Below are 57,671 nucleotides of genomic sequence, written 5' to 3'. Positions count from 1 at the left end.
GTCCAGACGACGATTATTCTCTCGGCGAGGGGCATCTCGTCGCGGCTGCACTGGCGAAAGTGCACGCAGCCAAACAATCGGGGGTTCAATCGATCGACGTGTGGGGGGACGGAACAGCGCGGCGTGAGTTCACCTACGTTGGCGACCTGGCGGATTGGCTGGTTTCCCATCTCGATGAAATGGGTTCCTGGCCCGAAATGATGAATGTAGGGTTTGGGCGAGACCATTCCGTTCTTGAGTACTACCAAGCAGCCATGGACGTTGTCGGCTATCAGGGAAATCTTGTCACGGATCCAAGCAAGCCAGCGGGGATGCATCAGAAATTGATGTCCTCCGCCGTGGCAGCGCAATTCGGGTGGAACCCGCAAACGGAGGTTGTTGACGGAATGCGACGGGCCTATGCACGTTACGTCGAAACGATTTCCTGAACCGGACATTGACTTGCCAGTTCCCGATAGAAAGAAAATGAAACGCAATGACTGCATCTAGCTTTCCGCTCGCAACCACGACCTGGGACGAGGCCGAATACGACGCGCTCCAGCGGGTGATAGCTGGCGGTCGATTTACTATGGGTCCAGAAGTCAAATCATTCGAAGAAGAGTTTGCTGCTTTTTTTGGGTCGGAGCACGCCGTGATGGTGAATTCGGGCAGTAGTGCGAACCTCATTGCGCTTGCTGCAGCGGTCGCTAATCCCAATGTCGATCTCAATCCCGGCGACGAGGTGATTGTGCCCGCTGTGTCCTGGGCCACTACCTATTTTCCGGTTCACCAGCTCGGCTTGACGCTTCGGTTCGTCGATGTGAACATCGACACGTTGAATATGGATCCGCAGTTAGTTGAAGAGGCTATCGGACCACGGACAAAAGCAATCCTGGCTGTCAGTTTGCTCGGCAACCCCGCGGATCTGACTCGCCTGGCGTCCATCGCATCCGACAACAAACTCGTTCTTCTCGAAGACAACTGTGAATCGCTGGGGTCGAAAATAGAGGACCGTTATACGGGGACGTTCGGCCTGGCCGGAACATTTAGCTCGTTCTTCTCTCATCACATCTCGACGATGGAAGGAGGACTGATCCTGACTGACGATCTCTACATGTATCAGGCGATGCTGTCGCTGAGGGCGCATGGCTGGACCCGGGACCTACCTGCAGATAACCTAATTTTTCCGAAAACGGGTGTTGCCTTCGAGGACCACTTTCGTTTTGTTCTACCCGGATACAACGTTCGGCCGCTAGAGATGTCCGGCGCCTTGGGCCGGGAACAGCTCAAGAAGGTGCCAGGACTTATTGCCGGGCGTCAGACGAATGCAAACTTGTTTGCTGAGCGGTTTGCTGGGCGTTCGGATGTCCGTACGCAATTCGTGGCAGCAGAAAGTAGCTGGTTTGGTTTTTCGCTCATTCTTGAGGACAAACTTGCGGGACGACGAGCGGAAGTAGTTGAGGCGCTGACAGCGGCTGGAATTGAGTCACGTCCCGTTGTGGCCGGGAATTTTGCGAGAAACCCGGTCATGTCTCAGCTGAATGCCGTCGTTCCCCCATCGCTCCCAGCAGCCGACAAAATTCACGTTGACGGCCTCTTCGTCGGCAACCACCATTTTCCTATTCCCAACGAACTGGATCTTCTGCTCGATACCATTGAGGGGATCTCCTGACCGCCTGTCTAAAATGCGGGACGACTTTGAAGGTGCTCGGGTGAGTGCGAGGCGTTCGATAGCGTCAGTGGCAGTCGCTTCTGTTTTCGTGGCTGCTGGGGGTTACGCGATACTCGTGGTCGCGGCCCGTGCGCTCGGGCCCGAGCAGTACCTGAGCTTCTCAGTATTCTGGTCGGGACTTTACCTTGCTGTTGGCGCAATATTTGGTGTTCAGCAGGAAACAACGCGAAGCGTCAAGACAGTCATGCTGTCAGGGTCGGCGCCGCGAGTGCGCGGCGCCCGCGCAATATATCCCGGGATAATTGTCGGCTTCCTTGTCGCGGCAGTGGTCGCGATCTCATCACTCGGCTGGGCACCGTCGATTTTCGGACAACAGTCGGCACTATTCGTGGCCATGATCGCGGCGGGAACGGTGCTTTATGCGGGACACGCGACACTCGCCGGCGTGCTTGCCGGATTCGGGACCTGGAACTCATATTCCGGGCTTCTCATCGCTGAGGCGGCTGTCCGTTTACTCCTCATTTGCATCGTTGCTTTTCTTGCGCTGTCCGTCGCCGGGTTAGCCGCTGCGGGCACTCTGGGAATGGTCACCTGGGTGATGTTTTTGCTACGCTCCAGGTTTCGCGCTGCCGCAACGACACGGTTGGATGCGCCTCTCTGGCGATCCGTTGCAAACTCCCTGCAAGCTGTCTTGGCGTCCGGCGCGAGTGCCGTCATTGTGACCGGCTTTCCCCTGGTCCTCGCGGGCATCGCAAGAAATGAGGACGCCACTGAACTGGCCATCATTATTCTCATCGTCACTTTGACCAGGGCGCCAGTGATGCTCCCGCTCAATGCTTTCATGGGAATGATTGTGGCAAGTTTTGTCGACAAGAGCGCCCATGGCCTGTCGGTCGTCTTTCGGGCGATGGGCGCGGTTCTTGGCTTCGCGGCTGTTCTCGGAGCACTCGCGACCGTCGTCGGCCCGCCCCTACTCGTGTTTTTCTTTGGTGATGAGTATGAAGCCGGCGGCCCGTTTATCGGCGGGGCGACGGTTGCTGCCGGCCTCATTGGCGTCATCAGCATTAGTGGCGCTGCCTTGCTAGCACGAGGGCGACACCTCATATATACGGTCGGTTGGCTCGTTGCAGCTCTAACAACTTGCGCCGCTCTGTTTCTTCCCCTTCCCCTTCCGGAACGGGTTCTTCTATCGTTGGTCCTCGGTCCGGTCCTCGGCGCGATTCTGCATATTCGTGCTCTGGCTGGTCCCCCGAGGACGCGTGGACGGCGGTCGTGACAGACCTTTGAGTATCATGGGAGGGACCAGAGTTCTTAGAGCGGTCTTCATGACCGACGAACAATGAAAAACGGTATTCAGATATCCCATGAGTGAGATTCGAAAAAAGCGCGCGTTCATCACAGGAATTACGGGACAAGACGGCAGCTACCTGGCGGAGCTCTTGCTGTCCAAAGGCTACGAAGTTCACGGCCTCATTCGCCGTGCATCCACGTTCAATACCTCCCGAATTGATCATCTTTTTGTCGACCCGCACGTTGAAGGCGGCAATCTGACCCTTCATTATGGTGACTTGACTGACGGTTCACGCCTTGTCACCCTTCTCGGGGCAATTCGTCCCGATGAGGTCTACAACTTGGCCGCCCAGTCGCATGTTCGGGTCAGCTTCGATGAGCCTGAGTTCACTGGCGACACGACCGGACTCGGAACGGTCAGGTTGCTCGAGGCCGTACGCGTGACCGGGCTGGAATGCCGGTTCTATCAGGCGAGTAGTTCAGAAATGTTCGGTGCTACGCCGCCTCCGCAGAACGAGAAGACTCCCTTCTATCCACGGTCACCGTACGGTGTCGCCAAGGTCTACTCCTACTGGATCACGAAGAACTATCGCGAAGCCTATGGTCTTTTCACGGTCAATGGAATTCTCTTCAACCACGAATCGCCGCGTCGAGGCGAGACTTTTGTCACGCGCAAGATCACCCGTGCCGTGGCGCGCATCGCAGCAGGGTTAGAGACTGAGCTCTACATGGGAAACCTCGACTCTGTTCGTGACTGGGGCTACGCACCGGAGTATGTCGAGGCCATGTGGAGAATGCTGCAACACGACACTCCCCAGGACTACGCCGTCGCGACGGGTGCTGCGTATACCGTCCGAGACTTCCTGGAACTTTCTTTTGAGCATGTCGGGCTCGACTGGGAAAAGTACGTCAAGTTTGACGAGCGCTACCTCCGCCCGACCGAGGTTGACGCGCTCGTGGGCGATCCGAGCCTGGCCGCGTCGGAGCTTGGATGGGTGCCGCAAGTGAAGACACCCGAGCTGGCGCGGATCATGGTCGACAACGACGTTGCAGCGCTTGCCGCCGGCGGTGGAACGTGGATCGACAAGGTAGTCAAGCATGGCTAACAGCCTGTTGGTCGTCCTGCCGACTCTCGGCGAGAGAATCGATTCGTTAAAGGAAGCACTCGCGAGTGTAAGTGCTACTGCGAAGGTCGTGAACTTAAGGCTGATCGTGGTGTTGCCGGTGATCGCTCAGGAGGCTCGTTTGCTCGCTGCTGAACACGGCGCCGAAATCATCGACGACCCGCGACAAGGACTTGCGGGAGCAATGAACGCCGGAATCGCCGCGCGAGCAGGTGAGAAGTATTATGTTGGGCTGGGCGATGACGACCTGCTACGGCCGACTGGTATTCGAGCTCTTTTTCACCGGGCGGAAGAGCACCAAGACGTGGTGGTGGCTTACGGCGCCTGCGACTATATTAACGCCGAATCGCGCGTTATCGGAACCAACCGTGTCGGAAAACTCGCGACGCTAATCCTCTCGTGGGGGCCGAACTTGATTCCTCACCCGGGCGCACTCGTCGACCTCGACGCGCTTCAGGGTATTGGAGGATTTGCACTGAATCGTCCGTACACAATGGATCTTGATGCATTTCTTCAACTAAAGAAGGTCGGCAGATTTGTATTCGTGCCGGATGCCGTTTCGGCTTTTCGCTGGCACGCAGATTCGCTGACCGTTGCCGACCGGAGGAAATCTGCTGCGGAAGCTCTTGACGTAAAACGCTCGTATCTACCCGCGGCAGTGCGGAGCCTAAGCGTTGCATGGCTTGGCCCCATTTCGTGGGCCACACGGGTCGCCGGTAACGTTGTCTCCTACCGCGCCGGAAAGATCGCCACCGCTTCTACGGCAGGTACTGGAAAGTGATCGAACCGCGCGAGCCTGCTCTGGAAAACACCGATACGTGGCTCGTTGTCCCGCTCTACAACGAGTCGAGCGTGATTTTTGATGTCATTTCGGAAGCGCTCCTAACTTTTCCGAAGATCGTTTGTGTGGACGATGGGAGTACAGACTCGTCGGCTGAGCGAGCGGAACAGGCCGGCGCGTATGTCGTGAGGCATCCGATCAATCTCGGACAGGGCGCTGCGCTTCAAACAGGTTTTGACTACGTCGCTCGTGATTCGGCGGCTCGCTTTGCAGTAACTTTTGACTCCGATGGCCAGCATCTGGCTGCGGACGCCGCTCGAATGGTTGAGCGATTGAGACACGAAGAACTAGACGTTATTCTCGGATCTCGATTCTTGGATAATCGAACGAATGCGAGTCCGATGAAGCGCGCCGTGCTTAAACTGGCGGTCAAATTCACGAACGTGACGACCGGTGTTCGACTGTCAGATGCTCACAATGGATTGCGCGCATTTACGGTCGAAGGACTGGCCAAAATTCGTGTTCGCCAGAACCGCATGGCTCATGCGTCTGAGATTGTGGCGCAAATCGGACGGACTCGCCTCCGATACGCCGAAGAACCGGTGCACATCGTTTACACGGATTACTCCCGGTCGAAGGGGCAATCGCTGTGGAACTCCGTAAATATTCTTGTCGAATTGATACTCAAGTAGAGGCCTCATGGATCCCCAACTGCTCATCAAACTTGTTCTGCTCCTAGGGCTCGGGGCCATTGCATTGTTGATCCTGTGGCCCGGCCGTGGCGCCCGGCGACTGGCACTAAGGAGGATTTCACTCCTCTTCCTCGTCGCTTGTGCGGCCGTCGCAGTGGTCTTTCCCCAGCTTTCGAATGCCGTTGCAACCCTGTTTGGGGTTGGTCGGGGGGCAGACCTTCTCCTTTATGGGCTGGTCGTGTGTTTCGTCGGATACGTGATTGCTACGCGAGCGCACCATTCTCGAGTCGACATACAGGTCACAGAGCTCGCTCGTGCGCAGGCACTAGCGCGAGCCGTCGAGCCCGGCTCGATGCACCGATGACCACCCTCGTCACCGGTGGGACCGGGTACATAGGCGCCCATGTAGTGAGGCTCTTGCGTGAGCGCGGGGGTGACGTTGTCGTCGTGGACGACGTGCTGACGGGTATCCGCGGCAGGATAGGTTCCGTCCCGCTCGTCGAAATGGATCTCGCTCGCTCAAGCGCGCCGGCCATGCTCGAATCCGTCATGCGGGACTACGACGTGAAGCAAGTCGTGCATTTTGCGGGGCGGAAGCAGGTAGCGGAGTCAGTCCTGCGTCCTGCCTGGTACTTTCAACAGAACGTGGGCTCGTTGGCAAACCTTTTGATGGCGATGGAGAAGGCTGATGTGTCGCGCGTCGTCTTCTCCTCGTCTGCCGCAGTCTATGGAACTTCCGAGGGCCCGTCGCTGAGTGAGGGCACACCGCAGCACCCAGTGAACCCCTATGGTGAGTCCAAACTCATTGGCGAATGGTTAATTTCGGATGCGGTTGTCTCTCAAGCGCTTCGAGCCTCAAGTCTGCGCTACTTCAATGTTGCAGGTTCTGGCTGGCCAGAGTTGGGCGACACGGCTGCTCTGAACTTGGTACCTATGGTCCTGGAACGTCTAGATCAGGGGTTGTCCCCCCTCATCTTTGGTGACGACTATGACACCGAAGATGGAACGTGTGTGCGGGACTATATTCATGTTTTGGACCTCGCAGAGGCGCATCTGGTTGCGTTGGACAGCTTGAAAATTGGTCCGGCGAGAAACGATATCTATAACGTCGGGACGGGAATTGGATCTTCTGTTCGCGACATGATCAATCAAATCATTGCGCGGTCTGGTTCAGTGGTCATTCCCGAGGTGCGTGATCGGCGGCTGGGAGATCCTGCTGTGGTCGTTGCCGACCCACGCGCTATCTCGGCGGCAACCGGGTGGGTCGCCAAACGTGGTCTCGCGGAAATAGTTAATTCAGCATGGGATTCTCACTTGCTGTTGAAAAGCTGACGACGGCCCAACGGTCGACCGCGTCGGGCCCGCGTCCAGGGAATGGCGACTTGCTCCGCCTGGGGCTCACTGTCAGCGTGCGGTCGTCGAGATTAGACAGATACGGAGATGAACACGTGCACGAAGCTGCCTCATCGGCGAACGCCAACACGAACGCGATTGCCGGTCGGCGCAGGGACGTGAAACCGCGCTCAGTATTCTGGATTGCCTTTCTGATTTTGGCCGCGCTGTCGACTTTGTGGTCGTTGGCGAGTCCGATCTTTTCGGTGCCGGACGAGAATGCACATGCGACAAAGGCGGTTGCCCAGGTGCACGGGCAGGTCATCGGCTATCAGGTGCCGGGTATCAAACACACGGTGGTTGATCTTCCGGATGGATACCTTTACGATCCGCACATTCTTTGCTTTGCTTTTCACCCTGATCAGCCTGCGAACTGTGGCGTTGAATTGGGTGATGCCAGCGGGACTGATTGGTTCAATACTTGGGTGGGCGCCTACAACCCGCTGTACTACTACGCGGTCGGCTGGCCGAGCCTGATTCTTGACGGGGCAGCCGGCATCTACGGGATGCGCATTGTGAGTGGCTTGTTAGCCGCTGTGTTCGTTGCGTGGGGTTTTCAAGCCGCAATGTCTGTGCGCAGGTCGCGCTGGATGCCGTTGGGCCTGGCGTTTGTGGCGGCCCCAATGGTCGTCTATTTCTTCGGCTCGATGAACCCCAATGGCATCGAAATTGCTTCAGCGGTTGCACTCTGGACGGCCCTTCCTCGTCTTCTCGAACAATTCGACTCGCGAAAAATGGTTGGAGATGTGTCGGTGCTTCCGCGCTGGTATCTCTGGATGATTGTGGCCATCGCCTCCGTTGCGCTCGCGACAGCTCGAGCAACGGGACCTCTCTGGCTGATTGTCGTTGTTGGCATCTGTTTCATCGCGACCGGCTGGAAGCCGGTCAAGGCGCTGTTCACAACCGGGCGCTCGTATATACCGCTCGGGTTTGTCGCTGCCGGAGGCATCTTCTCGATCGTGTGGACTTTGAGCGGCGGCAGTCTTTCAAGCCAAGCCGACAAGTCGGACGCACCGCTCGTCGGCGCCTCATTCATGCAGGGCTTTGTTCACGTGCTGCGCACTACCCCGGGGTTCATTCAGCAGGCCATTGGCTACTTTGGCTGGTTTGATGCCCCACTCCCGACAACCGCGTATTGGTTGTTTGTCATCCCGCTGGGCACGCTCATTATTCTGGCATTCACCGCTTCGAGGCGACGCGGTTTGATCACCGTCGCTGTGATGGTGGCCGCGGCGATCTTTGTACCGGCGTTGGTGCAGGGCTACAGCGTGAGCCAAACGGGAATTATCTGGCAGGGGCGATATGGTCTCTTCCTTTATCTCGGCATAACAATTCTGGCCGCGTGGGTGCTTTGCGCCAAAGACGGGGATCGCGCTGCGTTCCTGTCGACACGACTCACCTGGATTGGCGCAGCAATGATCGCGTCGTATGGGCTGCTGGCCTTCGTCGCTGTGATGTGGCGTTACGTAGTTGGCAGTGCTGCGCCGATCAGTGAGATGTGGAAGAACCCGGCCTGGCAGCCGCCGCTCGGCTGGCCCACTTTGGTCGCGCTCTATGCTCTGGTCTCAATTGTCTTCGTTGTCTGGACGGGGTGGCTGGCCGGCCGCGCGGCCCGACTCGACGATGCCGGTGACTCGACTGTGAGCGGTACAGCGGCAGATTCATCACCCGAGCGCGTTCTTCGTGGCTGAACCACGGGTCGCGATCGCCTACGACTGCTTCTTTCCAATCAACTCGGGCGGCGGCGAGCGGGTGTATCGGCGCATCGCCGAGTTGCTCACCGAACGGGGAAGCCCGGTTGACTATGTAACGCGCAGCCAGTGGGATGGCCCAGCTCCCGAAGCGCGCTTTTCGGTCGTACCGGTGTGGCACGGGGCGATCTACAACAGCGAGGGCACGCGCACGCCCGTGAGCGCCGTGAAGTTTGCATTGGCGCTTTTTCGCCACTTTCGAGCGCAGCGCGCTAACTATGACGTGGTCATCGTCAGCGCGCTGCCCGTGCTCAACGTCTTCGCAGTTCAACTGGCATTGGCCGGAAGCAAAACCTTCGTGGTCAGTGACTGGCTCGAGGTGTGGGGCTGGCGCCAGTGGCGCGCGTATTCGGGCGCGCTGATGGGCACCGTCGCCTCGCTGCTTCAGTTTGTCGCCATTCGCCTCGGCAACCTGCACACCGTAAACAGTCACTTCACCGGCTCGCGCATTCGGGGCTATCGCCGGGGAGCAGCTCCGGTCACGTTGGGGCTGATCGACCTCGTCGGTGCCGCTCCCGATGTGACGACCAAACGCGGCGACGAACCGTACCTGATTTTCGTCGGCCGGCACATCGCCGACAAGCAACTCATCGACCTGCTGCCAGCCCTGCGGGAGGCGCGCACACACATTCACAACCTACGCCTGGTGATCGTGGGGTCCGGGCCCGAAACGGTCGCCGTGGCCGCGCGTAGCACCGAGCTGGGTCTCGACGACGTCGTCACTCTCGCCGGTCGGGTCAGCGATGACGAACTGCACACCCTGCTGGCCGGGGCCCGGGCACTGGTCAACCCGTCGCGCCGTGAGGGGTTTGGGCTGGTTGTCGCCGAGGCGGCTGCGGTAGCTACGCCGAGCGTGGTGGTGGCCGGCCCCGACAATGCGGCGGCCGAGCTGGTTCACAATGGGGTCAACGGCTTCGTCGCACCGTCGGTGCGACCTCGCGACCTCGCCGAGGCCATGGTGAAGGTGGTGACCGCCGGTGAGCCGTTGCGACGTTCCACGCAGGCTTGGTTCGAGCAGGAACGCACGGCTGGTGGTCTCAGTCGATCCATCGACCAGATCTTGCAGGCCTATCGTTCTGCCAGGACCAGCTGAAACGATTCGAGCGTCTGCTGCGCGGTGCGGTCCCAGGTGAACTCTGCGGCCCGAGCGAGCCCAGTCGTCGCAAGACGCGCCAACTTGGTGGGCGATGACAAGAGCTCGCCGATACCGTCGGCGAGCCGCGCGGCGTTATGAGGGTCGACATACCCGGCCGCATCACCGGCGACCTCACGCAGCACTGGAATGTCGGAGCAAAGCACGGGGCAGCCGTGCGCCATCGCTTCGAGAACCGGCAGTCCGAAGCCCTCGAAGAACGTGGGGAACACAAACAGGGTTGACTCGGCATACAGCGTGTCGAGTTCCTCGGGCGTGAGCCAGCCACGCAACGACACCCACTTCTGAAGTCCGAGTTCACTTACGAGCGGGGTGAGCGGGTCGTCGCCGTGACTGCCGGTAATCACCAGGTGTGGTCGCGTCTGTTCAGGCAGGAGCGCGAGCGCTGTCAGCAGCGTCGAGAAGTTTTTGTGCGGCATCCGGTTACCAACGGCCAGCAATTGGTCGGTGCGGCGAACAGTGGTCGAACCGATTCTCGCGTCACGCATTTCGCCCGCCAGGGGGATTACGTCGACTGGGGTGCGCCTGATGTGAAGGAAGCGTCGAATGTCGGTGCGGGAGGCGGCGCTCACTGTGAGAATACGGCGGGCTGTGCGCGCACCGAGGCGAATGAGCGTGCGGAGGATCACAGAGTAGGCGCCGGGGACATATTCCGGATGCCGAAAGGGCAGCAGGTCGTGGATGGTCATGACGACCGGAACCCGCGAAATGAGCGGACCGAGGTTGGCCGGACAGTGGATGAGCGTGGCGCGACGGCGACGTGCGAACCCGGCGACACTGAACAATTCACCACGCGCCCACGCCACCCGGTTCTCGCCGCTGATACCGGAATCGATCACGTCGCCGGGAAACCAGGAGGTGTCGCCGGCGGCGAGTTCACTTGACGCGAGGGCGATGAACCGCACCTCGTCGTTGTCGCGAGGCATTCGGCTGTACACCTCGCGCACATACGATTCCATGCCGCCCTTCTTGCCGGTGAAGAACAACAGGTCGACCATTATGAGCGGGAGCGGCATCGAGTCAGTCCTTGCTTGCGCGAGCGGTTCGGGAACGTCGGGCAGCCTCGTAGATCACCGCGGAGATGAGTTCGGCCACAAGCATTCCCGCAAATACCCAGACGATGTTTTGCGTGACGAGACCCAGCCCGGCGAGGGCAAAGGTGACGGCGGCGACGATAGCGCGCAGCCCGGTCAGCAGGCGAACCGCCCCCATTCGTCGCAGGGCAGCAAATGGGATTGTGGTGAGAATCGATGTGGCTCGCCAGGCGCAGGCAACGGCGAGCGGCAGGGCCGTGTCGCTGAGCGACCAGGCAGAACCGAAGATGAAACCGAAGGCGCCGGTGGCTTCGAGAATGCCGAGTGCAACGATTGCCCCCAGCAAGGCGAGCCCGGACACCCCGATATCGAGTCTGGAGTGCTCCTTCAGCAGCCGAAGTCGCAAAAAGTTGAGCGGAATGGCCAGCAACCCCGACACCGTTGAGAGGGCGGTGAAGATAATGGCCTGGGCCGGACCGATGAAGGCGAGAATCATCACGTTCAGCAGGGGGTAGATGACGCCGGTGATGGAGGTGTCTGCGACCACCCATCCCATCACTGCCGGGTCGGGGCGACTGGGCTGGTGGGACACCGGCAGCGACCGCACACAGGTGGCGAGCGCGATGCCAGCGACCAAGGGAATCATTCCCCAGGTCTGAGCGGTGAAGGCCACCAGTACTCCAGCGAGGGCCCCCGACCCGACGAGCACGGATGCCCAGACTTCGCGAGTATCCAGACGTTCAGCAACGGACACCCCACGACCTACCTCAAGCGAGGCCAGCAGAATGGGTAGGGCGACACACAGCGCGATGGCGTTGGTCGAGTTGAACCCCACCATGACGGCCGTCAAGACCGAAAGCGCGGCCAGCCAGAGGGGGAAGGTCACCCGTCGAGCCGTCGCTGCCGAACTCAACCGGGATTCAACGACTACCGCGAACGTGACTTGGCCAACGAACGTGGCGAGCATCACTGCGACAGCAATGGCACCCTGCTCAGCGAGGGTGAACTGACGAGCTGAAATCGCCACAGTAGCGGCGGGAATCACAGCCAACGACACACCGCCGAGCAGTGTGATCAGCGACATCGCTGCACCGCGCAAGCGCATTTGCGGGGGCAGAGCGAGACTCATCGATCGACCGCTGTCGACAGCGTGGTGCCGAAGCAGTGACCGGTGAGGCCCTCGAAACGACCCACAAATACCCACCAGCCATCCGCCGCTTGAAAAGAAGAGCGATTTCGCACACCGAAGAGCAGACCGCCAGCGAGGGCTGCGGCACGCCAATAGAGCGGGTACTTCCAGTTGGTGAGTAGGCGGCCGAAACCACGGGCATAGGTGCGCAGCTTGCGTCGGCGCTCGACGTTGGAGAGTCCGTGCGGGTCGGAAATGCCGCCGATTGACGTCTCTGCGGGCAACCACACAAACGAATCAGCCTGGCCAGACCTGATCAGGCGCAGCAGAAGATCGGTGGCCTCGCCGGACTGCCACGGTGTGGAGGCCCCGGTGCCGATCGACTCCGCGAACCCGCCAATCATTGTAAACACGCTGCGGCGAATGACGAGGCCCATTTCGATGACGGTCCAAACGTTCCAACGGTCAAGCGGAGTACCGGGGGCCGGCAGCTGAAATTTCGGGCCGTTTTCATCGGTGACGGTGAGTGCGCCTGCGCTAGCGGTGCTCGGCGTGGAACGAATGCCAGCGATGGTGCCGGGGGGAAACCAGGTCGTGTCATTGGGAAAGTGCAGGAGGTAGTCGACACCAGCCGGGAGCGCCTCGACACCCGCGTTTCGCCCTCGTGATGCGCCCATCGGTGACGTTGTGACGACAATCTCGCAGGTGAGGGCGGTGAACTCTCTGGCGAGTTTTCGAACTGCTTCGAGGTTGCGCTGCGCGACGATCACAACCACGTCCGTAGTCGTGAGCTGGCCTTCCAGCGAGCGAAGAAGTCGCCGCAATTCCGGCACTCGGCCGAGCGTGGTGATGACGAGGCCAATGTTCATAGTGCACTAAGTCTGTACGATTGGGGGCGCACCGCAGAACATAGACAGGACCCACACTCACATGCAGCAAACCTCGACGATCGAACTGACGATCCTCATGCCCTGTCTGAACGAAGCTGAGACGCTGGCGGTGTGCGTCAACAAGGCCCTCGGCTATCTCGAGCGCAGCGGTGTGGTCGGCGAAGTATTGATTGCTGACAACGGCAGCACCGATGGGTCGCAGCAAATCGCCGAGTCGCTCGGCGCCCGTGTGGTCGCCATCGCCGAGAAAGGTTACGGCAGTGCTCTCAACGGCGGCATCGAGCACGCCCGCGGTACCTATGTGATCATGGGCGACGCCGATGACAGCTACGATTTCAGCAGCCTCGACGGCTTTGTCGAGCGTCTGCGCGCCGGCGATGAACTCGTCATGGGCAATCGCTTTCGTGGCGGCATCGAGCCCGGCGCCATGCCCCCGCTACATAAATATCTTGGCAATCCGGTGCTTTCGTGGATCGGGCGCATGCTGTTTCGCTCGCCGATCAAGGACTTTCACTGCGGCCTGCGCGGATTCAACCGGCAGTCGATGCTCGACCTGCACCTGCAGACCACCGGCATGGAATTCGCCAGCGAAATGGTCGTCAAGTCGACCCTCGGCGGTTCGCGCGTCAGCGAAGTGCCCACCACACTCGCGAAAGACGGGCGCAGCCGGCCGCCGCACCTGCGCAGCTGGCGTGACGGCTGGCGCCACCTGCGTTTTCTGCTCATCTTCAGCCCGCGCTGGCTGTTTCTGATTCCTGGAACGGCCGCCTTTGTGTTGGGCTTCGTCGGAGTCATTCTGCTGAGCTTTGGTCCTGTTGTCGTCGGACCCGTGGGATTCACCTACTCGAGTCAGCTCTACCTGGCGGCGCTCACCGTGGTCGGCTATCAATCTGTGCTATTTGCCATTCTTACAAAGATCTATGCGCAGCAAGAGGGGTTCCGAATTCCGCGCAGCCGTAACTTCGACCGGCTGCAGAAACGCATCAGCCTGGAGAGTGGGGCCATTGTGGGCCTTCTGCTCTTTCTCATCGGCCTGGGCGTTGCTGTTGCACAGTTTGTCGGCTGGGCCGCGAACGACTTCGGCCCGCTTGAAGCCGGCGCCACTCTCCGCGCAGCAATTCCGGCTGCGCTGCTGATGATGCTTGGTTCGCAGACGATCATGGCGGGCATGTTCCTGGGTGTTCTGTCGGTTGGCGTGAAGCGCAACTAATGGCAATGCGCGTCTCCGTCGCGTTGTGCACCTACAACGGCGCCGCCTATCTCGAAGAGCAGCTGCTCAGCATTCGGGGGCAGTCACTGCCCGTAGCCGAGATCGTCGTGTCGGACGATGGGTCGACGGACGACACCCTGGCCGTGCTCGAGCGAGTGATCGCTGACTGGCGCGGCATCGACGTTGTGGTGCTGCGGAACCCCGCCGCGCTCGGGGTGACGGCAAACTTCGAGCAGGCGCTCGCGGCCTGCTCCGGTGACCTCATCGCGCTCTGCGATCAGGACGACATCTGGTGGCCTGAGCGAGTGGAACGGATGGTGGCCGAGTTCACCCGACGGCCCGAGCTGCAGATGGTGCACGCCGACGCACGGCTGGTCGACGCCGCGGGGGATCCCCTCGGGTTCACCCTGCTGCAAACATTGGGCGTGTCCGATGCCGATCGCGCCGCCGTGCACGCCGGGCACGCCATCGACGCGTACCTGCGCCGCAACGTCGTGACGGGCGCAACGATGATGGTGCGCCGCGAGCTGGTTGAGCGATCACGACCGTTCCCAGCTGCATGGGTGCACGACGAGTGGATTGCCATGGTCGCTGCCTTGACCGGCCTGGTCGACCTGCTCGAGGAGCCACTCACCGACTATCGCCAGCACGGCGGCAACCAGATCGGTGTGACCAGCCTCGACGCCTCCGGCAAACTTGGCCGGCTTCGGGCGCCGCGCACGGCGCGGAACGCGCGGCTGTTGGCGCGAGCCGAAGCGTTGCAGCAACGGGCGGCGGGGTTCGAGCCGGCTGCATCCGCTGCGGTCTTGGCGTTGATCGATGGGAAGCTCGCGCACGAGCGTCGCCGCAGTGGACTGCCGGCGGCACGGCCGTCGCGGGTGGCGCCGATCATGCGCGGCTGGCGTGCGGGGGACTACTCCCGGTTCGGGCTGGGGCTGCAGGACGTGCTGCGCGATCTGGTGCAGCCGGTCTGATCTGTTGCCTTGTGGGCGGGCGTCAACTGATGTTCCATGGCTGTGGCTGAAAGAGGGTGGCACGGTGAAATATACGAGAATACTGCTGGCCGGGGCGCTGAGCGCGGCCGCGTTGCTGCTAACGGGGTGCGTGCCAACGACCGCGCCGCCGGACGCGACTGAGAGCGCCGAGCCGGTTCCGGTTCCGACCATCACGGTCACGCCGGATCCGTCGGCGCGAACGGCCGACAGCCCGCTGGAACCGATTGATGCCTACGCGCTCTGCAAGGCGCAGACCATTGGGTTCTACGTGGGGGATCCCGGGCTCGTGACCTTCGCTGACTTTGCCAGCTCGATGGTCGTGCTGCGCGACGACGGCAAGCATTTCGTGTACGTCGAGGCGAGCGATGGCAACCGTGAGCCCGCCCTGGTCGATGTCGGAGCGAGCAACTGCATCGTCGGCGGCGTCATGGGTGCGCCCGAGTGGACCCTGTTCGGCAGCATGGTGCGGGTGAGAGAAGCCGAGCTCGAGGGCATGGTCAACATGCCCGGCGAGACGGGCTGACGGCATCCGCTGCTGAGGGGAGAAAACGTGAACGGCTGCGTTTCACTGCGGCTCAGCTTCGTCCGGGGGCTCGTAGCCGCAGGCCGACGGCTTTGGCTGCCGCCTGCTGGCGAGCATCGTATGTGATGAACTCGTTCGCTTCTGCCTGGAGTGCCGCGGCGATGTGAAGGGCGTCCAGGCTCCGCAAGCTGGCACCCGTGAGGAGCCCGGCCTCGCGGAAGACGCTCCGGTCCATGTGCAGCATGGCCAGTCATGGGCCAAGGGGTCTGGCGCGCCCCAGCTGGCGCCGCTCCTCCACAGATTCCAGTTCGATTTATTATCCACGGGTATTGAGGATAATTCGGCGTTCGTGCGATTTGCTGGGAGAATTGAGGTATGAACAACCTCGCTGATGAGCTTCGCCGGGCGGCCGATCGGGTCGCTTCTCTGGGCGATTGCAGCGCGGCATTCGACGCACTGCCCGAGGCTGACGTGTTGGCCGGTCAGCACTCGTTGGCCGAGGCTCGGCGCCTGCTCGATGTGTTCGCGGCGTGGATGGCCGGCACCGTCGCCCGCCGCTCGCGGCCGGAGTTGGGCCGGGAGGGTTTGGCGGCACGGCAGGGGTTCGCCACTCCGGAGGCGATGATTCAGCACGTGAATGGTTCCTCGCGGGGTGAGGCCGTCAAGCTGGTCGCCTCGGGGGTTTTGATGGGCGAAACGGATGCTGCAGAAAAGCTGGCGGCGGACCAAGCGGAGAAACGAGCAGCGGATTTGCTCTTGAACCCTCCGAACGATCTTGATTTCTCCGAAGCGGAATCTGAGATCGTGGAGGTGCCGTGGCAGGCGCCGATCGTGCACGCCGTCGCTGACGGAAGCCTCACGGTCGACCAGGCCGACGCCCTGCGACGCGGCCTCGGCGAGATCGACCAGGCCGTGTCGGCCCAAATTCTTCGGGACGCCCTCACCGAACTGGTGCCGGAGGTTACTGGGCTCAACGTGGAGCTGGTGTACCGCCGGGCTCGCCGTCTACGGGACCAGCTCGACGAAGCCGGTATCCGGGCGCGGGAGAAGCAGGCCCGCGATGACACCCGGTTCAAGGTGTTCCGCCGCCAGGACGGCATGGTCGTGCTCAGCGGATTGCTCGCACCGGAGCAGGGCGAGCACTGGATCAGCGCGTACGAGTGCCTCACCAGCCCGCGCCTGCGCGGCGGCGTGCGGTTCGTCGACCCGGATCAGGAAGCCTGGGCCGACCGGGTGCGCAATGACCCGCGCACCGTGGATCAGATCGCCGCCGACTGCTTCACCGCGCTGCTCAAGACCGGCACGGATGCCGACCCCACCAAAATGTACGGTGGACGCCAGCCGGCCGTGCGCATCGTCGTCACCCAGGCCGATCTTCAGCGGGCCGGACTGGCCGTGCCCCGTGGCGTGACAGTGACCGTGACTGGTGCAGACGCCCACAGCCGGACGTCGGAGGCCTCAAACCACACGGGAAGTGCGGCACCGGGCAACGCTCGACCGGGCTCGGGAGCCGCCGCCGCGACACCGGGGGCCGGATCGCCAGCTCCAACCGAACCATTGAAACTGACTCGGCCGGCATGTGTTCCTGCACAATCACCACAACGCGTTGGGCACGGCTTTCTCGAGGGAAACCCGGCCCCGATTTCACTCGAAACGGTGCAGAAGTACCTCTGTGACACCGGCCAGTTGCGGCTGCTGGTAGACGAGGCGGGGCATCCGCTGAAATTGGGCCGCACCGTGCGTACCTTTAGCGAGGCGCAACGCGTGGCTATGGGCGTGCGCGACGGCGGATGCATGTTTCCGGGGTGCGACCTGCCGCCTTCCCGAACGGAGGCGCACCACGCCGACCAGTGGGTGCGTGACACGGGCGAGACCGATATTGATCGCGGACTGTTGTTCTGCGGCCCCTGCCACCGCCGACTTCACCAGGAAGGTTGGCGAGTGATTGGCGAGTCTGGCGCGTTCTGGCTGCAACCGCCCGCGACCATTGACCCGACGCAGACGCTGATTCCGCTCGCCAGCAAGAGCCCGCTCATGCTCGAACTCCAACGGGTGCAGGATGCCGAAGCCAGCTGACGCACGGTCGCACAGGTTGCCAGCGTTGGTCGTATGGCGGTCTCGGCGAGCTCGACCAGCGGGATTGTTGCGGCCCGCGGACCGCCAGCGTTGGTCGTATGGCGGTTGCGGTGGCCTCGACCAGCGGGATGGGGAGCTCGAGACCGGCCGGAGGCGTGCCGTGGGCACACGCTACGGGGCGTCGGGGTGCGGCTTGTGCGGCAGGGCGCTGCGCCAGCTGAGGCCCTGCGCGGCCTTGACCGAGCAGATCACCAGCAGCAGCCAGCCGAACTCGAACAAAATGGTGCTTTCCGCCGCGCTCGTCACGAGCAGGGTGACCAGAATGAGCGGCACCCAGACGTAGACCAGCGAGCGCTTGTTCGAGGCGAGCAGCCAGGAGCGCACGAAGGCCAGCAGTACGAGGGCGAGAAACGCGAGAATGCCGATCAGTCCCACCTGAAAATACACGTCGAGGTAGGCGTTGAGGCCGGTGGCGTGCAGGCGTCCGGTGGTGAATTCCAGCCAGCCGTAGGGAGTCACGTCCTGCGGCCAGAATCCGGCCCAGCCCCAGCCCTCGAGCGGATGCAGTTCCACCAGCCGCCACATTTCGCTCCACAGCGAGTAGCGCGCTTCGAACTCGCTGCCGGCGTTCAGGGTGCCGATGATAGCCGTGCGACCGAGCCAGGCCGCGCCGGCGGCGACGAGAGCCGCACTCAGGAGGCCGAGCTGCAGCATCCACCTGCCTTCGACGGGCGTGCTGCGCAACCGATAGAGGGCCAGCGCGGCGACGACCACGCAGAGTGCGACGACCACGATGACCGGGGAGCGGGTGAGCACGAGGCAGACGCCGGCCAGCCACATGGATCCGATGCCGAGGTTGCGCGGAATGGATCTCGCCCGCAACTCCACGTAGAAGGTGACGGCGGCGATGAGGGCGATGAGTCCGAAGACGTTGCGGGAGCCGAACACGCCCTGGATGGGGCCGAGCCGGTCGATATCGCCGACCACGCCGAGAAACGCGATGGGCAAATCGAGCAGCAGCCCCGAGAGCACCTCGAGCACGATCGAGAGGCCGAGCAGCACCCGCAGCACGTCGCCGATGGCGCGTACCACCTGGAACGTGTCGCGCACCAGGGCCACATAGATGGCAAGAAACCCGACGGTGATCTGGTAACTGACGCCGATGACGGTCTCGGTGACATAACCGCTCCACACACCGGAGAGCGCGCACCAGGCCACGAATACGATGATCGAGATGGGCAGCAGGCCGTGCCATTCCACAATGGGGCGGCGGGCCAGCAGCGAGAATACGGCGAGCACGACGAGGCCGCCGAGAATGCCGATGAGGCCGGGCCAGCCCATGACGCTGCGCAGCAGGTGAGTGCTGAACGCGGTGGCCAGAATGGTGAGCGTGAGCGCGGCCGCGAATTTCGGCGACGCGAGCACGCGGCGCAGGGCGTCGTGCAGGGTGGGCATCCTCTAAGTTACCGCGCGCAATCTACGGCATCGGTCGGGGCGCGTGTTGCTGACGTTTCGTGACGACGGCGAGCACGATGAGAATCACCCAGCCGCTTTCGATCAGCAGGCGACTTTCGGCCACGCTCTGCGCGATCAGGGCAGCGAGCAGCAGCAGCGGCAGCAGCGCCGAGACGGCGAACGGTTCGGTGTCGTGAATGCCGACGCGGGGGCGGTCCACGGCGAGAAACCAGGCCCGCCACAGGGTGGAGAAGACCAGGGCGGCGAACAGGATGACGCCGACGATACCGAGCTGCAGCCACACGTCGAGCCAGGCATTATGAGCCTGCAGGTAGGTGACGCCCTTGCGCACGGCAAGGTCGTTGAACGGTTCCACCCACGGCACCCAATAGCTCACCCAGCCCCAGCCGAACAGGGGGCGTTCGAGGGCGAGCTGGGTGACGCTGGCCCAAATGTCGAAGCGGCCGGTGAGGTCGTCGCTGCGGCCGAGCAGCCCGAACAGCTGCGAGGAGAACAGCGCAAGGGCTGCTGCCACCGCCAGAACGGATGCCGCCGCCACGACATATAGCGGCCGCCGGTGCTGATCGTGCACGGTGCGCGCCCAGAGCGCGAAGAGCAGGGCCGCGACGACCGCGACGAGCGACACGGTGACCGTGGCGGATCGGGTGAGCAGCAGCATCCCCACGGCGAGGGCAAGCCAGATGAGGCCGGCATTGCGCTTGACGGTGTGGGCCCTGAGCTGCACGACGAAGACGATGATGGCGGTGAGCGCGATGAAGCCGAGCAGGTTGCGGTTGGCGACGATGCCCTCGATCGGGCCGCCCGTGAGCAGCAGGCCGCGGCTCCAGTAGAAGGCGCTCGGCACGTTGTCGGTGCCGTAGTCAACGAAGAACGGCAGCACCGGTGCCTGCACGACGACCGCCACGAACAGCTCGAACCCGAGGCTGAGCGCGAGCACCCAGCGCAGGGCGCCGCCCAGGGTGCGCAGCAGCTCCGGCCAGGTGAGGGTGACGGCTAAGAAGAGCGCGGCGAGGGTGGTGATCAGCTGCAGGGTGATTCCCAGAGCGGATGCCCCCGGGTAATACGACCACGCGATCGACAGGGTGGCCAGCAGCAGGAACGCGGTGATGGTCTTGGGAAATTTGCGCCAGTTCAGCGGCGGGGCGAGGGCGGCCTGATAGGTGTGGCCGCGGGCGATATCACGAGCTGTGGGGGTGTCGTCGAACGGTGTGCTGTTGGGGGTGGGGACTGCAGCGGCGGCGTTGGCCCGGTTGCGGGCGTTGGTGCGTTGGGTGCTCAGGCCGATGATGCTGCCGACGACTACGATCACGGCGATGGCGCCGAAGCCCCACCAGCCGCCGAGGTTGCGCCAGAACTGGCCGGCCAGAACGGTGAACCAGACGAAGGTCGCGAAGAGTCGAATGACGAGGCGGCTCTGCACGGTGGGCATGGGTTCAGATTACCGTTCCTGGTGCGCCGGGTTTCGCGAGATTGGGGTGCATGCGCTTCGCCGTTTCACCCGAGAGCGGGTGACGTGTTGCCTCGGGTGGCTGAAGCAACGTTTCGCCCGGTCTCGCGAGACGTTCAGTCGGCGTGGCCTTCGGCCAGGTAGGCGAGGCGGCGCAGGGTCTCCGTGTTGCGGTAGCCGATGGCCAGATCGCTCAGCGGGGTGGGGACGAGGCGCGCTGGGCCGGCGACGACGTCTTCGGTGATGCGCACGAGGCATCCGCTGTCGCGATCTTGAACGTCGATCGTCACGTGCGCCTCGCCGATCGGCCAGCCGCGGGCCTTCAGCATGGCGTGGCGGGGCGCCTGCCATTCGAGCACGGAGGTGGAATCGTCGAGCAGGGCCGGCCAGACGCCGACCGAGTGGTGGAGGCGGCTGCCGACGGCGGGCCAGTTCGCGTCGACGTCGCGCATGCGGCTCGCGCCCACGACCCAGGTGGGGTAGAGCCATCCGTTTTCGAGCACCGCGAAGACCTGCTCGGCGGTGCAGCTGAATTTTCGATAGTTCACGGCCATGGGGGCTCCTTGGTGTTCGTGCGAAAGGGTTAGGAGGACAGGTCGGGGGGCGTCGTGATGTTGTATTCGTGGGCCAGGGCGCTGAGGGCGGCGCGGTAGCCGCACATTCCGTGCACGCCGGGGCCGGGTGAGGTCGACGAGGAGCAGAGGTAGACGCCGTCGAGGGGGGTGCGCCACGGGTCGCCCGAGGGCACCGGGCGGCGAACGAGCTGCGCCATGCTGATGGCTCCGGCCGCGATGTCGCCGCCCACGTGGTTGGGATTGTGATTCTGCATCTGCGCGGCGGTCTGGCCGGCCGAGGCGAGAATAATGTCGCGAAAGCCCGGCGCGAAGCGTTCGATCTGCCGGGTGATCTGCTCGGTCTGGTCACGGGTGGAGCCGGCCGGCACGTGCGTGTAGGTCCAGAGGGTGTGCTTTGTGGCCGGAGCGCGGGTTGCATCGAGAATGCTCGGCTGCGCGGCGAGCACATAGGGGGAATCGGCGTGGCGGCCGCGGGCGACGGCGTTCTCGGCGCGGGCCTGGTCGGCGCGGGTGCCTCCCACGTGCAGGGTCGGCGCTCGCCGCAGGTCGTCTGCGGTCCATGGCACCGGTCCGTTCAGTGCGAAGTCCACCTTGGCGACCGCGTTGCCGTAGCGGAACCGTTTCATGGCTTTGAGGTAGCGGGCTGGCAGGGCGCCGTCGGCCAGGTCGATGAGGGCGCGCGGCGTCACGTCGAGCAGCACGACGCGTGCCGGCGGCAGCTCTCTGAGGTTGGTGATCTCGGCATCCGTTACGATTTCACCGCCGTGCGCGAGCAGGTCGTCGGCGAGGGCCTGCACGATGGCGCCGCTTCCGCCGGTGGGTAGGGGCCAGCCGCCGGCGTGCGCGTGCGCGGCGAGGGTGAGGCCGGCACCGGCGGTGGACGGGCTCGGCAGCCGGCCGATGGAGTGGGCGAAGGTGCCGGTGAGTAGCGCCGGAGCGGTGTCGCCGGTGAAGCGCCAGTTCCAGGCCGGGCCGCCCTGCTCGAGGGTGCGCAGCCCGAAGCTGGCCAGGGTGAGCGGATGCCGCGGCACGCGCAGCAGCGCATCCCCGGTGAGTTCGGCGATGGCGTTGATGTTCCGCACGAGCGGCCCCAGCAACCGCAGCCAGGCGGCGCCGTCGTGGCCGAGCCCGGCCGCGGTGCGTTCGAGGTCGTGCCAGGCCACGCCGGCGCGGCCGCCGGGCAGCGGATGCCCGTAGGAGATCTCGGGCACTTTCAGCTCGATGCGATCTTTGAGGCCGAACCGTTGGAAGAATTCGGAGGCGAGCGCGAGCGGATGCACGGCGGATCCCACGTCGTGGTGAAATCCCGGCAGGGTGAGTTCGGCGGTCGCCGCCCCACCGCCGATCTGCCCGTTGCGCTCGTACACACGCACCCTGAGGCCGGCACGGGCGAGGGTGACGGCGGCGGCGAGGCCGTTCGGGCCGGATCCGACGACGATCGCGTCGAGCCCCTGATCGGTCGTCACTCCCGGCCGCTCTCGTGTGCTCTCATTCCGACACCGTAGCCCGGGGCGGCGCGGTCGCACAGTCCGCGGGGTGGTTTCGGGCGCGGGCCGGCGGTATTGCGCGGGGGCGGGCATCCGTTTGTGTACGTTGTGCCGGTAAATGTGCGACACGCCGTGCTAAACGGATACCCCGCCCGGCGTGTCGCAAAATCTACCGGCATAACGCGCAGCCGGGCCCGGTGCAGCCGGCGGCGCGGTGCAGACGGCCGCCGGGGCCCATACGCGGCTCAGACGAAAGCGGCCTGGCCGGTGATCGTGCGGCCCACGATGAGGGTGTTCATCTCCTGGGTGCCCTCGTAGGAGTAGATGGCCTCGGCGTCGGCGAAATGCCGGGCCACGTTGTATTCGAGGGTTACACCGTTGCCGCCGAACAGCTCGCGGCACCAGGCCACGCTCTCCCTCATGCGGCTGGTCGTGTAGGCCTTGGTCAGCGCGGAATGCTCGTCGCGCTGCACGCCCTCGTCGTGCAGCTGCGACACCCGCACGACCATGCCGAGGCTCGCGGTGATATTGCCGAGGCTCTTCACTAGCAGATCCTGCACCAGCTGATGCCCGCCGATGGCTTTGCCGAACTGCTCGCGCTGCTTCGAATAGGCCACGGCCGCGTCGTAGGCGCCGATGGCGTTGCCGACGGCCGCCCACGACACCTCGGCGCGCGTGGCCCGCAGCACCTTGGCGGTGTCCTTGAAGGAGTTGGCGTTCTGCAGCCGCAGACTCTCGGGAACGACCACGTCGGTCAGGGTGATATCGGCGTTCTGCACCGCGCGCAGGCTGATCTTGCCCTCGATTTTGGTGGCCGAGTAGCCGGCGGTGTCGGTGGGCACGATGAAGCCCTTAACCTGGTTGTCGGCGGTGTCCTTGGCCCAGATGATCGTCACGTCGCTGAAGGTGGCGTTGCCGATCCAGCGCTTGGCGCCGTTCAGGGTCCAGCTGTCGCCGCTGCGGGTGGCCGTGGTGCGCAGGCCCTGCGCCGCGTCGGAGCCACTGAGCGGCTCGGTCAGCCCGAACGCTCCCACAATCTCGCCCGAGGCGAGCCGCGGAATCCACTCGGCGCGCTGCTTCGCCGAGCCACAGGCCGCGAGCGACCCGGCCGCCAACCCGTTCTGCACGCCGACGAAGGTGGAAACGGATGCGTCCACTCGCGCCAGTTCCAGCGCCACGAACCCGCGGAACACGGCCGAATTTTCGAATGGCCTGGTCTCGTCCCAGCCGAACGAATACAGGCCCAGCTCGGCGAGCGGCTTGATGATCTGGGTGGGAAATTCGGCGCGGTCCCAGCATCCGTTTGCAATGGGCCGTACCTCAGCTTCGAGGTAAGCACGGAGCTTCACGATGGCCGCCCGCTCGGGCGCGGTGAGAAGGTTTTCGTAGCCGAAGAAGTCGCTGCCGAGTAGCTCAAAGGTCATGGATGCTCCGTTGCAGGTAGGGCGGGGGATGGCGGCCAGCTTAGGGTCGTCAGCTGAACCCTCGAAGTCGGTTGGTAGTTTGGTCTAAACACTTTGAGAAGGAGCCGAAAATGTTTGTGGGCATCGCCAACACGCCGCGTAATTACGCCTGGGGGTCCACGCATGCCATTGCCGACCTGCTCGGACGCACTTCGTCGGGCGGGCCAGAAGCCGAACTGTGGCTGGGTGCCCACGCCGGGTCGCCGTCGGTGATCGAAGATCCGGCGCTGGTGGGCGGGTTTTCCAACCTCGCCGAATGGATCGCGGCGGCGCCGGAGGCTGCGCTCGGCGTCGACTGGGCGTCGCGCGAAGCGGATGCCGGCGGCCCGGCCGCTGGTCGCAAAACGGTGGCCCCGCGCTTGCCGTTCCTGCTGAAGATTCTGGCTGCCGGACGCCCACTGTCGCTGCAGGCACACCCGACGACCGAGCAGGCCCGCGCCGGATTCGAACTCGAAAACGAAGCCGGCATCCCCGTCGACGCCGGCAACCGCAACTACCGAGACCCGTTCCACAAACCCGAGCTGATCTTTGCTTTGAGTGACACCTTCGAAGCGCTCTGCGGCTTTCGCCCGCTCGCCGAGGTGCGCGGCATCATCGCCGAGCTGCGGCTGCTCGACCTCGCGACCGAGCAACCGCAGGCCGCCGTGCTCGATCTGCTCGACAACCACCTGGCCCGCGGGCTGTCCGACACCGTGGACTGGCTGCTGCGCGACGGTCGAGGCGGCGACTCCGGCGAGGTGGAATGGCTGGTGGAACGGGTCGTGGCGCTCGCCGACCACGCCGCGTTTCTGGCGGAGGGGGGAGCCTCCATCGGCTATGCCCGTGAGCTGGCGACGGTGCGTGCCCTGGCCGCCGAGTATCCGGGCGACCCGGGAATCGTGCTCGCCCTGCTGCTGAACCGCATCTCGCTGAAGCGCGGCGAGGCGAAGTATCTGCCGGCCGGCAACATCCACGCCTATCTGTCGGGGCTCGGCGTTGAGCTCATGGCCGCTTCCGACAACGTGGTGCGCGGGGGACTCACTCCCAAGCACGTCGACATCGACGAATTGCTCGCCGTGCTCGACTTCACCCCGCAGCACGAACCGTACCTCGTGCCGGTCGTGCTCGCCCCCGGGGTGTCGGTGTATCAGCCCGGAGTGACCGAGTTCGAGCTCGTGCACATCGAAGCGGATGCTGACGCGGCGTCTGCGACGCCCGTTCCGATGCGACAGATCACCCTCACCGGCCCGGCCATCGCCATCTGCACGGCCGGCGGGTTTCTCGTGGCCGGCGCCGGGTCGTCGCGGCCGTTGAAGCGAGGTCAGGCCGTCTACGTCACGCCCGACGAGGGCACGCTGACCTTTGCCGGCACCGGAGAGGTGTTTCTGGCAATGCCCGGCGCGTAGCTGCCTCCCAGATTCCCATCAGGCTCCTCGCCTAGCCTCCAGCCGGGGACGGACGCCGGAGGGCATCCGCAAGCGATGGGAACCGAGAAACGATGCCGCGTACCAGGCAGGCCCGAAAGTGGGTCACCGAACAGCTGATGCGGCCACGAGCGCTGCAGGTGGCCAAGATCTGTATCGCCGTGGCCATCGCCTGGTCGCTCGCTCCGCTGATGCCGGGCACCGCCAAGGAGTTTCCGTACTACGCACCGTTGGGCGCGCTGCTGAGCATGCACCCCACGCTTATGCGCTCGGTTCGCAGCGCGGCCCAGACGCTGGCCGGTGTGGTCATCGGCGTCGGTCTGGCCGGCATCGTTCTGCTTGTGAGTGAGCCCAACGTGTGGACCCTCTCGTTCGTCGTCGGCCTGGGCACCCTGATCGGGGGAATGAGGTGGATGGGCGTGGGCGGCGAATACGTGCCCATCACGGCCCTCTTCGTGCTGATCATCGGCGGGCCCGATGCCGACGGCTATTCGATTGGTTACGCGACCCAGCTGTGTCTGGGCATCGTTGTCGGCCTGGCCGTCAATTTGCTGATTCTGCCGCCCCTGGCCATCGGCCCGGCGCGCAAACGCCTGACCTCATTTCGGAGAACCCTGGCGGCGCACCTCACCGAGATCGGCAATGCCCTGACGGCGAGTTGGCCGCCGGGCAGCGACGACTGGGCCTCGCAGGGGACCACGCTCAACGCGGCGGCCCGGCAGGTGCGTACGGCCGTGCAGACCGCCGACGAGAGCCGCAAGGGAAACCCTCGAGCGTGGTTCCACCGGGCGAACCTCGACACCGACTATGACGCGCTGGTGGCGCTCGAAAACGTGACGTTTCACATTCGTAACCTCACCGAGGTTCTGGCCGGCATGGTCTGGGGCAAGCCGATCCCGCTCGACCTGCCGCCAAAATTACGGCCGGTGCTCAGCGAGGCCCTGCACGCGGTGGCGGCGGCCGTCACAGCTGAGGCCGACAGGCAGCTCCTGGATCGTGCCGACGCAGCTGTCGAGGCGATCCTGAGCGCGATGCAGCACGAGATCGGCGCGGGGGCTGCGACCTTGAGCCCCACCGCCGCCATCGTGATCGACCTGAAACGCATTCTGGTGGCCCTCGGCCCGAAAGCTGACCGCGAGGAGGCAGTGGCATCCGCGAGCGCGCCGCTCGGCTGAGGCCGACCGTTTCGCCGGTCGGTCGCCGGTCGGTCGCCGGTCGCTCGCTGCCCCGCGCAGCGTGCGCGCAGCCGAGCGGATGCCCCGGCTAGCCGGCCTGGCGCGGACCGAAGGCCCGACGGTAGGCGGTGGGCGTGGTCTGCAGCACCTGCAGGAAGTGGTGGCGCATCACCGCGGCCGCGCCGAAGCCGGTGTCCGCGGCGATCTCCTCGAGGCTACGCGAGGACTCCTCGAGCAATTCCTGCGCGCGCAGCAGGCGCTGCCGGTTGAGCCAGCGGGTGGGAGTGGTGCCGAGTTCGGCGCGAAACCGGCGGGCGAAGGTGCGCGGTGACATGAGCGACTTGCGGGCGAGCAGGTCTACCGGGAGGTCCTGGTCGAGGTGACGCAGCATCCACTCGGTGACAGCGGCGAAGGACTCGTCCTGGCAGTCGACGACCGGTGCCTCGATGTACTGCGACTGGCCGCCGTCGCGCTGCGGGGGCACGACCATGCGGCGGGCGATGACGTTGGCGGCGGTCACGCCGAGTTCGGTGCGCACGATGTGCAGCGCGGCGTCGATGCCGGCGGCGGTTCCGGCCCCGGTGACGACGTGGTCGTCGTCGACGAACAAAACGTCGGGGTCGACGGTCGTGTTCGGGAACGAGCGAGCGAGGGCGTCGGTGTACATCCAGTGGGTGGTGCTGCGGCGTCCGTCGAGGATTCCGGCGTGGGCGAGCACGAACGCGCCGCTGCAGACGCTGAGCACCCAGGCGCCGCGGGCTTCGGCGTCGCGCACGACCTGCAGCACCCGCGGGTCGATGGGCGCGCCGGATTCGTAGCCGGGAATGGCGATGAGGTCGGCGTCGGCGGCGGCGGACAGGTTGTCGTGCACGACGATGTCGAAGCCGATCTTGGTGCGGATCGGGCCGGGTTCGGCGGCGACGACGTGAAAGTCGAACGCCGGCCCGCCCTGGGCACTGCGGTCGATGCCGAACACCTCGCAGATGACGCCGAACTCGAACGGCGCCAGACCCGGGAGGGTGACGCAGACGATTTTGCGAAGCATGGGCATCCGTTCTGCAGACGATGGCAGGAATGTGTCGAACACTGTCGATTCTGCCACTCGCGGCAGAAAAGCACAATACATAGAGTTTCTGCCATGACCTTTCTCATTCTCTTCCTCACCGTTCTTGCCGTGGCCGGTCTGGTCGCGACGATTCGCTCCGCCCGGAGCGACGGCTACCGCCGCCAGCCCACCCGGATCACCTCCGACTACGACGCACTGATTCGCTGGCGCTAGCCTGTAGCGGTGGCGCAGAACGCGCCGCGCGAACGAGCGGGGCATATGGCGTGGTTGGTTACCGGCGGAGCGGGCTACATCGGCTCCCATGTGGTGCGGGCATTTCAGGCCGAGGGCCTCGACGTGGTCGTGCTCGATGACCTGTCGAGCGGCCACGAATCGTTCGTGCCGGCCAATGTTCCCTTCGTGCGCGGCAGTGTGCTCGATGGCGGCCTGCTGGTGCACACGTTCCACGAACACGCGGTGCACGGCGTCGTGCACGTGGCCGGGTTCAAGTACGCCGGCGTCTCGATGCAGCGCCCGCTGCACACCTACGAACAGAACGTGACCGCCACGGCCACCCTGCTCGCGGCCATGAATACGGCCGAGATCGACCGCATCGTGTTCTCGTCGAGCGCCGCCGTCTACGGCACCCCGCGCACCGACCTCGTCACCGAAGAGACCGCGAAGAACCCGGAGTCGCCCTACGGCGAATCCAAACTGATCGGCGAGTGGCTGCTGCGCGACCAGGCCGTTGCGACCGGCCTGCGCCACACGTCGCTGCGCTACTTCAACGTCGTCGGTTCCGGCGACCTCGCCCTGAGCGACACCAGCCCGCACAACCTGTTTCCGCTGGTCTTCGCCGCCCTGCTCGATGGGCGCACGCCGCGCATCAACGGCGACGACTACGCCACCCCCGACGGAACCTGTGTGCGTGACTACATTCACGTGGCCGACCTGGCGCTCTCGCACGTTGCGGCGGCCCGCCGCCTCTCTGACGGCCAGCCGATCGAACCGGTCTATAACCTCGGCAGCGGCGACGGCGTCTCGGTCGGCGAGATCATGGCCACCGTGCGCCGGATCACCGGAATCGACTTCACCCCCGAGATCGCGCCGCGCCGCGCCGGCGACCCGGATCGCATCGTGGCGTCGGGCGCGCTCGCGGCCCGGGATCTGCGCTGGAGTATGCGCCACACCCTCGAGCAGATGGTGCAGAGCGCCTGGGATTCGTCGCGCGCCGCCGCGCACTGACGGCGCGACACGCCGGCACCGACCACCATCGTGCTACGTTCGCAATGTTGCCACGCACGCCGCCTACCCCCCGAATGCCCGATTTTGGCGCCGTCGGCGCGTCGCAACCCTCCAGCCCGTATTGAGGGTTTACGATCCGCGACTTGACGTTATTGAATTACACCGGTGTAATTAGGTACAGCACTATTCGGTGCGGAACGAGCGCTGGGAGACGATATGGCTATACCCGACTATCGTTCCGGAGTGCCAGAGGACTGGTTCGTTGACCCCGTCACCCTCGGTGTTCCGGGAGTACGACAAGATCTCGGCGACGAAAACGTTCTCGCCTGGCAGGCCGACTCGCTCTGCGCGCAGACCGACCCCGAGGCGTTCTTCCCCGAAAAGGGTGGCTCAACCCGCGACGCCAAGAAAATCTGCTCCGGCTGCGAGGTGCGCAACCAGTGCCTTGAATACGCGCTCGGCAACGACGAGCGGTTCGGCATCTGGGGTGGCCTATCCGAGCGCGAGCGGCGCAAACTGCGTAAGCGCGCCTGACCCAGACCTCGGGTGTGAGCGGATGCCGCGGCTTTCGCTTGCCGCTGCGCCCGCGCTCGGGCCCGCTGGTGCTGAGCCTCCGCTGAGCGGGTGACGGTGACCGCGGCTGCGCCCGGGGTTGCCTCGGGAGAGGCGCCGCGGCATCCGCTTATTGCCGGGTCAATATTGGGGGCGCGCCCTCTCGGTTCAGGGCCCCCGGCCGATACCGACCTAGGCTGGTGCTGTTATGCAACCGAGAGTCACCGCCATCCTTGTCGCCCGAAACGGCGCGAAACACCTTGAGCGAACTCTCAAGGCGTTGTCGCTGCAGACCCGTAAACCCGACATTGTCATCACCGTTGATTGCGGCTCGAGCGATGCGACCGCCGCGATGCTCGCCGCATTCGGGCCGACGCAGTTCATCGCCGCCGACGCCGACTTGAACTTCGGGCAGGCGATCGCCGCCGCCGTGCGCGTGACCACCCCGCCCACGCACGACCGCGAGCTGCTCTGGCTGCTCGCCCAGGACAGCGCACCGGAACCGAACGCCCTCGAGGCCCTCGTTGACGCGCTTGAGATCGCCCCCTCGGTGGCCGTCGCAGGGCCGAAGGTGATGGAGTGGATCGCCGGCGAATACATTCACAACTTCGGTGAATCGATGACGCCGACCGGCGCCACCGTCACCCTCGTGGAGAGTGAACTCGACCAGGGCCAGCACGACGGCCTGAGCGACGTGCTCGCCGTCAGCGCCGGCGGCATGCTCGTGCGCCATACCGTCTGGGAGCAGCTCGGCGGGTTCGACCCGGCCCTGCCGGTCGTTGACGACTCGCTCGACTTCTGCGTGCGCGTGCGCCTGGCCGGCTACCGCGTATCGGTGGTTCCGGCCGCCCGCGTCGCCTCGGCCGGTGACGGCGTCGCCGGACCGAACCAGTCGTCCCGGGGCCGCCTGCGTCGCCGCCGGGTGCGGGCCGAACGTTCGGCGCAACTGCACCGCCGCCTGGTCTACGCACCGGCCGGCGCCCTGATCTTTCACTGGCTGTCGCTGCTGCCGCTCGCCTTCGTGCGCTCGATCGGCCAGCTGCTGCGCAAGGAACCCGGTGCCATCGTCGGCGAATTCTCGGCCGCGTTCGGCGCCGCCTTCAACGGCATGCGCGTCGGCAACGCGCGCCGCTCGTTCGCGAAGACCCGCACGCTCGGCTGGGATGCCATCTCCACGCTGCGGGTACCCTCGGCCGAAGTGCGCCGACGCCACTCCCTCAAGCGGGAGGCAAGCCTGTTCGGGCTGCACGGCGAACGCCCCGAAATTCGGTTCTTCTCCGGCGGCGGCGCCTGGACCATGCTCGCCGCGGCCGTCACGGGCATCATCATGATGGTGCCGCTGCTCGGCGCCGACACCCTCACCGGCGGCGGGCTTCTGCCGCTCTCGCCGAGCCTGCCCGAGCTGTGGGCGAGCGTCGGCTACGGCTGGCGCGACCTGGGGCTCGGCTTCGTCGGCGCGGCCGACCCGTTCGCCGCGGTGCTCGTCGTGCTCGGCGGGGTCGCGTTCTGGTCGCCGTCGTTCGCGCTCGTGCTGGTCTACGCCCTCGCCTTCCCGCTCGCCGCCGTCGGCGCCTGGATGGCCGCGACGCGCCTGACCGACCGCGGCAGCCTGCGCGCCCTGGCCGCTGCACTCTGGGTGCTCGCCCCGACCTTTCTGATCGCCCTCGCCGACGGTCGCCCGGCCGCCATTCTGGTGCACCTGCTGCTGCCGTGGCTGTTCTTCGCCTGGTTCGCCGCCGCGCGCACCTGGTCGGCGTCGGCATCCGCTGCCCTGCTGTTCGCAGCGGTCGTCGCCTGCGCGCCGTCGCTCGCCCCCGCCCTGCTCGTGGTCTGGGGGCTCAGCGTTTTTGTGGCCGGCCGCCGGGTGATGCGCTTCATCGGTATCCCGCTGCCGGCGCTCGCCCTCGCGCTGCCGCTCATTGCCGATCAGGGTCTGCGCGGCAGCTGGCTGAACCTCGTCGCCGACCCGGGCCTGCCCGTGCCGAGCGCCCACGCACCCACCCTGCAGCTGCTGCTCGGACTGCCCGGCACCGATGGCTGGGCCGGGGTGCTCGACCGGTTCGGCGTCGTCGGCCTCGACCCGCAGCTGTTCGTACCCATTCTGCTCGCACCGCTCGCCGTGCTCGCCCTGCTGGCGCTGCTGCTGCCAGGCGCTCGGCTGGCCAGCGGCGCCTGGCTGGTCGCGTTGCTCGGCTTTGGCACCGCCCTCGCCGCCAACCAGCTCGTGCTCGCCGCGATCGGCGCCGAACCGGTGCGCGTCTGGACCGGGTCAGGCCTCAGCCTGTACTGGCTCGGCCTGGTCGGCGCCCTGGTGATCGGCCTGCGCTCCCTGCACCGCTTCGCGTCGACGCCCGGCGTGGTCGCCGCGCTCACCTTGGCCGTGGTCGTGCTGCCGCTCGTCGCCTCGCTGCACCTCGGCACTGCCGCCGTGCGGGAGGGCACCGGGCAGACCCAGCCGGCTTTCGTCGCCGCCGAAGCCGAGATCGACCCTCGGGTCGGTACGCTGCAACTCGTTCCGCAGGCCGACGGTGGCCTGCTGGCCACGGTCGAGCGCGGCGTCGGCGCCACCCTGAACCAGCAATCCACGCTGGACAGCACCGACCAGACGCTCAGCGCCCGGGAGAAAGCACTCGCGGAACTCGCCGGCAACCTGGCGTCACGCAGCGGGCTCGAGACCAGCGCGGAGCTGGCCGAGTTCGGCATCCGCTTTATCGTGCTGCAGCCGGCCGGCGACAGCGTCGACGCTGCCGAAACGGCCCTGCGCACCGAAACCGCCCTCGACGGCAATGCCGCGCTGGCCCCGGTCGGCGACACCGAGTTCGGTCGACTGTGGCAGTTCGGCGAAACGGATGCTGCCGCCTCGACCCCCCTGCCGGCTCGCGCCGGCGGCGTCTTCGGTCTCGTGACCCTGCTGATCGCCCTCGCCGTGGTGGGCAGCGCCGTGTTGCTGTCGCTGCCGATCGGCGCCGGACGCGAAGCCGTGCGCCAGGCCAACCGCGACGCGATTCGCCGGGCGGCCCGCGCCGACGCGAAGCAGAAGACGAAACGTGCGCGGCGAAGCAAGGTGATCTCCGACCTCGATGCCGACCTGGACGTGCCGCTCGGTACCGACCTGGAAGCCGACCTCGCCATCGACCGGGAGACCGGTGTCGGAACCGGGCTGCAGTCGAACGACGGGTTCGCCGACGACGCGGCCGTCGATGATGCGCTTGCCCAGGCTGTGGAGGACGACAATGCCCGATAGAAGTCAACTCGCCCGCATCGGCGGCCGGGCCGGTCGCGGTGTGCTCGGCCTCGTCGGCATCGCCGTCGTCGTCGCCACGCTCGGCGCAGCCACCCTGGTGACGCTGCCGACCCTGGAACGCGAACCGCAGGCGAGCGAGATCGAGCCGCTGCCGAGCGAACAGCAGCGGGTCTGCCCCGGGCCGGTGCTGACCCTGGCCGAGGATTCGACCCAGGCGCAGGCGGCGTCCAGCGTCGGGGCGGCATCCGCTGTGTACGGCGCGGTCTCGGCTTCAGATTTTGCGCAGATTCGGCCGCAGGTGACCGAGATCAGCGCGGTCGACGATTCGAACAGTCGGCAGCCGCCGTTGCTGCTGACCGTGCCCGTGCAGGACGGCGCTGCGTTGCCGCCGCTTGTGGCCGGCAGCCAGTCGCAGGTCGCCGCGACCGACACCATCGGCGGACTCGCCGTCGCCGCCTGCGCCGAAGCGGTCAGCGACAGCTGGATCGTGGGCGGCTCGACCGACATCGGTCGCACGAGCCTGCTGCTGCTGAGCAACCCCACCACCGTGCTCGCCACCGTGAACGTGACGGTCGCCGGCGAGAGCGGACTCGTCGACGCGCCGGGCGCCACCGGAATCCTGGTGCAGCCGGGGGAGCAGCGGGTCATCTCGCTCGCCGGACTCGCCCCGAACGTGAAGTCGCCGGTGCTGCACGTGGAGTCCCGCGGCGGGCAGGTGGCGGCGTCGCTCGAGCAGAGCAGCATCCGCGGTATCGAACCCGGCGGAGTCGAGATCATCGGCACGACGGCGACCCCCGGCACCAACCAGATCATCGCCGGGGTGCGCGTCATGGCGGCCGTCTCGGAGGAGACCGTGACGACGGGTGAGGGCTTCAACGCCGACACCCCGTCGATTCGGGTGTTCGTGCCGGGTGCGGTCGCGGCGACCGTGCAGATCGGCGTGACGAGCGCCGATGGAACCGCCGAGGGTACCTCGACCCAGGTGGAGGTGGAGCCCGGGATCGCCACGGAGATTCCGCTGGCGCCGCTGATCGTGGGCAGTTACTCGGTGCAGCTGCGCTCCGACGAGCCGATCGTGGCGGCCGCCCGCACAGCCGTCGACAGTGCCGGGGGCAAGGACTTTGCCTGGTTTTCGGCGTCGGCGCCGCTCGCAGGATCGTTTGCGGTCGCCGTGGCCGCCGGCCCGTCACCGACGCTGCACCTCGTCAACAGTGGGGCAGCGGATACCTCCCTCACCCTCACGCCCGCCGCGGAAACCCCTCTGGTTGTTGAGGTCGAGGCCGGGGCCAGCGCCACCGTGCCGCTGACCGGTGGAACGGTCTACGTCGTGAGCGGCGGATCGGAACTCTGGGCGCTCGTGGACTACTCCGGTGACGGGGTGCTCTCATCGTTCGCGCTGAACCCGCCCGGGCCGCTCGCCTCGGCGATCCGCGTCTACACGCACTAGCCCTCTTTAGGGACGGGGCCTGGGCCCCGTCCAGGGGCCCAGTTTATAACCTGGGCCGGGGGACGGGGCCCGGGCCCCGTCCGAGTGAGGGGGGCCCGCATCCACTTTTCGCGGTGGCCGGTTCTGCTTTCGGTTGCGCCGACAAGGTTCGACCGGGCCCGGGCCCGGCAACCGGGCCCATGTTCTATCGTGGGCCCAGCGACCGGGCCCGGGCCCGGTCGGTCGGCGGGGCATCCGTCTGCGGGTTTTGCAGGTTTCGATGGCACACTGAACACTCGACTTTTTAACACTGGGAGCCGCTTGTGACGCTTGACCCGACTGCCCCGACGGTTGACCCTGTCGCTGATCCCCTGGCCGACCCGACCGCGCGGGCGGAGATCGCCGTGATCGGCGGCTCCGGGCTCTACGAACTCATCGACCCGGCCGGCGCTGTGATGCACCAGGTGCACACCCCCTACGGAACCGCTCCGGTCACGATCGGCCTGCGCGCCGGTCGCCGCGTCGCGTTTCTGCCCCGTCACGGCAGCGGCCACAGTGTCGCTCCGCACCTGATCAACTACCGCGCCAACATCTGGGCGCTCGCCTCGATCGGCGTGCGGGCGATTATTTCCTCGTCGGCCGTCGGGGGAATCACTCCGGAGTACGCGCCGGGCCTGCTCGTGGTCACCGACCAGTTCATCGACCGCACGAGCGGACGCGCCGACACCTTTTACGACCGGGAGTCGGTGCAGCACCTTTCCGCCGCCGACCCGTTCGACCCTCTCCTGCGCGGTTATGCGCTGAGCGCCCTCGAGAATCTGGGCGAGAACTTCGCGCCCACCGGCACCGTCGTCGTCATTCAGGGCCCCAGGTTTTCGACCAGGGCCGAGTCGGTCTGGTTCCAGTCGATCGGTGCGCACATCGTGAATATGACCGCCTACCCCGAGATCGTGCTGGCCGGCGAACTCAACATGGGCACGGTCAACCTGTCGTTCGTGACCGACGCCGACGCCGGGCTGGCACCGGTGCTCGGCACCGAAACCCGTGAGACGGATGCCGTCACCGCGTCGGCCGTATTCCGTCGCCTCCGCGACGCCCAGCCGCGCATCCTGGCCGCGATCGACGGGATTCTGCGTGCCCTGCCCGCGGACTTCGCTCCGCGGCAACTCGTCGACCCGGCCGAGGTCGATGCCGTGCTCGGGCGTGCGGTGCTGTCGGACTCGTTGCTGTCGGATTCGGCGCTGTCGGATTCGCTCGAGGAGTCCACGCGATGACCGCCTGGATTGCCCCCTGCCTCGGGCGCCTGACGATTGCCGGGGAGCAGCCGCACGCTCCGGCCCGGGGCCGGGCCGGCAACTTCGAGCGGAACCCGTCATGACCGGCGAACTCCTGCTCGTCACCGGGGGCGCCGGCTTCATCGGATCGGCAATCGTCGATGCTGCCCTCGCCCGCGGCTACCGCGTGCGCGTGCTCGATTCGCTGCGCGCCGACGTGCACGGCCCCGCGCCGGAACGTCAAACCGATGCCGATGCCGATGCCGATGCCGGATCCGGTGCCGGGCCCGGGTCCGACATCGAATCCGTTCCGGGCCCGGGCCCGGAAACCGGGCCCACGATAAATCATGGGCCCACGTTCCGGGCCCGGGCCCGGACAGCTCCAGCCAGACTCGACCCGCGCGTCGAGTTCGTGCACGGCGACGTCACCGACCCGGCCACGGTCGCCCGCGCCCTCGACGGCATCGATGTGGTGTGTCACCAGGCCGCAAAGGTGGGGCTGGGAGTGGACTTCGCCGACGCCCCCGACTACGTGCACAGCAACGAGGTGGGGACCGCGGTGCTGCTGGCCGCGATGGCCGAGCGGGGCATCCGTCGTCTGGTTTTGGCGTCTTCCATGGTCGTCTACGGCGAGGGCAGCTACCGCGGCCCGAACGGATTCACCCGGCCCGGCCCGCGCCGCGCGAGTGACCTCGACGCCAAACGGTTCGACCCCCTCGACCCGGTCACCGGGCGCCCGCTCGAGCCCGTGCTGGTGAGCGAGACCGATCCGCTCGACCCGCGCAATGTCTACGCGAGCAGCAAACTCGGTCAGGAATACCTCGCCACCGCCTGGGCCCGCTCGACCGGCGGACGCGTCGCCGCCCTGCGCTATCACAACGTCTACGGCCCCGGTATGCCGCAGAACACTCCGTATGCGGGAGTCGCTTCGCTGTTCCGCTCGGCGATCGAGCGCGGCGAAGCCCCGCGCGTCTACGAAGACGGTCGGCAGCGCCGCGACTTCGTGCACGTGCGCGATGTGGCCGCGGCCAACATCGCCGCGCTGGAGTTCACCGCGTTCGACTGGGTATCGCGAGCGGCTGTCACGACAACGGATGTTGCGGGCCAAGCTGTTCCCGCCACCGATTCAACAGTCTCTCCCCGGCCCGCTCCCGCTGATGAGGCCTCGTCGAGGCCGCCGACCGTGCATTCCGATTCTGGAATATTTCGCCCGTTCAATGTCGGCAGCGGAATCGTGCACACCATCGGCGATATGGCGACCGCCCTCGCTGCGGCATCCGGTGGCCTGGCCCCGATCGTGACCGGCCAGTATCGGCTCGGCGACGTGCGGCACATCACCGCATCGTCGGAGCGTCTGCGCACGGAGCTCGGCTGGGCGGCCCAGGTCTCCTTCGACGACGGCATGCGCGAGTTCGCCACGGCGCCGCTGCGTGCGGCGGTGCTTCCCTGACCGGTCCCGATCATTCTCGGTGGCTAATTCAGGAAATCCGGGCTGGCATCCGGCCGTTACCGCCGGTTTCCGGGCGTGCCGACGCGGCCCACAGGAAAATTTCCTGAATTAGCCACGGCGGAGAGCCGAAACGACCGCCTCACCCCGCCGGATGCTGCGGCAGCAGCAATTCGAACCGGCACCCGCCGCCCACATTGGTCACGGTCACCTGCCCAGCATGAGCCCGCACGATACCGTCGACGATGGCGAGTCCCAACCCGGCGCCGCCGCTTTGTCCCGCATCGGACGCGGTGCGCGGCTCGCTCGCTCGCCATCCCGCCTCGAACACCCGGCCGAGGTCCTGCTCGGGAATGCCCCCGGCGGCATCGACGACGGAGATCACCGCGCGCCCGTCGACGTGCCGGGTGACCGAGACCACGATGGCGCTGCCGGCCGGGGAATGCTGAATGGCGTTCATGACCAGGTTGCCGACCGCGCGGGCGAGCTCGCGGGCATCCGCTTGCAGGGTGAGACCGCGTTCACCCTCGAAGCACAGGTTGAGCGATTTGGCGAGCGCGACCGGTGCGAGGTCGGCGATGGTGTCGCTGATCAGGTCGTAGAGGGCCACCCGTTCCAGGTTGAGCTGCAGCGCCCCGGCGTGAATCTTGGACAGCTCGAACAGGTCATCGACCATGCCGCTGAGCCGGTCGACCTGCCCGCGGATCTGCACGTAATACCGGTCGGGGTCGGGTGCCATGCCGTCCTCAAGGGCCTCCGCCATGGCCCGAATCCCGGCCAGCGGTGTGCGCAGGTCGTGCGAGATCCACGCCACGATCTCGCGCCGCGCGGTCTCGATCCGTTCCTCCTGCTCGCGCGATTCGCTCAGCCGGTCGGCCGTCGCGGCCAGCTCCCCGGCCAGCGAGGCGAACTCCGTACTGGTATGCCGCTCCGGTGAGATCACCGATTCGCCGCGACCGATACTCACCGCCGCGGCCCGAAAATAGCGGTTGTCGCGCACCAGGGAGCGTCCCAGCACCGACGCCATGACGAGTGACACGATTCCGGCGACGACGGCCACCGAATAGAACACGGTCAGGTCGTGCGCCGACAGGTACATGAGCGAGGCCACCGCTGCGGTGCCGCTGACCACCGACGCCACGGTCGCGAACGCGACGACGATGAGCTGCGTCACGAGCGATCCCCGCGACAACAGGCGCAGCGCGAGCAATCCCAGCGCGCCCACAACGAGCGCGCAGCCGAGGGCGATGCCGGCCACGGTCGCGAAGACGCCGGCGGTCATCGTGCGGCGCTTCCTGCGAAGCGGATGCCGCCCGCCCCGCCCGTGCGCGTTCGGGCGCTCCCGGCGGTGGGCTTCGGCGAGTTGTTCAGCGCAGCTCGGGGGTCGCTGGCCGGCACCCTCATGCGGTGCCGCCTGACGTCGCGCTGCCCGATGCCGTGCTGCCCGACGCGGTGCCGGCTGACGTCGTGTCGCCCGACGTCTCGCCGCCCGAGGCCGGCCCGAGCGGCACCGGATCGAACCGGTATCCGACCCCCCAGACGGTGTTCACGAGCAGCGGATGCGCCGGGTCGACCTCGATCTTCTCCCGCAACCTGCGCACGTGCACGGTCACCGTGGAGAGGTCACCGAATTCCCAGCCCCAGACCGAGCGCAGCAGTTCTTCGCGGGTGAGCACCTTCGACGGCCGCCAGATCAAGTAGGCGAGCAGGTCGAATTCCCGGCTCGTGAGCACGAGCGGCTTGCCGCGCAGCCGAATCTCATGCGCGGCGAGGTTGAGCGAGAACTCGCCGGCGTCGAGGATCCCCTCCGGAATCGATTCGGTGCCGCTGCGCCGCAGCACCGACTGCACCCGCAGCACGAGTTCTCGCGGCGAGAACGGTTTCACCAGATAGTCGTCGGCGCCCGCCTCGAGCCCTTCGATGCGGTGCTCCTCTTCGCCGAGGGCGGTTAACATGATCACCGGCAGCGCGCCCCAGTTCACACGAATGCGCCGGCAGACCTCGATGCCATCCAGCAGCGGCAGCATCCGGTCGAGCACCACGAGGTCGGGCTGCACACTTTCGGCCTGGCGCAGACCGGCGAGCCCGTCGACGGCTTCGTCGACGACGAATCCGGCGGCGCGCAGATACTGCCCGACCACCTCGGACACCATGGGATCGTCCTCGATCACGAGCACGCGGCGCCCGGCGAGGGCATCCGCTCGGGGCGGTGCAAAGTATTGGGAGGGGGACACCCCCTCAGACTAGGCGGGCGGCCGCGGATCTGCGCAGACCTGCGCGCCGTTCCGCCGCAGGCGCACGTCTTTCTCCCGCCGAGTGCTTGGGCCCGCTTCCCGAGGGTGGGCGGTGCTGGGTAACTCTGCGCACTAAAGCCCAGCATCCGTCAGCGGTTCGTAACCTCTTTCGCCTCGAAGGCCCAGACCCCCCGCTTAGGGTCGAATAATGATGAACATTCGGGTGGACGTGGTGTTGCCCTGCCTGAACGAGGCGCAGGCATTGCCCTGGATCCTCGAACGGATGCCCGCCGGCTACCGGGCGATCGTCGTCGACAACGGCTCGACCGACGGTTCCGCCGACGTTGCGCGAGCCCTCGGCGCGCACATCGTGCACGAGAGCCGCCGCGGATTCGGCGCCGCCGCCCACGCGGGGCTTCTCGCCGCGACCGCCCCGATCGTGGCGTTCTGCGATGCCGACGCCTCGATGGATCCCCGCGACCTGCCCCGAGTGGTGGACCCGATCAGCGACGATGAGGCCGATCTGGTGCTCGGACGCCGCCGCCCGACCACCCGCAGTGCGTGGCCTCCGCACGCCCGTGTAGCAAATACCTATCTTTCTTGGCGACTGCGCCGAATAACAGGTGTGAACATTCATGACCTCGGCCCCATGCGAGCGGCCCGCCGCGACCACCTCCTCGCCCTCGACCTCCGCGACCGCCGTAGCGGGTATCCGCTCGAGATGTTTCTCGGTGCGGCTGCGGCCAACTGGCGCATCCTAGAAGTCGACACCGGCTATTCGCCGCGGGTCGGTCGCAGCAAGGTGACCGGAACCGTGCGCGGCACCCTCACTGCGATCAAGGACATGGCAGCGCTGCTCGCCGTCACCCAGCGAGGAGACCGCTCATGACCGCGATCGTCGTCATCGCCAAGGAATGCCTGCCCGGCAAGGTGAAGACTCGCCTGCACCCGCCGCTCTCCCTCGAGCAGGCCGCCGAACTCGCCGCCGCCAGCCTCAGCGACACCCTCATGCTCGCATCTCGGCTGCCCGCCACCCGCCACATCCTGGCGTTCGATGGTGTGACGCCACCGCCCGAGGCGTCCGACTGGGAGATTCTGCCGCAGGCCACCGGCGGCCTCGACGAACGCCTCGCCGCCATCTTCGACCACCTCGACGAGCCGACCCTGCTCCTCGGAATGGACACCCCGCAGGTCAGCGCTGCGGCCCTCGAACCGGTTTTCTTCGGCTGGGGTGACGAAACGGATGCCTGGTTCGGCCCCGCAAACGACGGCGGTTTCTGGGCCCTCGCCCTGAAAAACTCCACCGGTGCCCTGCTTCGCGGCATTCCGATGAGCCGCTCCGACACCGGCACGCACCAGCTGCGACGCCTCGACCGGGCCGGTCTCACCGTGGGTCTGCTGCCCGCACTCACCGACATCGACACCATAGCGGATGCCCGCGCGGTCGCCTCGGTCGCCTCCGATACGCGCTTCGCGCGTACTTTCGCGGGGATGCGGGCATCCGCTCGGCGCGACGTCGTCGACGGTGCCGACCTGAGTGCTGCCGACCTCCCCGCGCTGATCGGGGCACGCTCGTGACTCTCGTCTCGTCTCGTCTGCGGCAGGCGGTCGACTGGGCGATCGGCGATGAAACCTCCGTCTGGGCGATCGGCGACGATGCCGCCGACGCTGACCGATTCACGCCAGAGCTGGTCGGCCAGCCCGCCGACTGGGCGGCCGATGACGCTGTCGACCGGGCGACCGCAGAGCGCTTTCGCCGCCCGACCACGTTCGGCGCCGGCGGATCCGAACCGTATGCCCAGGCGTTGCAGAGCGCCGACAACGTGCTGTACCTGCACAGCACTCACGCCGATGCCGAGCCGGGAACCCCCGCACGGGTATCGACCATGCACGCCGCACGCTGGAGTGCCGACGCGGACGCGACCGACCGCTCCTTGCTCGCCGGCGTCGCGGGACCGGTGCTCGACATCGGCTGCGGACCGGGCCGCATGATCCAGGCCGCGATCGATGAGGGGCTCGACGCCCTCGGCGTCGACGTCTCGCCGACCGCTGTGCGAATCGCGCTCGCCGCCGGACTCGCCGTGCTGCAGCGTTCGGTGTTCGACGACATCCCGCTCGCGGGAACCTGGGCGACCCTGCTGCTCGTCGATGGCAACATCGGCATCGGCGGCGACCCCGATGCCCTGCTCGATCGCTGCGTGGCGCTGCTCGCCGCCGACGGAGTGCTCGTCATCGAAGTGCATCGCGACCCCGAGCATGACGTCGCCTACGAGGGCACCCTGCACGACGCCGCCGGACGCACGAGCGACGCGTTCCCCTGGGCTGAGATCGGAATCAGCGCGCTGCGCCGCCGAGCAGCCCGGGTCGGCCTCGTGCAGGTCGCCGAGTGGACCCGCGGCGGCCGCTCCTTCGCCCGCCTCGCCCGCGCCTGACCGCAGTTCTTTCCGGGCCCGGTCCCGGAAACTGGGCCCAGGCTAGATCATGGGCCCGGTTCCCGAAGCTGGGCCCGGCGGCGCCGCGGGCTCCCGCACGCATGGACGGGGCCCGGGCCCCGTCCCCGGGCCCAGTTTATAAACTGGGCCCGGGGCTACAAGGTGGGCCCGGAAGCACCTCAGCGCCCGGAATCATCCGGTAATGCCGCGACCGGCTGCCGCCAGCGCAGGAACACGCCGACCGACAGCGCCGCCGTGACGAGAGCGAGCACGATCCAGAAGATCCCCAAACTGAGCCCGTAATTCAGCGGCAACACGGTCGGATTCGCCGGCGCGAAATTCTCCGCCACGATCAGCGGTACCGCCACGAGCGAGACCAGAGACCCCACGACAATGCCGCCCTGCACGATGGCAATCACCATTCCGGTCGCTCGGCGACCCACCCGCCGCAGCGCAAGGCCCAGCGCAAACACGATCGGCGCCAAAATCGCATCGTGCAGCACGATCGCCGCCGCGATCCACAGCGCCACCCCGGGAATGCGGGTCAGCCGCACCGAATCGAACAGCACAAACGCGCCCCAGGCGAGCAGCAGCACACCGATACCCACCAGCACCAAACGGATGCCGCGCATCCGCCGGCCAGTCGAGGCCGGTATCCCAGCCGGCGGCGGGTTTAGCCCGGACCCGGTGCCATTCACACCGGCGCTACCAGCATCCGCTGTCATCAGATCGCCTCGATTCGGCTCAACCACTTGGTCTGCAGGACCCCGGGCCGCCCCGGCGCGATCATGCGCGCCGGATACCCGTGCTCGAGGTCGAGGGTCTCACCGTTGAGCTCGAGCGCCACGAGCGTGAGCGGGTCGCGCACATACTCCCGGCCCATCTGGGTCTTGCTGAAGCTGCCGCGTTCTTCGAGGCTGATCAGGCGAAACGAGCTGTCGGGGGCGGCGTCCATCAGATCGGCGAGGTCGCGCAGCCGCACCCCGCGCCACGACGCCATCTGGCTCCAACCTTCGACGCAGGCGATCGGCAACCGCACCTCGGTCTGCGGCAGCGCGAGCAGCTCAGAACGGGTGAAGGAACGTTCGGTGCCGGCGACCGCGAGGGTGAGAGTCCAGCCGGCGGCCATCGCGGCATCCGCTACCTGGGCCTGTTCGCTCGTGCGATTCACCGGAACACCCTGCTGGCCGACGCCCTTCTTGCGCGGCCCGAACAGGTTGACCGCGTTCAGCGGAGTGAAGGTCTGCCCGGCGGTCAGGGCCACGACCGCCGTGGTGGCCACGCCGACCGTCGTGAGAAAGCCGCGGCGACTGACGCCGCCGGCAACGCGCGGCGTGGCATCGATGTAGTCGAGCACCCGCCCGGTCACCCCGCCCGGCCGGGAAGGACCCCACAGCCGCACGGCCTCCGCATTGGCCGAACGGTCGTTCGACACCGCGTCGACGAGGTGGTCATCGTCTGCAGAAGTTGATTTGCTCCAGTACCGCGTGATCACCGGCAATTTCACACCGATGTGAATGACCAGCAATCCGATCAGCACCCAGCCGAGCGCAAAGTGCACCTGCCGAAACGGAAACGGCCACGGATACCACTGGTAGGTGTTGAGCAGCCCGATCGTGATCTGCACGAGCGAGGCGCCCACGAACAGGGCGATCGAGGCCCGTTCGAGAAAGTGAACCAGACCACGCACTGGGGGATAAGCGAACAGTTCGGGAAAGACGATGTACAGCTTGGCCAGCAGCAGTGGAAAACAGGCGATGCCGGCCACGATATGCGTGCCCTGGGTCACCTGGTAGAGAAACTCCGGTCGGGTCGCAAAGCGCATCCAGTCGAGCGGTTCCTGCAGAAAATGACTGTACAGGCCGGTGCCGAAACAGATCAGAAAGGCGGCGCCGAGCAGCCGGCCGATCACCGTCGCCATCCGCGGATTGCGTACGGGCGACGCCAGTGCCCGCTGGGCCTCATACATCAATCGTCGCATACCTCTATTGCACCATTGCACCGCGGCAACAACCGAACGAAATTCCTTACAGTGTGGGGGTGTCTCGGCGGCGGACCCCGTGCGACACAGCACCGTGAGACAGACTGAACCGTGCGCATCACGATCATCGCGACCCTGCTGGCGCTCAGCGCTGCCCTCACCGCGTTCGGCGTCATCGCCCTCGACCTGTTCGAACCCGATCGCGACGAGGTGCAGCTCGTGCTCGTCACGAGCGCGCTCTGGCTGCTCTTCGGCGTCGCCTACTGGCTGCTGCGCCGGGTGAATGCGCGCGCCGTCATCGCCCTGGTGCTCGCCGGTTCGGCCCTGATCGGCGGCGCCGCCATGGTCGGCCCGCCCAACACGAGCACCGACTCGGCCCGGTACGCCTGGGACGGCATCGTGCAAACCAATGGCATCAGCCCCTACGCCTTCACCCCAGCGGATGCCCGCCTCGATTCCCTGAGACCCGACTGGCTCTTTCCCGCCCCGCAGACCACTGCCGCGGGCAAGGAGATCTGCGTCGGCGAACGCATCGCCACCACCCGCACCACCGACGGTGACCGGCTCTGCTCGGCACTCAACCGCACGGCCGTGCCCACGATCTACCCGCCGGCCAGTGAAATTCTCTTCGTCGGCGTTCGTTTTCTCACCGGACCGGAGCCGGAATACTGGCCGTTGCAGCTGACCGGCCTGCTGCTGAGTCTCGGCACGACGGCACTGTTGCTGGTCGGAATGCGGCGCCGCGGCCTCGATGAACGAAACGCGGCGCTCTGGGCCTGGTGCCCGCTCGTGGCGACCGAGGCGATCACCAATTCTCACGTGGATATGCTCGGTGTCATTTTCGTCGTCGCGGCAGTGTTCCTGGTGTCGAGCAAGAAGGTCTGGCGCGGCGGCATCGCCCTCGGAATCGCGATCGGCACCAAGCTCATCCCCGTGCTCGCCGCTCCCGCGCTGCTGAAACGGGGCGGATGGCGCCTGGTGGCGGCATCCGTGCTGAGTTTCGCGCTGCTCTACGTGCCCTACGTGCTCGCCACCGGCATCGGGGTGCTCGGTTACCTGCCCGGTTACCTCACCGAGGAGGGCTACCAGGACGGCTCCCGGTTCGCGCTGGTGTCCCTGGTCGCACCGGGGGCATCCGCGGTGATCGTCGCCGGCCTGATCCTGGCGATCGTGGCTGTGCTCGTCATCATCACAACCGATCAGAACCAGCCGTGGATCGGCCAGCTCGTCATGATCGGCGCGACGCTGCTCGTGCTCAGCCCCCGATACCCCTGGTATGCCCTGCTGTTGCTGCCGTTCGTGGCGCTGAGCGGCCGCTGGGAATGGTTGCTCGTGCCGATGGCACTCACCCTGCGGCTGCTCGTGCCGAACCTCGAGCTCACCCGGGCGTCGATCGCCATCGCGGTGCTCGTCATCGTCGTCGTCTCGCTGCGCCGCGCCGGCCCCGGCTCCCTCACGCGGATGCTGCCGGCTCGCCCCGCCTGACCCGGTCGCGGCCCGTGTGGGGGAAGCTGGCACGGGTGCGAACACGTGCCGGCTTCTCAAAGACGTGCTGCGAGACCTGTGTTAACACAGAGTTCATGCTGCGGACGGCTGCGCAGCGGATGCCGGCCACCTCCGCTCCTTAACGTGGGCAGATGCACGCCTTTCAGCGTGCTGCGAACCACGAAAGAGTGCCGCCATGCGCAGAATTCTGATTATCGCGGCGGCCGCCGCCCTCAGCACGGTGCTCGTCGGCGGCGCGGTAGTGGCCGTGCAGGCGGAGTCGGCGCTCGCCGAACCGGCCCGGGCCGCCGCGCCCCTCGACACGGCCGCCGCGTTCGACCTGCAATCCCACCGCGGCGGCCGCGGCGAACACACCGAGGAGAGCCTCGCCGCCTTCGCCGCCTCGCTCTCCCTCGGCGTCAGCACCCTCGAACTCGACACCCACCTCACCCGCGACGACGCCGTCGTGGTCTGGCACGACGATGTGCTCACCGCGAGCAAATGCCGCGACACGGCTGCCGCCTTCCCGGGCGACAAAGCGTTCCCCTACGCCGGCAGCCGGGTGCGTGACCTGACCCTCGCCCAGATTCACACGCTCGATTGCGGCTACCAGCTGCTGCCCGGCTACCCCGAGCAGCAGAACGTGCCCGGCAACACCATCGCCGAACTCGTCGACGTGTTCGCGCTGGTCGAGGCGCACCGCGCCCACACGGTGCAGCTCAACATCGAAACCAAGATCGAAACCCCCAGCGACCACGACGAAATGGCCGCGCTCACCCGAGCCGTCGTCGCCGACATCGAGGCATCGGGGCGCGCCGACCGGGTCACCGTGCAGAGCTTCGACTGGGCCTCGCTCAACCTGGTGCGGCAGATCGCGCCCGAGCTGCGCCTGATTGCCCTCGCCCAGGACGACGACTGGCTCGAGGTCGCACAGCCCGGCGCTAGCGCGCACCTGGGCGGCCTCGACATCGACGACTTCGACGGTTCGGTCGCGCGCGCTGCTGCCGCCGCCGGCTACGACGCCCTCTCACCGGTCTTCGAGACCGTCACGCCTGAGCTGATCGCCGACGCGCACGCGGCCAGGCTGCCGGTGATCCCCTGGACGGTGAGCGAAACCGCGCTCATGCACACCCTCATCGACCTAGGCGTCGATGGCATCATCACCGACTATCCCACCCGGTTGCGCGCCGTGCTCGCCGAGCGCGGCCTGAGCCTGCCGACCGCCTACCCGGCGGCGTGACCGTGCGCACCGACCCGCGAGCCCCGACGGCCGGCCGGCCGCTCGCCACCCCGCCCGCTGTCACCCCGCCCGCTGTCACCCTCTCCCTATTCGCCCGGCTCCTCGCCGCCTGCGCCCGGGCCCTGGCCGGGCCGCGACGCCGCCTGGCGGGGCTGGCCGGCCGCATCCGTCGGGCCTGGCGTTATGAAGTGCACGCCTTCTGGCGCGCCAGGGCGATCAACCCGAACGCCGTGCTGTACGAAGCGTTCAACGGCTCCGGGATGCTCTGCAACCCCGAAGCCCTGTTTCGGCAGCTGCGCGAGACGCCCGACCAGGCTCGATTAAGGCACATTTGGGCGTTGAAGAATCCGCGCGCCGCCCGGCGCGACTTTCGCGGCGACCGCACGGTGCGTTTCGTGAAGAGCGGCTCATCCGCCTACTATCGGGCGCTCGCCACGAGCCGGTACCTGATCAGCAACGCCACCTTTCCGCCGCAATTCTCCAAGCGACCGGGGCAGATCTACCTCAATACCTGGCACGGCACCCCGCTCAAACACATGGGCTACGACATGGTCGACGGCGCGTTCGGCACCGCCAATATCGTGCGCAATTTCGTCAGCGCCGACTACCTACTCGCCGCCAACCCCTTCATGGCCCGCCAGATGTATGAGCGCGCCTACAAACTCGACGGCATTTTTGCGGGACGGATGCTGCTGGCCGGCTACCCCCGCATCGACCGGCAGACCCTGAGCCCGGAGCAGTCGCGCGCCGCCCGCGCCCGGCTCGCCGGACTGAATCTCGGCGACCGGGAGATCGTGCTCTACGCTCCCACCTGGAAGGGCGCCTCGTTCGCCCACCCCGACGACGACCTCGATGCGCTGCTCGACCGGGTGCGGCAGATCGAACAGGGCATCGACAGCACGCGCTATGTCGTGCTGCTGAAAACCCACCAGGCCGTGCACGCGCTCGCCGCCGGCCGCGCCGACCTCGCGCGGGTGCTCGTGCCGAACGACCTGCCGACCAACGTCGTGCTCGGGCTAACGAGCATTCTGGTCACCGACTACTCGAGCATCTTTTTCGATTTTCTCGCCACCGGCCGGCCGATCGTGTTCTTCACCCCCGATCTCGCCGACTTCGAGCAGGCCCGCGGACTGTACCTGGCGGCCACCGAGCTGCCCGGCCCGGTCTGCCGCACCGCTGCGGCGGTGGCCGCGGTCATCGGCGAGGTGGCTGACCACGGACGGCTGCCAGCCTTCAGCCAACGTTATCGGGTGGCCCAACACGACTACGTCGGCCAGGATGACGGCGCCGCGAGTGCCCGCGTGATCGACATCGTTTTTCGCGGCGCCGACCCGGCCCGTGCCCTGCACGAGTCGCCCCGGCCCGCCCGCACGTCCGTGCTGATCTACCTCGGCGGCATGAAACCCAACGGCATCACCTCCGCCGCCCTCAACCTGCTCGGCGCCGTCGACCACGACCGGTTCGACATCTCGGTCGCCTTCGCGAAGAGCAACGCGCCGGCCCGCCGCGCCAGCCAGCGCCTGGTCGACCCCCGCGTGCGGCAATTCGCCCGCATCGGCGGCATGAACGGTGGAGTCTGGCAGCGCCTCGTTCGCCGACACCGCGGCGCCCCCGCCCGCGCTTTCGCCGCCGAATTCACCCGCTGCTTCGGCGACAGCCGCTTCGACCACGTCATCGACTTCAGCGGCTACGGCCCGTTCTGGGCGGAACTGCTGCTGCACTCGCCGCCGGCCGTGCGCTCGATCTGGCTGCACAACGACCTCGCCGCCGACGCCCACCGCAGCGTCGGCGGAGCCAAGCGGATGCTGCGCGGCCTCACCGCAACCTTCACCCGCTACGAGCGCTACGACAGCCTGGTCTCGGTGTCGCCGGCTCTCGCCGAGATCAACGCCAGGGACCTCGCCGCCTATGCGCCGCAATCAAAATTCACCGTCGCGCACAACACCGTCGATGTCGAACGCATCCTGCGCGGCGCGGCCGCCACGGAACCCGCCACGGAACTTGAAGCTGAACCAGCCGACCCCAATGCTGCATCCGCTGAATCCGCCACCGACTCCGCTGCATCCGCATTATCCGCGGCCGGCCCGCGCGCGGCGGAGCAGGAGCCGGCCCGGTCCGGCATTTTCGCACCGGAAACCGACGTCACCACCACAACGTTCGTCACGATCGGCCGCCTCTCGCCGGAAAAGAACCAGGCCCGCCTGATTCGGGCGTTCGCGCTCGTGCACGCCCGGCATCCGCTCACCCGACTCGTCATCGTCGGTGGCGGCCCGCTCAAGGCCGAGCTCAGCGCCCTGATCCGTGACCTCAACCTGAGCACGGCGGTCATCCTCACCGGGCCGCTCGCCAATCCGTTCCCGGTGCTGGCTGCGGCCGACTGCTTTGTACTGTCGAGCGACTACGAGGGAGCACCGATGGTGATCCTGGAGGCGCTGGTACTGGGGCGTGCGGTTGTGACGGTGGCTTTCGCATCCGTTCACGATGCGCTGCCGCATGCGGCCGGTCTCGTCGTTCCGCAGACCGATGCCGGTCTCGCGGCCGGCCTCACGGCGTTTCTGCGCGGCGAGGTCGCGGCCGGCGCGTTCGACCACGAGGCCTACGTCCGGCGAGCGGTCGCCGAGTTCTACCGCGCGATCGGGGTGCCCGACGACCTCGACGCCGAACTGGCCGAGCTCGCGCCGATCGAGCGTCTCGCGAAGCGCTAAACGAATACCCGGCCGCGACCCGTGAGTTTCGCGTGCCGACCCGTGAGTCCTGGCTCAAAAGTGCGCGAAAATGTCCCGAAACTCACGGCTCGGCGCATGCAAACGTCCGCTCGGTGAACCGATGCCGCAGTGCGCGCCCCGCCCCCGCAAAGAGCCCCGCACGCACAAAGCGGGCCCGCCAATCCGGCGGGCCCGCTCCTTCATGCCCGAAACCTACAGGTACGGGCTCACGTTCTCGTCGAACGAGGTCGCAATGGCCGTGCTCGCGACCGCGAACGCCTCGGCCGGGGCGGTCTGCTGCAGCATGATCTTTTCGAGCGCCGTCGTGAGTTCCTTGTCGGCGTTCGGCACGAAGACGCGGCCCCAGTCCTGGGAGCGGGTGGTCTCGAGCTGGTCGACCGCCGTGCGAAACTGCGGGAACTCGGCGTAGACCTGGGTCATCGTCTCGCCGTCGCGGGCCGAGGTACGCACCGGCATGTAGCCGGTGTTCGACGAGAAGTAAGCGGTGTTCTCCGAGTTGGTCAGAAATTTGAGGAACATTCCAGCGGCCAGCTGCTGCTCGGGGGTGCGGTCGGCGGCGATGGCGACGCCGGTCCCGCCGGTCGGGCAGGCCTGCCCCTCCGGGCCTTCGGGCAGAAAGCCGGTGCCGACCTCGAACGTCGCGGCCTTGAGAATGCCGGTGAGTGACCCGGTCGAGCCCATGATGCAGCCGGTCAGGCCGGCGCCGAAGTCGGCGACCTGGTCGACGGCGGCCACCGTGGCGACCTTCCTCTCGTAGATCAGCGACTGCAGGTAGTCCGCGGCCGCGATCGCTTCGGGGGTGTCGAGGGTCATCGTCCACTCGTCGGAGTACGCGCCGCCCTGGCCCCACAGCATGTTGCAGAACCACCACGCCGCCCAGGATGCGCCCTTGCCGAGACCCAGCGGGGTGACGCCGCCGTCGGCCGCGATCTTCGGCGCCCACTCGTCGAACTCGGCCCAGGTCTTCGGCGCGCGGTCGGGCAGTCCGGCCTTGGCCCAGACGGCCTTGTTGTAATAGAACAGCGGGGTCGACCGGGCGTAGGGGATGGCCCAGTGGTTGCCGGTGAAGGTGTAGTCGTCGTACAGGGTCTTGTTGAAGTCGTCGGTGTCGAACTCGAGGTGCTTGGCGAGGTCGTCCAGCGGCAGCACCTGGCCGTTGATCATGTAGCGGAACCACCACACATCGCTCGCCAGCACGAGGTCCGGCACGCTGTTGGTACCCGACGCCGCCTGGAATTTCTGCGCGATCTCGTCGTAGTTGGCGCCGGCCGTGACCAGGGTCACCGTGATCTCCGGATTCTCGGCTTGAAAACGCTTGATGATCTCTTCTTCGATCAGTTTCGAGGTGCCCGGGTGGTTGCTCCACCAGGTGATCTCCTTCGCCGGCACGATGCCGGTCCAGTCGGTCGCGGCGCGCGAAGCGGCTCCGGCGCCCGCTCCGAGCGACGGGCCGCTGCACGCGGCGAGGGTGGCGGTGGCACCGAACACCGCGGCGAGTTTCAAAATCTGCCGGCGGTTGATGGTGAAGGTGGGTGTCGCGGTCATAGAACTCTCCTTGAAGGGGTACACACGATGAACAGGAAAAATTGGCGGCGCGCATCCGCTCAAATAAACGGATGTGCGCAGCGTCAGCCGGTGACGCCGCCGGCGGTCAGACCGGCGATGATTTTCTTCTGCAGCGCAAAGAACGCGATGAGCACGGGCACGGTGACCAGCACGGTGCCGGCCATGAGCACGCCCCAGTTGGTGACGCCGTCGTTGTTCTGCAGCAGCATGAGCCCCACGGGCAGCGTCATCATGTCGGAACGGTCCACGACGAGCAGCGGCCAGAGGTACTCGTTCCACTCCGAGACGATCGAAACCAGGGCGACCGCAGCGATGGTCGGCGCGGAAATCGGCACGATGAAACGCCACAGGCGGGTCCAGTGGCTGGCACCGTCGAGCGCGGCGGCTTCGAGAATGGAGATCGGCAGGGTGAGAAAGTGCTGGCGAAACAGAAACGTGCCGAACGCGCTGGCCAGGCCCGGAACGATGATGCCCTGGTAGGTGTTGATCCAGCCGAGCGACGCCACGAGGGTGAAGTTGGGAATCATCACGATCTGCTGCGGTACCAGCAGGGCGAAGATCACCAAACCGAAGACGAACTTCTTGAACGGAAACTCCAAAAACACGACCGCGTAGGCGGTGGTCAGGCCGAGCAGCAGCTTGAGGCCGGCGCCGATCACGGTGGTGATGGTGCTGTTGAGAAAGAAGCTGCCGAACGGCACGGCGGCCAGCGCGGCGGCGTAGTTTGACAGGTCATAGGCTTCGGGCAGCCACTGAATCGGCACGGTGTAGATCTCATCGCGTTCCTTGAACCCGGCCAGGAACATCCAGACCAGCGGCAGAATCATGATCGCGATGGCTACCGCAAGGCCGAGGTAGCCGCCGAGCTGCAGCGGCTTGCGGCGCCGCGTGGATGTGGAAAGGCTCGGCGTGGCCATCAGTAGTGCACTCGTTTCTCGACATATTTCATTTGGATCAGGGTGACCACGAGCAGAACGGCGAACAGAATGGTCGCGACCGCCGAGGAGTACCCGGCCCGACCGGCCTGAAAGCCTTCCTGGTAGATCTGGTACATCATCGTGGTGGTGCCCTCGAGCGGCCCGCCGCGGGTCATGGCCTGAATGATGTCGAACGACTGCAGCGAGCTCAGCAGCGTCGTGATCGACAGAAAGAACGTCGTCGGGCCGAGCAGCGGCAGCACAATGTTGCGAAAGGCGCGCACCGGAGAGGCGCCGTCGAGCGACGCGGCTTCGAGCAGGTCCCGCGGCACCGACTGCAGCGCGGCCAGGTAGATGAGCGCCACGTAGCCTACGTTCTTCCACAGGTAGACGATGATGACCATGACCAGCGCCCAGTGCGGATCGTTGTACCAAGGCGGTGAGGCCACGCCGATCGCGTCGAGCAGCGCCGCGGTGATGCCGAAGTTCGGGTCGAACACGAACAGCCAGAGCAGGCCGACCGCCACGCCCGAGAGCACGTACGGGGCCACAACGATGGTGCGCGCTGCGCCGCGACCGTGCAGTTTGCGGTTGAGCAGCACCGCGAACACCAGGCCGATGACCATGCCGCCGCCGACGGTCGCGACCGTGAAGATCAGGGTGACCGTGACCACGCGCGCCGTGCCCGGGTCGGTGAACCAGGCCACGTAGTTGCCGAGCCCCACCGGAATCGCCGAGGCTGACCCGAGATTCCATTGCAGCGTCGAGTAGTACAGCGACTGCAGCAACGGCTTGTAGGTGAAGACGATCAGCAGGGCCACGTTCGGGCCGGCGAACAGCAGAAAAAGCAGCCACGATTTCCACGGCTTCTTCTTCCTACGCGGCGTGAACGTGCGGGGCGGCGCGGGGGTCAACGGTGCGCCGACAGCGCCGTTCGGGGCCGCGACCGCCACCGCTGAATCGGTGTCGCGCTGCAGGTCCTCGATGGTGCGCATACGCTGAAATCTTCCTGAAAAATACCGTCGGCCAAGCAGCAGACTCTGTCAGGTTAGGCAGCGCACAGGGCGCTGATCGGCCAATTTGCAGGGATATGCACAGTTGTCGCGAGGCGTTCGCCTGCACAGAACCGAAACTTCAGCGGGTGTTCACCCGCCCTGGCCGTCGGCGTCACCTCCCGCCGTTACGGTGTGCAGATGCCCCCACTCGTCATTGGTCATCGCGGAGCCAGCGGCTACCGCCCCGAACACACCGCTTTCGCCTATGACCTCGCGTTCGAGCTCGGCGCCGACGCCGTCGAGCCCGATATCGTCGCCACCCGCGACGGCATCCTGGTGCTGCGTCATGAGAACGACATTTCCGTCACAACGGATGTTGCCTCCCGCGCCGAGTTCGCCGGCCGCCGCACCACCAAGGAGTTTCTCGGCCACACCGTCACCGGCTGGTTCACCGAAGATTTCACCTGGGCCGAACTGGCCACGCTGCGCGCCCGGGAGCGCCTCGCCCACCTGCGGCCGAAGAGCGCCCGACACGACGACCAGCACCCGATCCTGCGCCTGAGCGACCTATTCGACCTGGTCGACGCGGCGTCGAACAGGCACCGTCGCACCCTCGGCATGGTCGCCGAGATCAAGAGCGCCGCCTACTTCACCTCGATCGGCCTGCCGCTCGATGAGTTGTTTGCCGCTGAAGTGCGCGCGGCCGGCTGGAACGGCAACGACGGGCGCCTCATCATCGAAAGCTTCGAACCCACCGTGCTCGATCAGATCGCCGCGCGCGGCATCATCGCCCGCAACGTGTTCCTGATCGCCCCGGCCGGTCAGCCGCTCGACAGAATCGTGGAACTCGGGGCCGCCGCGCCCTACTACGCCGACCACCTCACCAAGGCCGGGCTCGCCGCCCTCGGCGACAGCGGCACGCTGCACGGCATCAGCGTCGACAAATCATTGATCATCGAAGCGAATTCCGACGGCGAGCTCGTCACGTCGACCCTCGTCGCCGACGCCCACGCGGCCGGGCTGCAAATCTTCTGCTGGACCCTCCGGCCCGAGAATGCGTTCCTCACCGAGCCGCACCGGCAGGGTGAGCTGGCCGCCACCTTCGGACACTGGCGCGGTGAGTTCGCCGCCGTCATGGCCAGCGGAATCGACGGGGTCTTCGTCGACCACCCCGACCTCGCCGTCAGCGTGCGCGACGACCTGCGCAGCCGGGTGGCGGCATCCGTTTGATGCGGTGAGCGGATGCTCGCGGCCCGGCCGCCCCGCCGCCCGTTCCGCCGCCCCATCCCCTCGCGGCACGTGTTTGAGAAGGTGGCACGGGTTTGAACACGTGCCGACCTCTCAAAGACGTGCCACGAACCGGCCGGGCGCGCACAAATCGGGGCCCGCCGTGTGGCGAGCCCCGATTTGTGCTGTGTAGCTGACTCTGTGAGGAGCCGACTGACTACTTGGTTGCGGCGGTGATGGTCGCGATACCGACGAGCAGCTGGTCAGCGACGGCGTCGGTGTTGAAGGTGGAGTTCAGCAGGCCGGCGGCGACGGAGGAGATGTGAACAGTGGTTCCGGTGAGGATAGCGTTGTCGCCGTCCATCTGGAGGGGCTCAAGGGTTCCACCGTAGAGGTTGAACAGCAGGGTCTGGGTCGCGGCGGACTCACCGTTGACCGAGACGTCACCGAGAAGCTCCGAGGTGCCCGGGTCGATGGTGAAGTTGGTCAGTTCGACGACGGTGTCGCCGGCGGTCAGCGAGAAACCGGAACCCTCGTGCTCGATGGAGCCCTGAACGTAGGGGCGGTAGTCTTCCTGCGGGTCGTAATAGTCCACGTTTCCGCCGGTGATCGGGAAGTGCAGGCTGCCCTCTTCGAGGGTGGCCGTTCCCACGGTGCCGGCGCTGAGGCCGAGGCTCGTCAGGGCCGCAGCGAAGTCCGCGTCGAGCAGCACGGCGGTGTCGACACCGGACAGGCTGGGGATCGAGGCGAGGGGCGTCGGGTCAGCGGAGGCCGAGCTGGACGAGCTGGCGGCCGGCGCCGGAGTCGACGTCGTCGCGGACGTCGAGCATCCCGCGAGGCCGGCGATGAGAATTCCAGCTGACGCGAAACCGATGGTGGCCTTGGTGAATGTGCGCATGGGATGAATCCTTTTCTGTAGATCGAGCAGGTGGTGTTGGGGTCTGCATGGTGTTCGGCTCCACCCCCGAAATGGTTTGGAATTGCCCCATTCCGTTACCTTTCCGTTACTCAATACAGCAAACGTTCAGCAAAGTGGGTGCGCCAAAACCCCCGCGATCCCAGTCGTCGAAAGGGATCGCGGGATTGGGATCGAGCGGATGCCCGCTTCGCCCGTTTCCCGCTCGCGGCTCGTGCTGAGAAAATTCTCACGGGTCTGAACCCGTGCAGGCTTCTCGAGCCCGGGCCGCGACGCTGTCGGGGCGGGCGTCCGGCGTTAGAAGTGGCGGAAGCGATCCGGCGCGAGATCCCAGGGGTCTTTGCCGAGCAATTCGGCGACGCCACGAAACACGCAGGTCTCGATCATCATGCGCTGGTGCATCTCATCGTTTTCGTGCAGGCGCGACAGGCGCTGGATGGGCAGGCGGTAGAACACCACGCGGTTCGTCTCCGGCGTCACCATCCAGCGTTCCACCCCGACGCCCGGAATGACCGAGGTGGGGCCCGAGGCAACTTCGAACACCGACGTGCCCAGTTCTTCCGGCCAGACGCCGCGCAAATATTCAATCGTCGAGGCGATCGTCATGTCGAACAGGTCGATGCGGGTGCGCAGCGGCGGCAGGAACGGGCCCGTCGCCGAACTGCGGATGCCGCGGCCGTGCCGATCGCGCCCACGGCCGCGCACGGTCGGTTCGGGCGCTGCGGAACGACGGGATCGGGACATGCTGCCATCCTACGGCGGGCCGGCAGCCGGTACCCTTATAGGCAATGACATTCCGTGCGTGTTCTCGTGTTGCCTGCCTCGAACCCTCGGTGGCCACGCTCACCTTCGACTATGGGGAGTCGTTGGCCGTGCTCGGTCCACTCTCCGGCCGCAAAGAACCGCACAGCTTCGACCTGTGTTCCCGGCACGCGGAACGCACGAGCGCTCCCCAGGGCTGGCAGCTGATGCGCCACCGCCTCGTCGCCGACGAGCCGGGCGCCAACAACTGACCCGCGCGACAGCGTCGACTCGGTCGTGCGCTGCGCGGACGGCGCCGCCACGCTCACCTCCGCGGCCAATTTGCGGCGTTCAACCTCGGCACTGTGCTCGGCGCAGCAGTCGTGTGGCGCCGGCCGGCGGCATCCGTTCTGGCGACCGTGCCGCCTGGGCTAACAATGCGGAGGTCGTCCAGACAGAAATGGCAAGATAGCACCATGACTGTCGCCGCACCCACCGCGCCCCCCACCTTTACCTACAAGATCGCCGATCTGTCCCTCGCCGAGGCCGGCCGCCACCAGCTGCGCCTGGCCGAGAACGAGATGCCCGGGCTGATGGCCCTGCGCAGCGAATTCGGTGAGTCGAAGCCGCTTCTCGGCGCCCGCATCGCCGGATCGCTGCACATGACCGTGCAGACCGCCGTGCTGATCGAGACCCTCGTGGCCCTCGGCGCCCAGGTGCGCTGGGCCAGCTGCAACATCTTCTCCACGCAGGACGATGCGGCCGCCGCGATCGCGGTCGGTCCCACCGGCACGGTGGATGCCCCCGCCGGTGTTCCCGTGTTCGCCTGGAAGGGCGAGACCCTCGAAGAATACTGGTGGTGCACCACGCAGATCTTCGACTGGAGCGCCGAGGCCACTGCCGCCGGAGCCGCCTGGACCGGCCCGAACATGATCCTCGACGATGGCGGCGACGCCACGATGCTCGTGCACAAGGGCCGCGAATTCGAACTGGCTGGCGCCGTACCGGCGGATGCTGCCGGTGACAGCCACGAATACGGCGTCATACTCGCCGCCCTCCGTCAGTCGCTGACCGAATCCACCGACCGCTGGACCCTCGCCGCCGCCGACCTTCTGGGCGTCACCGAGGAGACCACCACGGGAGTGCACCGCCTCTATGAACTCGCTGCGAGCAAGGAACTGCTCTTTCCGGCGATCAACGTCAACGACTCGGTCACCAAGAGCAAGTTCGATAACAAGTACGGAATCCGTCACTCGCTGCCCGACGGACTCAACCGGGCGACGGATGTGCTGATCGGCGGCAAGGTCGTCTTCGTCGCCGGCTATGGCGATGTCGGCAAGGGCGCCGCCGAGGCAATGCGCGGTCAGGGTGCCCGCGTGATCGTGAGTGAGATCGACCCGATCAACGCCTTGCAGGCCGCGATGGACGGATTTCAGGTCGCCCGCCTCGACTCCGTCGTCGAACAGGTCGACATCTTCGTCAGTGGCACCGGAAACTTCAACGTCATCGGTGTTGACCACATGCTGCGCATGAAGCACCTCGCCATTGTCGCCAACGTCGGTCACTTCGACAACGAGATCGACATGGCCGCGCTCGAGTCCCTCGAGGGTGCCGTCAAGGTGCAGATCAAGCCGCAGGTCGACGAGTGGCGTCTGCCGAGCGGACGCAGTGTGCTCGTGCTGTCGGAGGGGCGCCTGATGAACCTCGGCAACGCCACCGGGCACCCCTCGTTCGTGATGAGCAACTCCTTCACCAACCAGGTGCTCGCGCAGATCGAGCTGTATGTCTCGCCCGAGAAGTATCCGATCGGCGTGTATGTGCTGCCCAAGCTGCTCGACGAGAAGGTGGCCCGCCTGCACCTCGACGCTCTCGGAGTGGAACTCACCGTGTTGACCCCCGAGCAGTCCGCCTACCTCGGCATTCCCGCCGAGGGCCCCTACAAGGTCGACCACTACCGCTACTAGCCCCTGCAACTCGTGGGACGGGGCCCGGGCCCCGTCCCTGGGCCCAGTTTCTAAACTGGGCCCCTGGTCATAAGGTGGGCCCGGCGCGTGGGCCCGGCGGGTGGGCCCGGCGCGTGGGGCCGGGTTTCCGACGGTGGGCCCGGTTTCGAAAGGTGGGCCCGGGCGTCGGGGCGCTCGCGCGGAAGAGGCGCGTGGTACTGCGACACGCCCGGGTGGGGTGTGTTTTGACGGGTGGGCTGGGTGGCCGTAATGTATCTATACGTACCCCAAAGGTGCGGAAAGCCGCAGTGCTTCCCG

General features: G+C 66.2%; 50 protein-coding genes (1 of these 50 running past the window's edge). 32 read left to right on the top strand and 18 right to left on the bottom strand.

Annotated features, from left to right (window positions below):
* The 10 genes from E3O25_RS09300 to E3O25_RS09255 all read left to right on the top strand — a co-directional run.
* Positions 1-428: the final stretch of an NAD-dependent epimerase/dehydratase family protein gene (locus tag E3O25_RS09300; protein ID WP_134361010.1), read on the top strand. The gene continues 514 nt to the left of window position 1, outside the view; the window shows 428 of its 942 coding nt (coding positions 515-942); its start codon lies beyond the left edge, outside the window; it ends in the stop codon at positions 426-428.
* A 47-nt stretch (positions 429-475) separates the two neighbouring features.
* Positions 476-1,651 carry a DegT/DnrJ/EryC1/StrS aminotransferase family protein gene (locus E3O25_RS09295; RefSeq protein WP_134361009.1) on the top strand — a complete coding sequence of 392 codons (1,176 nt, stop codon included), beginning with the start codon at positions 476-478 and terminating at the stop codon, positions 1,649-1,651.
* Between the two features lie 67 nt (positions 1,652-1,718).
* Positions 1,719-2,927 carry a lipopolysaccharide biosynthesis protein gene (locus tag E3O25_RS09290; protein ID WP_134361008.1) on the top strand — a complete coding sequence of 403 codons (1,209 nt, stop codon included), beginning with the start codon at positions 1,719-1,721 and terminating at the stop codon, positions 2,925-2,927.
* A gap of 88 nt (positions 2,928-3,015) precedes the next feature.
* Entirely contained in the window at positions 3,016-4,047 is a 1,032-nt protein-coding gene (gene gmd / locus E3O25_RS09285; RefSeq protein ID WP_134361007.1) for a GDP-mannose 4,6-dehydratase, read from the top strand.
* Positions 4,040-4,846, top strand: a complete 807-nt coding sequence (locus tag E3O25_RS09280; RefSeq protein ID WP_134361006.1) for a glycosyltransferase family 2 protein — start codon at positions 4,040-4,042, stop codon at positions 4,844-4,846. The genes gmd and E3O25_RS09280 overlap by 8 nt, the downstream gene beginning before the upstream one ends.
* Positions 4,843-5,538: a glycosyltransferase family 2 protein gene (locus E3O25_RS09275; protein ID WP_134361005.1), complete on the top strand. Its 696-nt coding sequence runs from the start codon at positions 4,843-4,845 to the stop codon at positions 5,536-5,538. The genes E3O25_RS09280 and E3O25_RS09275 overlap by 4 nt, the downstream gene beginning before the upstream one ends.
* A gap of 7 nt (positions 5,539-5,545) precedes the next feature.
* Positions 5,546-5,902, top strand: a complete 357-nt coding sequence (locus E3O25_RS17915; RefSeq protein ID WP_134361004.1) for a DUF2304 domain-containing protein — start codon at positions 5,546-5,548, stop codon at positions 5,900-5,902.
* On the top strand, positions 5,899-6,870 hold the full coding sequence (galE, locus tag E3O25_RS09265; RefSeq protein ID WP_134361003.1) for a UDP-glucose 4-epimerase GalE: 972 nt from the start codon (positions 5,899-5,901) through the stop codon (positions 6,868-6,870). The genes E3O25_RS17915 and galE (E3O25_RS09265) overlap by 4 nt, the downstream gene beginning before the upstream one ends.
* A gap of 116 nt (positions 6,871-6,986) precedes the next feature.
* A complete protein-coding gene (locus tag E3O25_RS09260) occupies positions 6,987-8,621 on the top strand; it encodes a DUF2142 domain-containing protein (protein ID WP_166806008.1) in 1,635 nt (544 codons plus the stop codon).
* Complete coding sequence (locus tag E3O25_RS09255; RefSeq protein ID WP_134361001.1) at positions 8,614-9,774, top strand: glycosyltransferase family 4 protein; 1,161 nt, start codon at positions 8,614-8,616, stop codon at positions 9,772-9,774. Before E3O25_RS09260 ends, E3O25_RS09255 begins: the two co-directional genes overlap by 8 nt.
* On the opposite strand, the gene E3O25_RS09250 is transcribed toward E3O25_RS09255, so the two are convergent.
* Genes E3O25_RS09250 through E3O25_RS09240 form a run of 3 tightly spaced genes read right to left on the bottom strand, consistent with a single transcriptional unit; the run spans position 9,750 to position 12,866 of the window.
* On the bottom strand, positions 9,750-10,850 hold the full coding sequence (locus tag E3O25_RS09250) for a glycosyltransferase family 1 protein (protein ID WP_134361000.1): 1,101 nt from the start codon (positions 10,848-10,850) through the stop codon (positions 9,750-9,752). The genes E3O25_RS09255 and E3O25_RS09250 overlap by 25 nt on opposite strands.
* A 4-nt stretch (positions 10,851-10,854) precedes the next feature.
* The gene (locus E3O25_RS09245; RefSeq protein ID WP_134360999.1) at positions 10,855-11,952 is read right to left on the bottom strand and encodes a hypothetical protein; all 1,098 of its coding nucleotides are present in this window, start codon (positions 11,950-11,952) and stop codon (positions 10,855-10,857) included.
* A gap of 41 nt (positions 11,953-11,993) precedes the next feature.
* Positions 11,994-12,866 carry a glycosyltransferase family 2 protein gene (locus E3O25_RS09240; RefSeq protein WP_134360998.1) on the bottom strand — a complete coding sequence of 291 codons (873 nt, stop codon included), beginning with the start codon at positions 12,864-12,866 and terminating at the stop codon, positions 11,994-11,996.
* A gap of 61 nt (positions 12,867-12,927) precedes the next feature.
* Here E3O25_RS09240 and E3O25_RS09235 point away from each other — a divergent pair, with 61 nt between their 5' ends.
* The 4 genes from E3O25_RS09235 (at position 12,928) to E3O25_RS09215 (ending at position 17,691) form a co-directional block, all read left to right on the top strand.
* Entirely contained in the window at positions 12,928-14,097 is a 1,170-nt protein-coding gene (locus tag E3O25_RS09235; RefSeq protein WP_134360997.1) for a glycosyltransferase family 2 protein, read from the top strand.
* A complete protein-coding gene (locus E3O25_RS09230) occupies positions 14,097-15,071 on the top strand; it encodes a glycosyltransferase family 2 protein (RefSeq protein ID WP_134360996.1) in 975 nt (324 codons plus the stop codon). Before E3O25_RS09235 ends, E3O25_RS09230 begins: the two co-directional genes overlap by 1 nt.
* 64 nt (positions 15,072-15,135) lie before the next feature.
* Positions 15,136-15,615, top strand: coding sequence for a hypothetical protein (locus tag E3O25_RS09225; RefSeq protein ID WP_134360995.1), 480 nt, complete (start codon positions 15,136-15,138; stop codon positions 15,613-15,615).
* Between the two features lie 375 nt (positions 15,616-15,990).
* Complete coding sequence (locus tag E3O25_RS09215; protein WP_134360993.1) at positions 15,991-17,691, top strand: HNH endonuclease signature motif containing protein; 1,701 nt, start codon at positions 15,991-15,993, stop codon at positions 17,689-17,691.
* A 171-nt stretch (positions 17,692-17,862) separates the two neighbouring features.
* On the opposite strand, the gene E3O25_RS09210 is transcribed toward E3O25_RS09215, so the two are convergent.
* From E3O25_RS09210 to E3O25_RS09190, 5 genes are all read right to left on the bottom strand, one after another.
* Positions 17,863-19,146, bottom strand: coding sequence for an O-antigen ligase family protein (locus E3O25_RS09210; protein ID WP_134360992.1), 1,284 nt, complete (start codon positions 19,144-19,146; stop codon positions 17,863-17,865).
* A 22-nt stretch (positions 19,147-19,168) separates the two neighbouring features.
* On the bottom strand, positions 19,169-20,596 hold the full coding sequence (locus E3O25_RS09205) for an O-antigen ligase (RefSeq protein ID WP_092112061.1): 1,428 nt from the start codon (positions 20,594-20,596) through the stop codon (positions 19,169-19,171).
* Positions 20,597-20,730: 134 nt separating this feature from the next.
* On the bottom strand, positions 20,731-21,168 hold the full coding sequence (locus E3O25_RS09200) for an SRPBCC family protein (RefSeq protein WP_092112059.1): 438 nt from the start codon (positions 21,166-21,168) through the stop codon (positions 20,731-20,733).
* A gap of 29 nt (positions 21,169-21,197) precedes the next feature.
* A complete protein-coding gene (locus E3O25_RS09195) occupies positions 21,198-22,655 on the bottom strand; it encodes an NAD(P)/FAD-dependent oxidoreductase (RefSeq protein ID WP_241988554.1) in 1,458 nt (485 codons plus the stop codon).
* A 266-nt stretch (positions 22,656-22,921) separates the two neighbouring features.
* Positions 22,922-24,100: an acyl-CoA dehydrogenase family protein gene (locus tag E3O25_RS09190; RefSeq protein ID WP_092112056.1), complete on the bottom strand. Its 1,179-nt coding sequence runs from the start codon at positions 24,098-24,100 to the stop codon at positions 22,922-22,924.
* 110 nt (positions 24,101-24,210) lie between these two features.
* Here E3O25_RS09190 and manA point away from each other — a divergent pair, with 110 nt between their 5' ends.
* Together manA and E3O25_RS09180 are read left to right on the top strand one after the other, a co-directional pair.
* The gene (gene manA / locus E3O25_RS09185; RefSeq protein WP_134360990.1) at positions 24,211-25,524 is read left to right on the top strand and encodes a mannose-6-phosphate isomerase, class I; all 1,314 of its coding nucleotides are present in this window, start codon (positions 24,211-24,213) and stop codon (positions 25,522-25,524) included.
* 92 nt (positions 25,525-25,616) lie between these two features.
* The gene (locus tag E3O25_RS09180) at positions 25,617-26,717 is read left to right on the top strand and encodes an aromatic acid exporter family protein (RefSeq protein ID WP_092112052.1); all 1,101 of its coding nucleotides are present in this window, start codon (positions 25,617-25,619) and stop codon (positions 26,715-26,717) included.
* A gap of 88 nt (positions 26,718-26,805) precedes the next feature.
* On the opposite strand, the gene E3O25_RS09175 is transcribed toward E3O25_RS09180, so the two are convergent.
* The gene (locus E3O25_RS09175; RefSeq protein WP_134360989.1) at positions 26,806-27,762 is read right to left on the bottom strand and encodes a GlxA family transcriptional regulator; all 957 of its coding nucleotides are present in this window, start codon (positions 27,760-27,762) and stop codon (positions 26,806-26,808) included.
* 93 nt (positions 27,763-27,855) lie between these two features.
* Between E3O25_RS09175 and E3O25_RS16945 the strand changes: the two genes are divergently transcribed.
* The 7 genes from E3O25_RS16945 to E3O25_RS09145 all read left to right on the top strand — a co-directional run bounded on the left by E3O25_RS16945 (position 27,856) and on the right by E3O25_RS09145 (position 36,953).
* On the top strand, positions 27,856-27,996 hold the full coding sequence (locus tag E3O25_RS16945) for a hypothetical protein (RefSeq protein WP_166787643.1): 141 nt from the start codon (positions 27,856-27,858) through the stop codon (positions 27,994-27,996).
* Positions 27,997-28,041: 45 nt separating this feature from the next.
* Positions 28,042-29,007: a UDP-glucose 4-epimerase GalE gene (galE, locus tag E3O25_RS09170; protein WP_134361087.1), complete on the top strand. Its 966-nt coding sequence runs from the start codon at positions 28,042-28,044 to the stop codon at positions 29,005-29,007.
* A 216-nt stretch (positions 29,008-29,223) separates the two neighbouring features.
* Positions 29,224-29,541 (top strand): WhiB family transcriptional regulator, encoded by a 318-nt coding sequence (locus E3O25_RS09165; protein WP_092112046.1) that lies wholly within the window; start codon positions 29,224-29,226, stop codon positions 29,539-29,541.
* A gap of 226 nt (positions 29,542-29,767) precedes the next feature.
* Positions 29,768-32,803 (top strand): glycosyltransferase family 2 protein, encoded by a 3,036-nt coding sequence (locus E3O25_RS09160; protein ID WP_134360988.1) that lies wholly within the window; start codon positions 29,768-29,770, stop codon positions 32,801-32,803.
* Positions 32,793-34,250, top strand: coding sequence for a DUF5719 family protein (locus tag E3O25_RS09155; RefSeq protein ID WP_134360987.1), 1,458 nt, complete (start codon positions 32,793-32,795; stop codon positions 34,248-34,250). Before E3O25_RS09160 ends, E3O25_RS09155 begins: the two co-directional genes overlap by 11 nt.
* 302 nt (positions 34,251-34,552) lie before the next feature.
* Positions 34,553-35,503, top strand: coding sequence for an MTAP family purine nucleoside phosphorylase (locus E3O25_RS09150; protein WP_338419423.1), 951 nt, complete (start codon positions 34,553-34,555; stop codon positions 35,501-35,503).
* 100 nt (positions 35,504-35,603) lie between these two features.
* Positions 35,604-36,953 (top strand): NAD(P)-dependent oxidoreductase, encoded by a 1,350-nt coding sequence (locus E3O25_RS09145; protein WP_134360986.1) that lies wholly within the window; start codon positions 35,604-35,606, stop codon positions 36,951-36,953.
* A gap of 139 nt (positions 36,954-37,092) precedes the next feature.
* On the opposite strand, the gene E3O25_RS09140 is transcribed toward E3O25_RS09145, so the two are convergent.
* Both E3O25_RS09140 and E3O25_RS09135 read right to left on the bottom strand, forming a co-directional pair.
* Positions 37,093-38,232, bottom strand: a complete 1,140-nt coding sequence (locus E3O25_RS09140; protein ID WP_134360985.1) for a sensor histidine kinase KdpD — start codon at positions 38,230-38,232, stop codon at positions 37,093-37,095.
* A 118-nt stretch (positions 38,233-38,350) separates the two neighbouring features.
* Positions 38,351-39,184 carry a response regulator transcription factor gene (locus E3O25_RS09135; RefSeq protein ID WP_241983765.1) on the bottom strand — a complete coding sequence of 278 codons (834 nt, stop codon included), beginning with the start codon at positions 39,182-39,184 and terminating at the stop codon, positions 38,351-38,353.
* Between the two features lie 208 nt (positions 39,185-39,392).
* On the opposite strand from E3O25_RS09135, the gene E3O25_RS09130 reads away from it, so the two are divergent.
* Genes E3O25_RS09130 through E3O25_RS09120 form a run of 3 tightly spaced genes read left to right on the top strand, consistent with a single transcriptional unit; the run spans position 39,393 to position 41,616 of the window.
* Entirely contained in the window at positions 39,393-40,073 is a 681-nt protein-coding gene (locus tag E3O25_RS09130) for a glycosyltransferase family 2 protein (RefSeq protein ID WP_134360984.1), read from the top strand.
* On the top strand, positions 40,070-40,762 hold the full coding sequence (locus tag E3O25_RS09125) for a DUF2064 domain-containing protein (protein WP_134360983.1): 693 nt from the start codon (positions 40,070-40,072) through the stop codon (positions 40,760-40,762). The genes E3O25_RS09130 and E3O25_RS09125 overlap by 4 nt, the downstream gene beginning before the upstream one ends.
* Complete coding sequence (locus E3O25_RS09120) at positions 40,759-41,616, top strand: methyltransferase domain-containing protein (protein ID WP_241983766.1); 858 nt, start codon at positions 40,759-40,761, stop codon at positions 41,614-41,616. Before E3O25_RS09125 ends, E3O25_RS09120 begins: the two co-directional genes overlap by 4 nt.
* A 179-nt stretch (positions 41,617-41,795) precedes the next feature.
* Here E3O25_RS09120 and E3O25_RS09115 read toward each other — a convergent pair whose 3' ends face one another.
* Both E3O25_RS09115 and E3O25_RS09110 read right to left on the bottom strand, forming a co-directional pair.
* A complete protein-coding gene (locus E3O25_RS09115; protein WP_134360982.1) occupies positions 41,796-42,248 on the bottom strand; it encodes a hypothetical protein in 453 nt (150 codons plus the stop codon).
* Between the two features lie 92 nt (positions 42,249-42,340).
* Entirely contained in the window at positions 42,341-43,597 is a 1,257-nt protein-coding gene (locus tag E3O25_RS09110) for a molybdopterin-dependent oxidoreductase (RefSeq protein ID WP_134360981.1), read from the bottom strand.
* Positions 43,598-43,708: 111 nt separating this feature from the next.
* Here E3O25_RS09110 and E3O25_RS09105 point away from each other — a divergent pair, with 111 nt between their 5' ends.
* The 3 genes from E3O25_RS09105 (at position 43,709) to E3O25_RS09095 (ending at position 49,027) form a co-directional block, all read left to right on the top strand.
* The gene (locus E3O25_RS09105) at positions 43,709-45,082 is read left to right on the top strand and encodes a glycosyltransferase family 87 protein (RefSeq protein WP_092112025.1); all 1,374 of its coding nucleotides are present in this window, start codon (positions 43,709-43,711) and stop codon (positions 45,080-45,082) included.
* A gap of 196 nt (positions 45,083-45,278) precedes the next feature.
* Positions 45,279-46,322, top strand: coding sequence for a glycerophosphodiester phosphodiesterase family protein (locus E3O25_RS09100; protein WP_134360980.1), 1,044 nt, complete (start codon positions 45,279-45,281; stop codon positions 46,320-46,322).
* A complete protein-coding gene (locus E3O25_RS09095) occupies positions 46,319-49,027 on the top strand; it encodes a glycosyltransferase (protein WP_241988553.1) in 2,709 nt (902 codons plus the stop codon). The genes E3O25_RS09100 and E3O25_RS09095 overlap by 4 nt, the downstream gene beginning before the upstream one ends.
* A gap of 213 nt (positions 49,028-49,240) precedes the next feature.
* On the opposite strand, the gene E3O25_RS09090 is transcribed toward E3O25_RS09095, so the two are convergent.
* The 3 genes from E3O25_RS09090 to E3O25_RS09080 form a co-directional block, all read right to left on the bottom strand.
* The gene (locus tag E3O25_RS09090) at positions 49,241-50,593 is read right to left on the bottom strand and encodes an ABC transporter substrate-binding protein (protein WP_134360979.1); all 1,353 of its coding nucleotides are present in this window, start codon (positions 50,591-50,593) and stop codon (positions 49,241-49,243) included.
* An 83-nt stretch (positions 50,594-50,676) separates the two neighbouring features.
* Positions 50,677-51,531, bottom strand: a complete 855-nt coding sequence (locus E3O25_RS09085) for a carbohydrate ABC transporter permease (protein ID WP_134360978.1) — start codon at positions 51,529-51,531, stop codon at positions 50,677-50,679.
* On the bottom strand, positions 51,531-52,526 hold the full coding sequence (locus E3O25_RS09080; protein WP_092112016.1) for a carbohydrate ABC transporter permease: 996 nt from the start codon (positions 52,524-52,526) through the stop codon (positions 51,531-51,533). Before E3O25_RS09080 ends, E3O25_RS09085 begins: the two co-directional genes overlap by 1 nt.
* A gap of 198 nt (positions 52,527-52,724) precedes the next feature.
* Here E3O25_RS09080 and E3O25_RS09075 point away from each other — a divergent pair, with 198 nt between their 5' ends.
* Positions 52,725-53,756: a glycerophosphodiester phosphodiesterase family protein gene (locus tag E3O25_RS09075; protein ID WP_134360977.1), complete on the top strand. Its 1,032-nt coding sequence runs from the start codon at positions 52,725-52,727 to the stop codon at positions 53,754-53,756.
* A 214-nt stretch (positions 53,757-53,970) separates the two neighbouring features.
* Here the strand turns inward: E3O25_RS09075 and E3O25_RS09070 are convergent, their stop codons facing one another.
* Both E3O25_RS09070 and E3O25_RS09065 read right to left on the bottom strand, forming a co-directional pair.
* Entirely contained in the window at positions 53,971-54,651 is a 681-nt protein-coding gene (locus E3O25_RS09070; RefSeq protein WP_092112012.1) for a hypothetical protein, read from the bottom strand.
* 315 nt (positions 54,652-54,966) lie between these two features.
* Positions 54,967-55,413 (bottom strand): metallopeptidase family protein, encoded by a 447-nt coding sequence (locus E3O25_RS09065; protein WP_092112010.1) that lies wholly within the window; start codon positions 55,411-55,413, stop codon positions 54,967-54,969.
* A gap of 44 nt (positions 55,414-55,457) precedes the next feature.
* Here E3O25_RS09065 and E3O25_RS09060 point away from each other — a divergent pair, with 44 nt between their 5' ends.
* A complete protein-coding gene (locus E3O25_RS09060) occupies positions 55,458-55,682 on the top strand; it encodes a DUF3499 family protein (protein WP_092112008.1) in 225 nt (74 codons plus the stop codon).
* A gap of 204 nt (positions 55,683-55,886) precedes the next feature.
* On the top strand, positions 55,887-57,374 hold the full coding sequence (gene ahcY, locus E3O25_RS09055) for an adenosylhomocysteinase (RefSeq protein ID WP_092112006.1): 1,488 nt from the start codon (positions 55,887-55,889) through the stop codon (positions 57,372-57,374).
* Positions 57,375-57,671 lie beyond the last annotated feature (297 nt).

Source organism: Cryobacterium sp. TMT1-3 (assembly GCF_004402315.1).
GTDB classification, from domain to species: Bacteria; Actinomycetota; Actinomycetes; order Actinomycetales; family Microbacteriaceae; genus Cryobacterium; species Cryobacterium luteum.
The sequence above is the reverse complement of the archived record's forward strand: the minus strand, read 5'-3'. Positions and strand labels throughout refer to the sequence as shown.

Bases quoted from the DNA above. Each gene is read 5' to 3' on its own strand.
- E3O25_RS09070 (WP_092112012.1), bottom strand. From the start codon at position 54,651: ATGCGCACATTCACCAAGGCCACCATCGGTTTCGCGTCAGCTGGAATT.
- E3O25_RS09115 (WP_134360982.1), bottom strand. From the start codon at position 42,248: ATGCGCGGCATCCGTTTGGTGCTGGTGGGTATCGGTGTGCTGCTGCTC.
- E3O25_RS09090 (WP_134360979.1), bottom strand. From the start codon at position 50,593: ATGACCGCGACACCCACCTTCACCATCAACCGCCGGCAGATTTTGAAA.
- E3O25_RS09060 (WP_092112008.1), top strand. From the start codon at position 55,458: ATGACATTCCGTGCGTGTTCTCGTGTTGCCTGCCTCGAACCCTCGGTG.
- E3O25_RS09190 (WP_092112056.1), bottom strand. From the start codon at position 24,100: ATGACCTTTGAGCTACTCGGCAGCGACTTCTTCGGCTACGAAAACCTT.
- E3O25_RS09160 (WP_134360988.1), top strand. From the start codon at position 29,768: ATGCAACCGAGAGTCACCGCCATCCTTGTCGCCCGAAACGGCGCGAAA.
- E3O25_RS16945 (WP_166787643.1), top strand. From the start codon at position 27,856: ATGACCTTTCTCATTCTCTTCCTCACCGTTCTTGCCGTGGCCGGTCTG.
- E3O25_RS09080 (WP_092112016.1), bottom strand. From the start codon at position 52,526: ATGCGCACCATCGAGGACCTGCAGCGCGACACCGATTCAGCGGTGGCG.
- E3O25_RS09230 (WP_134360996.1), top strand. From the start codon at position 14,097: ATGGCAATGCGCGTCTCCGTCGCGTTGTGCACCTACAACGGCGCCGCC.
- E3O25_RS09155 (WP_134360987.1), top strand. From the start codon at position 32,793: ATGCCCGATAGAAGTCAACTCGCCCGCATCGGCGGCCGGGCCGGTCGC.
- manA (WP_134360990.1), top strand. From the start codon at position 24,211: ATGTTTGTGGGCATCGCCAACACGCCGCGTAATTACGCCTGGGGGTCC.
- ahcY (WP_092112006.1), top strand. From the start codon at position 55,887: ATGACTGTCGCCGCACCCACCGCGCCCCCCACCTTTACCTACAAGATC.
- E3O25_RS09245 (WP_134360999.1), bottom strand. From the start codon at position 11,952: ATGTCGCTGATCACACTGCTCGGCGGTGTGTCGTTGGCTGTGATTCCC.
- E3O25_RS09215 (WP_134360993.1), top strand. From the start codon at position 15,991: ATGAACAACCTCGCTGATGAGCTTCGCCGGGCGGCCGATCGGGTCGCT.
- E3O25_RS09110 (WP_134360981.1), bottom strand. From the start codon at position 43,597: ATGCGACGATTGATGTATGAGGCCCAGCGGGCACTGGCGTCGCCCGTA.
- E3O25_RS09295 (WP_134361009.1), top strand. From the start codon at position 476: ATGACTGCATCTAGCTTTCCGCTCGCAACCACGACCTGGGACGAGGCC.
- E3O25_RS09145 (WP_134360986.1), top strand. From the start codon at position 35,604: ATGACCGGCGAACTCCTGCTCGTCACCGGGGGCGCCGGCTTCATCGGA.
- E3O25_RS09085 (WP_134360978.1), bottom strand. From the start codon at position 51,531: ATGGCCACGCCGAGCCTTTCCACATCCACGCGGCGCCGCAAGCCGCTG.
- E3O25_RS09065 (WP_092112010.1), bottom strand. From the start codon at position 55,413: ATGTCCCGATCCCGTCGTTCCGCAGCGCCCGAACCGACCGTGCGCGGC.
- E3O25_RS09140 (WP_134360985.1), bottom strand. From the start codon at position 38,232: ATGACCGCCGGCGTCTTCGCGACCGTGGCCGGCATCGCCCTCGGCTGC.
- E3O25_RS09280 (WP_134361006.1), top strand. From the start codon at position 4,040: ATGGCTAACAGCCTGTTGGTCGTCCTGCCGACTCTCGGCGAGAGAATC.
- gmd (WP_134361007.1), top strand. From the start codon at position 3,016: ATGAGTGAGATTCGAAAAAAGCGCGCGTTCATCACAGGAATTACGGGA.
- E3O25_RS09250 (WP_134361000.1), bottom strand. From the start codon at position 10,850: ATGCCGCTCCCGCTCATAATGGTCGACCTGTTGTTCTTCACCGGCAAG.
- E3O25_RS09165 (WP_092112046.1), top strand. From the start codon at position 29,224: ATGGCTATACCCGACTATCGTTCCGGAGTGCCAGAGGACTGGTTCGTT.
- E3O25_RS09100 (WP_134360980.1), top strand. From the start codon at position 45,279: ATGCGCAGAATTCTGATTATCGCGGCGGCCGCCGCCCTCAGCACGGTG.
- E3O25_RS09235 (WP_134360997.1), top strand. From the start codon at position 12,928: ATGCAGCAAACCTCGACGATCGAACTGACGATCCTCATGCCCTGTCTG.
- galE (WP_134361003.1), top strand. From the start codon at position 5,899: ATGACCACCCTCGTCACCGGTGGGACCGGGTACATAGGCGCCCATGTA.
- E3O25_RS09075 (WP_134360977.1), top strand. From the start codon at position 52,725: ATGCCCCCACTCGTCATTGGTCATCGCGGAGCCAGCGGCTACCGCCCC.
- E3O25_RS17915 (WP_134361004.1), top strand. From the start codon at position 5,546: ATGGATCCCCAACTGCTCATCAAACTTGTTCTGCTCCTAGGGCTCGGG.
- E3O25_RS09240 (WP_134360998.1), bottom strand. From the start codon at position 12,866: ATGAACATTGGCCTCGTCATCACCACGCTCGGCCGAGTGCCGGAATTG.
- E3O25_RS09205 (WP_092112061.1), bottom strand. From the start codon at position 20,596: ATGCCCACCGTGCAGAGCCGCCTCGTCATTCGACTCTTCGCGACCTTC.
- E3O25_RS09130 (WP_134360984.1), top strand. From the start codon at position 39,393: ATGATGAACATTCGGGTGGACGTGGTGTTGCCCTGCCTGAACGAGGCG.
- E3O25_RS09180 (WP_092112052.1), top strand. From the start codon at position 25,617: ATGCCGCGTACCAGGCAGGCCCGAAAGTGGGTCACCGAACAGCTGATG.
- E3O25_RS09175 (WP_134360989.1), bottom strand. From the start codon at position 27,762: ATGCTTCGCAAAATCGTCTGCGTCACCCTCCCGGGTCTGGCGCCGTTC.
- E3O25_RS09125 (WP_134360983.1), top strand. From the start codon at position 40,070: ATGACCGCGATCGTCGTCATCGCCAAGGAATGCCTGCCCGGCAAGGTG.
- E3O25_RS09210 (WP_134360992.1), bottom strand. From the start codon at position 19,146: ATGCCCACCCTGCACGACGCCCTGCGCCGCGTGCTCGCGTCGCCGAAA.
- galE (WP_134361087.1), top strand. From the start codon at position 28,042: ATGGCGTGGTTGGTTACCGGCGGAGCGGGCTACATCGGCTCCCATGTG.
- E3O25_RS09200 (WP_092112059.1), bottom strand. From the start codon at position 21,168: ATGGCCGTGAACTATCGAAAATTCAGCTGCACCGCCGAGCAGGTCTTC.